This window comes from Acidovorax sp. GW823-FHT02H02, from assembly GCF_058797075.1.
Genome location: NZ_JBXAJH010000005.1, coordinates 56,436 through 111,836, shown reverse-complemented (window position 1 = coordinate 111,836; position 55,401 = coordinate 56,436). Strand labels below are relative to the sequence as shown.

At 67.8% G+C, this 55,401-nt stretch carries 52 protein-coding genes (2 of these 52 running past the window's edge); 33 read left to right on the top strand and 19 right to left on the bottom strand.

The genetic code is table 11. The annotated features are described in order from the left end of the window. From AC1RDS_RS07405 to AC1RDS_RS07395, 3 genes are all read right to left on the bottom strand, one after another. Positions 1 to 171, bottom strand: partial view of an acyl-CoA dehydrogenase family protein gene (locus tag AC1RDS_RS07405; protein ID WP_092697318.1) — the start only. Its footprint begins 864 nt before the window's first position; the window shows 171 of its 1,035 coding nt (coding positions 1-171); the start codon lies at positions 169 to 171; the stop codon falls past the left edge of the window. Positions 172 to 184: 13 nt separating this feature from the next. Continuing rightward, positions 185 to 1,342: an acyl-CoA dehydrogenase family protein gene (locus tag AC1RDS_RS07400; protein ID WP_092697317.1), complete on the bottom strand. Its 1,158-nt coding sequence runs from the start codon at positions 1,340 to 1,342 to the stop codon at positions 185 to 187. Positions 1,343 to 1,451: 109 nt separating this feature from the next. Next, a complete protein-coding gene (locus AC1RDS_RS07395) occupies positions 1,452 to 2,426 on the bottom strand; it encodes a Bug family tripartite tricarboxylate transporter substrate binding protein (protein WP_092697316.1) in 975 nt (324 codons plus the stop codon). Positions 2,427 to 2,552: 126 nt separating this feature from the next. Here AC1RDS_RS07395 and AC1RDS_RS07390 point away from each other — a divergent pair, with 126 nt between their 5' ends. Continuing rightward, positions 2,553 to 3,482, top strand: a complete 930-nt coding sequence (locus AC1RDS_RS07390; protein ID WP_092697315.1) for a LysR family transcriptional regulator — start codon at positions 2,553 to 2,555, stop codon at positions 3,480 to 3,482. Between the two features lie 31 nt (positions 3,483 to 3,513). Here AC1RDS_RS07390 and AC1RDS_RS07385 read toward each other — a convergent pair whose 3' ends face one another. Then, positions 3,514 to 5,637: an acetoacetate--CoA ligase gene (locus AC1RDS_RS07385; protein ID WP_348682794.1), complete on the bottom strand. Its 2,124-nt coding sequence runs from the start codon at positions 5,635 to 5,637 to the stop codon at positions 3,514 to 3,516. A gap of 156 nt (positions 5,638 to 5,793) precedes the next feature. On the opposite strand from AC1RDS_RS07385, the gene AC1RDS_RS07380 reads away from it, so the two are divergent. The 3 genes from AC1RDS_RS07380 to AC1RDS_RS07370 all read left to right on the top strand — a co-directional run bounded on the left by AC1RDS_RS07380 (position 5,794) and on the right by AC1RDS_RS07370 (position 9,228). Next, entirely contained in the window at positions 5,794 to 7,083 is a 1,290-nt protein-coding gene (locus AC1RDS_RS07380; protein ID WP_287878254.1) for a solute carrier family 23 protein, read from the top strand. 118 nt (positions 7,084 to 7,201) lie between these two features. Continuing rightward, entirely contained in the window at positions 7,202 to 8,719 is a 1,518-nt protein-coding gene (scpC, locus tag AC1RDS_RS07375; protein ID WP_287878257.1) for a succinyl-CoA:acetate CoA-transferase ScpC, read from the top strand. Positions 8,720 to 8,805: 86 nt separating this feature from the next. Then, positions 8,806 to 9,228: a hotdog fold thioesterase gene (locus AC1RDS_RS07370; protein ID WP_348682793.1), complete on the top strand. Its 423-nt coding sequence runs from the start codon at positions 8,806 to 8,808 to the stop codon at positions 9,226 to 9,228. A gap of 221 nt (positions 9,229 to 9,449) precedes the next feature. On the opposite strand, the gene AC1RDS_RS07365 is transcribed toward AC1RDS_RS07370, so the two are convergent. Continuing rightward, positions 9,450 to 10,025, bottom strand: coding sequence for a cob(I)yrinic acid a,c-diamide adenosyltransferase (locus tag AC1RDS_RS07365; RefSeq protein WP_348682792.1), 576 nt, complete (start codon positions 10,023 to 10,025; stop codon positions 9,450 to 9,452). A gap of 147 nt (positions 10,026 to 10,172) precedes the next feature. Between AC1RDS_RS07365 and AC1RDS_RS07360 the strand changes: the two genes are divergently transcribed. The 7 genes from AC1RDS_RS07360 (at position 10,173) to phnE (ending at position 16,110) form a co-directional block, all read left to right on the top strand. After that, positions 10,173 to 10,532 (top strand): EF-hand domain-containing protein, encoded by a 360-nt coding sequence (locus AC1RDS_RS07360; RefSeq protein ID WP_303834174.1) that lies wholly within the window; start codon positions 10,173 to 10,175, stop codon positions 10,530 to 10,532. A gap of 130 nt (positions 10,533 to 10,662) precedes the next feature. Further along, the gene (locus tag AC1RDS_RS07355; RefSeq protein WP_348682791.1) at positions 10,663 to 12,087 is read left to right on the top strand and encodes an FAD-binding oxidoreductase; all 1,425 of its coding nucleotides are present in this window, start codon (positions 10,663 to 10,665) and stop codon (positions 12,085 to 12,087) included. Between the two features lie 149 nt (positions 12,088 to 12,236). After that, positions 12,237 to 12,557, top strand: a complete 321-nt coding sequence (locus tag AC1RDS_RS07350) for a YnfA family protein (RefSeq protein WP_348682790.1) — start codon at positions 12,237 to 12,239, stop codon at positions 12,555 to 12,557. Positions 12,558 to 12,663: 106 nt separating this feature from the next. Further along, entirely contained in the window at positions 12,664 to 13,533 is an 870-nt protein-coding gene (locus tag AC1RDS_RS07345; RefSeq protein ID WP_303836552.1) for a putative selenate ABC transporter substrate-binding protein, read from the top strand. Positions 13,534 to 13,601: 68 nt separating this feature from the next. Then, positions 13,602 to 14,432 carry a phosphonate ABC transporter ATP-binding protein gene (locus tag AC1RDS_RS07340; protein ID WP_348682789.1) on the top strand — a complete coding sequence of 277 codons (831 nt, stop codon included), beginning with the start codon at positions 13,602 to 13,604 and terminating at the stop codon, positions 14,430 to 14,432. Next, entirely contained in the window at positions 14,432 to 15,298 is an 867-nt protein-coding gene (locus AC1RDS_RS07335) for a PhnE/PtxC family ABC transporter permease (protein WP_303836549.1), read from the top strand. The genes AC1RDS_RS07340 and AC1RDS_RS07335 overlap by 1 nt, the downstream gene beginning before the upstream one ends. Then, on the top strand, positions 15,295 to 16,110 hold the full coding sequence (phnE, locus tag AC1RDS_RS07330; RefSeq protein WP_348682788.1) for a phosphonate ABC transporter, permease protein PhnE: 816 nt from the start codon (positions 15,295 to 15,297) through the stop codon (positions 16,108 to 16,110). Before AC1RDS_RS07335 ends, phnE begins: the two co-directional genes overlap by 4 nt. 90 nt (positions 16,111 to 16,200) lie before the next feature. On the opposite strand, the gene AC1RDS_RS07325 is transcribed toward phnE, so the two are convergent. Further along, positions 16,201 to 17,466, bottom strand: a complete 1,266-nt coding sequence (locus AC1RDS_RS07325) for an MFS transporter (protein WP_348682787.1) — start codon at positions 17,464 to 17,466, stop codon at positions 16,201 to 16,203. 65 nt (positions 17,467 to 17,531) lie between these two features. On the opposite strand from AC1RDS_RS07325, the gene AC1RDS_RS07320 reads away from it, so the two are divergent. Both AC1RDS_RS07320 and AC1RDS_RS07315 read left to right on the top strand, forming a co-directional pair. Further along, the gene (locus AC1RDS_RS07320; RefSeq protein ID WP_303836544.1) at positions 17,532 to 18,416 is read left to right on the top strand and encodes an AraC family transcriptional regulator; all 885 of its coding nucleotides are present in this window, start codon (positions 17,532 to 17,534) and stop codon (positions 18,414 to 18,416) included. A gap of 180 nt (positions 18,417 to 18,596) precedes the next feature. Next, the gene (locus AC1RDS_RS07315; RefSeq protein WP_303836543.1) at positions 18,597 to 19,217 is read left to right on the top strand and encodes a flavin reductase family protein; all 621 of its coding nucleotides are present in this window, start codon (positions 18,597 to 18,599) and stop codon (positions 19,215 to 19,217) included. A 208-nt stretch (positions 19,218 to 19,425) separates the two neighbouring features. On the opposite strand, the gene AC1RDS_RS07310 is transcribed toward AC1RDS_RS07315, so the two are convergent. The 6 genes from AC1RDS_RS07310 to mnmG all read right to left on the bottom strand — a co-directional run bounded on the left by AC1RDS_RS07310 (position 19,426) and on the right by mnmG (position 25,216). Next, the gene (locus tag AC1RDS_RS07310) at positions 19,426 to 20,415 is read right to left on the bottom strand and encodes a ParB/RepB/Spo0J family partition protein (RefSeq protein ID WP_303836542.1); all 990 of its coding nucleotides are present in this window, start codon (positions 20,413 to 20,415) and stop codon (positions 19,426 to 19,428) included. A 5-nt stretch (positions 20,416 to 20,420) separates the two neighbouring features. After that, entirely contained in the window at positions 20,421 to 20,960 is a 540-nt protein-coding gene (locus AC1RDS_RS07305; protein ID WP_303836541.1) for an RBBP9/YdeN family alpha/beta hydrolase, read from the bottom strand. Positions 20,961 to 20,994: 34 nt separating this feature from the next. Then, entirely contained in the window at positions 20,995 to 21,807 is an 813-nt protein-coding gene (locus AC1RDS_RS07300; protein WP_303836539.1) for a ParA family protein, read from the bottom strand. A gap of 24 nt (positions 21,808 to 21,831) precedes the next feature. Next, on the bottom strand, positions 21,832 to 22,446 hold the full coding sequence (locus AC1RDS_RS07295; protein ID WP_348682786.1) for a LysE family transporter: 615 nt from the start codon (positions 22,444 to 22,446) through the stop codon (positions 21,832 to 21,834). Between the two features lie 113 nt (positions 22,447 to 22,559). Next, positions 22,560 to 23,237 (bottom strand): 16S rRNA (guanine(527)-N(7))-methyltransferase RsmG, encoded by a 678-nt coding sequence (gene rsmG / locus AC1RDS_RS07290; protein WP_092697286.1) that lies wholly within the window; start codon positions 23,235 to 23,237, stop codon positions 22,560 to 22,562. Next, on the bottom strand, positions 23,234 to 25,216 hold the full coding sequence (gene mnmG / locus AC1RDS_RS07285) for a tRNA uridine-5-carboxymethylaminomethyl(34) synthesis enzyme MnmG (RefSeq protein WP_348682785.1): 1,983 nt from the start codon (positions 25,214 to 25,216) through the stop codon (positions 23,234 to 23,236). The genes rsmG and mnmG overlap by 4 nt, the downstream gene beginning before the upstream one ends. Before the next feature lie 175 nt (positions 25,217 to 25,391). Here mnmG and AC1RDS_RS07280 point away from each other — a divergent pair, with 175 nt between their 5' ends. After that, positions 25,392 to 25,985 (top strand): NADPH-dependent FMN reductase, encoded by a 594-nt coding sequence (locus AC1RDS_RS07280; RefSeq protein ID WP_092697284.1) that lies wholly within the window; start codon positions 25,392 to 25,394, stop codon positions 25,983 to 25,985. A 72-nt stretch (positions 25,986 to 26,057) separates the two neighbouring features. Next, positions 26,058 to 26,315, top strand: coding sequence for a YkgJ family cysteine cluster protein (locus AC1RDS_RS07275; RefSeq protein WP_092697283.1), 258 nt, complete (start codon positions 26,058 to 26,060; stop codon positions 26,313 to 26,315). 303 nt (positions 26,316 to 26,618) lie between these two features. On the opposite strand, the gene AC1RDS_RS07270 is transcribed toward AC1RDS_RS07275, so the two are convergent. Then, positions 26,619 to 27,872, bottom strand: coding sequence for a YbfB/YjiJ family MFS transporter (locus AC1RDS_RS07270; RefSeq protein WP_092697402.1), 1,254 nt, complete (start codon positions 27,870 to 27,872; stop codon positions 26,619 to 26,621). A 266-nt stretch (positions 27,873 to 28,138) separates the two neighbouring features. Between AC1RDS_RS07270 and AC1RDS_RS07265 the strand changes: the two genes are divergently transcribed. Next, the gene (locus AC1RDS_RS07265) at positions 28,139 to 29,239 is read left to right on the top strand and encodes an alkene reductase (protein ID WP_092697282.1); all 1,101 of its coding nucleotides are present in this window, start codon (positions 28,139 to 28,141) and stop codon (positions 29,237 to 29,239) included. Positions 29,240 to 29,281: 42 nt separating this feature from the next. Here AC1RDS_RS07265 and AC1RDS_RS07260 read toward each other — a convergent pair whose 3' ends face one another. Together AC1RDS_RS07260 and AC1RDS_RS07255 are read right to left on the bottom strand one after the other, a co-directional pair. Then, complete coding sequence (locus AC1RDS_RS07260; protein WP_287878313.1) at positions 29,282 to 30,712, bottom strand: sensor histidine kinase; 1,431 nt, start codon at positions 30,710 to 30,712, stop codon at positions 29,282 to 29,284. Beyond that, positions 30,709 to 31,410, bottom strand: a complete 702-nt coding sequence (locus tag AC1RDS_RS07255; protein WP_287878315.1) for a response regulator — start codon at positions 31,408 to 31,410, stop codon at positions 30,709 to 30,711. The genes AC1RDS_RS07260 and AC1RDS_RS07255 overlap by 4 nt, the downstream gene beginning before the upstream one ends. A gap of 91 nt (positions 31,411 to 31,501) precedes the next feature. Between AC1RDS_RS07255 and AC1RDS_RS07250 the strand changes: the two genes are divergently transcribed. The 6 genes from AC1RDS_RS07250 (at position 31,502) to AC1RDS_RS07225 (ending at position 39,472) form a co-directional block, all read left to right on the top strand. After that, positions 31,502 to 32,776: a TolC family protein gene (locus AC1RDS_RS07250; RefSeq protein ID WP_348682784.1), complete on the top strand. Its 1,275-nt coding sequence runs from the start codon at positions 31,502 to 31,504 to the stop codon at positions 32,774 to 32,776. 25 nt (positions 32,777 to 32,801) lie between these two features. Next, a complete protein-coding gene (locus AC1RDS_RS07245; protein WP_348682783.1) occupies positions 32,802 to 34,031 on the top strand; it encodes an efflux RND transporter periplasmic adaptor subunit in 1,230 nt (409 codons plus the stop codon). After that, a complete protein-coding gene (locus AC1RDS_RS07240) occupies positions 34,028 to 37,123 on the top strand; it encodes an efflux RND transporter permease subunit (protein ID WP_092697277.1) in 3,096 nt (1,031 codons plus the stop codon). The genes AC1RDS_RS07245 and AC1RDS_RS07240 overlap by 4 nt, the downstream gene beginning before the upstream one ends. Then, positions 37,120 to 37,953 carry an alpha/beta hydrolase gene (locus AC1RDS_RS07235; protein WP_092697276.1) on the top strand — a complete coding sequence of 278 codons (834 nt, stop codon included), beginning with the start codon at positions 37,120 to 37,122 and terminating at the stop codon, positions 37,951 to 37,953. Before AC1RDS_RS07240 ends, AC1RDS_RS07235 begins: the two co-directional genes overlap by 4 nt. 65 nt (positions 37,954 to 38,018) lie before the next feature. Continuing rightward, positions 38,019 to 38,255, top strand: a complete 237-nt coding sequence (locus tag AC1RDS_RS07230) for a phosphopantetheine-binding protein (RefSeq protein WP_425285644.1) — start codon at positions 38,019 to 38,021, stop codon at positions 38,253 to 38,255. Beyond that, entirely contained in the window at positions 38,252 to 39,472 is a 1,221-nt protein-coding gene (locus tag AC1RDS_RS07225; RefSeq protein WP_092697274.1) for a beta-ketoacyl-[acyl-carrier-protein] synthase family protein, read from the top strand. Before AC1RDS_RS07230 ends, AC1RDS_RS07225 begins: the two co-directional genes overlap by 4 nt. A gap of 61 nt (positions 39,473 to 39,533) precedes the next feature. Here AC1RDS_RS07225 and AC1RDS_RS07220 read toward each other — a convergent pair whose 3' ends face one another. Further along, the gene (locus AC1RDS_RS07220) at positions 39,534 to 41,762 is read right to left on the bottom strand and encodes a heavy metal translocating P-type ATPase (protein WP_348682782.1); all 2,229 of its coding nucleotides are present in this window, start codon (positions 41,760 to 41,762) and stop codon (positions 39,534 to 39,536) included. Between the two features lie 151 nt (positions 41,763 to 41,913). On the opposite strand from AC1RDS_RS07220, the gene AC1RDS_RS07215 reads away from it, so the two are divergent. Further along, on the top strand, positions 41,914 to 42,111 hold the full coding sequence (locus AC1RDS_RS07215; protein ID WP_026437668.1) for a heavy-metal-associated domain-containing protein: 198 nt from the start codon (positions 41,914 to 41,916) through the stop codon (positions 42,109 to 42,111). Continuing rightward, on the top strand, positions 42,108 to 42,563 hold the full coding sequence (gene cueR / locus AC1RDS_RS07210; protein ID WP_348682781.1) for a Cu(I)-responsive transcriptional regulator: 456 nt from the start codon (positions 42,108 to 42,110) through the stop codon (positions 42,561 to 42,563). Before AC1RDS_RS07215 ends, cueR begins: the two co-directional genes overlap by 4 nt. Positions 42,564 to 42,626: 63 nt before the next feature. Here the strand turns inward: cueR and AC1RDS_RS07205 are convergent, their stop codons facing one another. Further along, positions 42,627 to 43,364, bottom strand: a complete 738-nt coding sequence (locus AC1RDS_RS07205) for a TetR/AcrR family transcriptional regulator (protein ID WP_092697271.1) — start codon at positions 43,362 to 43,364, stop codon at positions 42,627 to 42,629. Positions 43,365 to 43,491: 127 nt separating this feature from the next. Between AC1RDS_RS07205 and AC1RDS_RS07200 the strand changes: the two genes are divergently transcribed. The 9 genes from AC1RDS_RS07200 (at position 43,492) to AC1RDS_RS07160 (ending at position 53,665) form a co-directional block, all read left to right on the top strand. Continuing rightward, entirely contained in the window at positions 43,492 to 44,349 is an 858-nt protein-coding gene (locus tag AC1RDS_RS07200; RefSeq protein ID WP_348682780.1) for an ABC transporter ATP-binding protein, read from the top strand. Next, entirely contained in the window at positions 44,346 to 45,227 is an 882-nt protein-coding gene (locus tag AC1RDS_RS07195) for a branched-chain amino acid ABC transporter permease (RefSeq protein WP_092697269.1), read from the top strand. Before AC1RDS_RS07200 ends, AC1RDS_RS07195 begins: the two co-directional genes overlap by 4 nt. Continuing rightward, positions 45,227 to 46,264, top strand: coding sequence for a branched-chain amino acid ABC transporter permease (locus AC1RDS_RS07190; protein ID WP_092697268.1), 1,038 nt, complete (start codon positions 45,227 to 45,229; stop codon positions 46,262 to 46,264). The genes AC1RDS_RS07195 and AC1RDS_RS07190 overlap by 1 nt, the downstream gene beginning before the upstream one ends. Positions 46,265 to 46,316: 52 nt before the next feature. After that, the gene (locus AC1RDS_RS07185) at positions 46,317 to 47,510 is read left to right on the top strand and encodes an ABC transporter substrate-binding protein (protein WP_092697267.1); all 1,194 of its coding nucleotides are present in this window, start codon (positions 46,317 to 46,319) and stop codon (positions 47,508 to 47,510) included. Between the two features lie 178 nt (positions 47,511 to 47,688). Then, the gene (locus tag AC1RDS_RS07180; protein ID WP_092697401.1) at positions 47,689 to 48,522 is read left to right on the top strand and encodes an ABC transporter ATP-binding protein; all 834 of its coding nucleotides are present in this window, start codon (positions 47,689 to 47,691) and stop codon (positions 48,520 to 48,522) included. Further along, entirely contained in the window at positions 48,519 to 50,336 is a 1,818-nt protein-coding gene (locus AC1RDS_RS07175; protein ID WP_348682779.1) for an AMP-dependent synthetase/ligase, read from the top strand. Before AC1RDS_RS07180 ends, AC1RDS_RS07175 begins: the two co-directional genes overlap by 4 nt. 75 nt (positions 50,337 to 50,411) lie before the next feature. Further along, on the top strand, positions 50,412 to 51,194 hold the full coding sequence (locus AC1RDS_RS07170; protein ID WP_348682778.1) for an enoyl-CoA hydratase/isomerase family protein: 783 nt from the start codon (positions 50,412 to 50,414) through the stop codon (positions 51,192 to 51,194). Positions 51,195 to 51,228: 34 nt separating this feature from the next. Further along, complete coding sequence (locus AC1RDS_RS07165; RefSeq protein WP_287879629.1) at positions 51,229 to 52,416, top strand: acetyl-CoA C-acyltransferase family protein; 1,188 nt, start codon at positions 51,229 to 51,231, stop codon at positions 52,414 to 52,416. Between the two features lie 61 nt (positions 52,417 to 52,477). Continuing rightward, positions 52,478 to 53,665: an acyl-CoA dehydrogenase family protein gene (locus AC1RDS_RS07160; RefSeq protein ID WP_348682777.1), complete on the top strand. Its 1,188-nt coding sequence runs from the start codon at positions 52,478 to 52,480 to the stop codon at positions 53,663 to 53,665. A 47-nt stretch (positions 53,666 to 53,712) separates the two neighbouring features. Here AC1RDS_RS07160 and AC1RDS_RS07155 read toward each other — a convergent pair whose 3' ends face one another. Together AC1RDS_RS07155 and AC1RDS_RS07150 are read right to left on the bottom strand one after the other, a co-directional pair. Then, positions 53,713 to 54,888, bottom strand: a complete 1,176-nt coding sequence (locus AC1RDS_RS07155) for a benzoate/H(+) symporter BenE family transporter (RefSeq protein ID WP_287879623.1) — start codon at positions 54,886 to 54,888, stop codon at positions 53,713 to 53,715. A 167-nt stretch (positions 54,889 to 55,055) separates the two neighbouring features. Then, positions 55,056 to 55,401 carry the 3' portion of an MFS transporter gene (locus AC1RDS_RS07150; protein ID WP_348682776.1) on the bottom strand. It continues 1,028 nt past the right edge of the window, so the window shows 346 of its 1,374 coding nt (coding positions 1,029-1,374); the start codon falls outside the window, past its right edge; its stop codon occupies positions 55,056 to 55,058.

The following is a 55,401-nucleotide window of genomic DNA, read 5'->3' as shown; positions in this document are numbered from 1 at the left end:
GCTCAGCAGCGCATCGGCCAGGCCGGTGGCCTCCAACTGCTCCCACAGAGCCGCCGCGGCGGGCGCGCCACGGCCACCGGACTCCATGGCCCGCACCACCTGCGGAGTGCATTGGTCCGCCAGCACATCGCGGGCGGCGTCGGCAAACATGTCGTTGTTGTTCGTGGTCATGTGTCTCTCCCAATCACCGCAAGCCCAGGCCGCGGGCGATCATTCCGCGCAGGATGTCGCGCGTGCCGCCGCGCAGCGAGAACGAAGGCGAGGCCTCCGTCACGTACTTGAGGGTCATCAGCAGCTCGACCGGCACCTCCTCGGCATCGCGTGAAAACAGGTCGTCGGCGATGGCCGCGGGAATCATCTGCTCCAGCGTGGTGCCCAGCTCCTTGACCAGTGCGGCCTCGACGATGGGGCTGGCGCCCTGGGTGAGCTTTTCCTGCACCGACACCGACATGGCGCGCAGCGGCGCAAGCTGCGTGAGCACCTTGCCCGCCAGCTGCCGCGCCGATTCGCTGCGGCCCTGGGGCGTGCGCACGTAGTCGAGCCACTGGTCGAACAGCACGATGGAGGAGAACAGGCGCTCGGGCCCGCTGCGCTCGAACGCCAGCTCGGCCGTGACCTGCTCCCAGCCCTGGCCTTCGGCGCCGATGAGGGCGTCGGCGCCGAGCTGCACGTTGTCGAAGAACACCTCGCAGAAGTGGCTGTCGCCCGAGAGGTCCTCGATGGGTCGCACGGTGACACCCGGCAGCGACAGATCGACGATGACCTGCGACAGCCCCTTGTGGCGGTCTTCGGTGCTGCCCGAGGTGCGCACCAGCGCAATCATGTACTGGCAGTGGTGGGCATTGGTGGTCCAGATCTTCTGGCCGTTGAGCAGGAAGCCCTGTGCGTTCGGCACGGCGCGCGTCTTCACGCTGGCCAGGTCCGAGCCCGCGTTGGGCTCGCTCATGCCGATGCAGAAAAACGCCTCGCCGCGGCACACGCGCGGGATGTAGAACTGCTTTTGCGCCTCGGTGCCGTATTTCAGGATCAGCGGCGCGCTCTGGCGGTCGGCGATCCAGTGCGAGCCCACGGGCGCGCCGCAGGCCAGGAACTCCTCGACCAGCACGTAGCGCGTGAAGGCGCTGCGCCCGCCGCCGCCGTATTGCGTGGGCAGCGTGATGCCCAGCCAGCCCTTTTGCCCGAGCTGGCGGCTCAGCTCGCTGCTGTAGCCGCCCCAGGAGCGCGCGCGGATATGTGCGGGCAGGTCCTGGATGGCCTGCTGCAGGAAGGCGCGCACCTCGGCGCGCAGCGCCTCGTCTTCGGCGGGAATGCGCGTGAGCGCCAGTGAATCCAGAGTGCTCATCCCAAAACTCCGTGGTCTTTGTAGGTCTGCAATTGCGTGGGCGTCAGGCCCTGGCGGCGGATCAGCACCGCGTCGGTGTGCCGGCCCGGCTGCGGGGCGGGGCGTTCGCTCATTGCAGCGGCACCTTGGCCTGGGTCACGATGCGCTTCCACAGGGTGATCTCGTTCTTCTGGAACTCGTGCATCTGCGCGGGGCCGCCGGTCATGGCAGTGGCGCCGATGCGCTCATAGAAGTCCCGGGTTTCCTCCATCCTGGAGATGGCGGTGAACAGCTCGGCCAGTTTGGCGGTTTCGGCGGCGGGCGTCTTGGCGCTGACCATGGCCCCCACCCAGGTGTAGGCCTCGAAGCCCGGCAGCCCCGCTTCCGCGGCGGTGGGCACCTCTGGCGCGGCGGCCACGCGCTTGTCGGAGGCCACGGCCAGCACCTTCACGCGGCCGCCCTTGGCCAGCTCCTGCACGGCAGTCACTTCGGCAAAGGTGTAGTCCACGGTGCCGGAGGCCACGGCGGTCATGGTTTCGCCAGCGCCCTTGAAGGGCACATGCACGGTGCGGATCTGGGCCTTGTCGTTGAGCAGTTCGCCCATCAGCTGGTAGCCGGCCGAACCCGCACCGAAGTTCACCTTGCCGGGGCTGGCCTTGGCATGGGCGATCAGGCCCTGGAGGTCGCTGTAGGGCGCCTTGGGCATGGTGGCGATCATGGCGGGCGAGCGCATCATCATGGTGAGCGGCGAGAAGTCCTTCACCGGGTCGTAGGGCAGCTCCTTGAACAGCGCGGCGTTCACGGCCAGGGTGGAGTTGCTGCCGATGAACACGGTATAGCCGTCGGCCGGCGCGGAGAGCACCTGCTTGACGGCAATGAAGCCGTTGGCGCCGGGCTTGTTTTCCACCACCACGGGCTGGCCCGTGAGATCGCCCAGCTTGCGTGCGAAATAGCGTGCCGAGGTGTCGGTGCCGCTACCGGGGCCGAAGGGCACGACGAACTTGATGGCCTTGGAGGGGAATGCCTGGGCTTGCACGGCGGGGGCCAGGGCGGTAGCGGCCAATGCCAGCAAGGCGCCGGCCACGGTTCTACGGGATTGCGTCACGGTGTCTCCTCGTCGAATATGTTGTGGGTGCCCGCTCCTGTGGCGGGCCCTGCGCAACACTGTAGAAGCCGGTGCTCATGCTGTCTAATATTAAAAATTCACAAACTGATATTTATTAGGTATCAAATGAACCTGCGCCAGCTGCGCCAGTTCGTCGCCCTGGCGGAAACCGGCAACTTCCACCGCGCGGCCGAGCTGCTGCACATCGCCCAGCCGCCGCTGTCGGTGTCGGTGCGCAAGCTGGAGGAAGAACTGGGCAGCCGACTCTTTGAGCGCCACAGCACGGGGGTGCGCCTGACGCCCGAGGGCGAGGCCATGCTGCCCGACGCGCGCCTGGCGCTGTTCCATGCAGAGCGCTGCCGGCAGGCCGTGGCCGACGCGCGCGAGGGCCTGGGCGGGGTGCTGCGCCTGGGCATCATCGGCTCGGCCACCTATGCGCTGCTGCCGCAGCTGATCCCGTCGTTGCGGGCGCGCTACCCGCAGATGGAGCTGGAACTGTCGGAGGGCACCTCGGCAGAAATCCTCGATGGGCTGCTGGCACGCCGCTTTGATGCGGGGTTTGTGCGCTATCCGGTGCTGCATCCCGAGCCGTTCGCGCTTTTGCCCATGGACCGCGACGATTTCGTGCTGGCCGTGTCCGCGAACAGCCGGCTGGCACAGCGCGACGCCATCGCGCTGTCGGATGCGGCCGGGGAGCCCTTCATCATGTACCCGCAAGACAAGGTGCCCGGCCTCTCGGCCCTGGCGCTGCTGCGCTGCCAGCTCTCTGGCTTTTCACCGCGCGTGGCGCAAGAGGCCATGCAGGTGCAGACCATCATGAGCCTGGTGGCCGCTGGCCTGGGCGTGGGCCTGGTGGCGGGCGTGGCCCGCCTGGTGGTGCCGCCGGGCGTGAAATGCCTGGCACTCACCGACACCCCGGCGGGCTTTCGGGTGGGCATCGCGCTGGCGCGGCGCGCGGGCGAGACCAGCCGGCTGGTGGAGCGCTTCACCGAACATGCGATGGGCTTTTCCACCGTGCCGCGCCGCGCGCAGGATATGGGTCAAAACAGGCTGTAGCGCTTATCCATAAAGCGCTTGCAGCGATTGTTCATGCAGCACTCTCGGCCGCGTGGCGTGCGGCAAAGTCCACGTACCAGGCAAGGCAGCCCGGGTTGGCCATGGCGTCCTTGTTGACCACCTTCTCGATGGGCTGGCCCAGCAGCAGTTTCTTGATGGGCAGCTCCTGCTTCTTGCCGCTCAGGGTGCGCGGCACCTCGGCCACGGCAACGATGGCGTCGGGCACAAAGCGCGGGCTCAAGCTGATGCGGATGGCGGCACTGATGCGATCGCGCAGGGCATCATCGAGCGTGCTGCCGGGGCGCAGCACCACGAACAGCGGCATGTAGCTGTCGCGGCCCAGGTATTCCAGGTCCACCACCAGGCTGTCGAGCACTTCGGGCAGGGCCTCGACCGCGCTGTAGATCTCGCTCGTGCCCATGCGCAGGCCGTGGCGGTTGATGGTGGCGTCGGAGCGGCCATAGATGATGCAGCCGCCGTGACTGCCGATCCTGAGCCAGTCGCCATGGCGCCACACCGCGCCCATGCTGGCCGGGCCATCGCCGCCACCGGGCTGGCGGCCGTGGCCGGCGGGGTACATGTCGAAGTAGCTCGACAGATACCGGCTACCGTCCTTGTCGCCCCACAGGTACAAAGGCATCGACGGAATCGGCTGTGTGCACACCAGCTCGCCCACCTCGTCCATCACCGGCACGCCCTCTGCGTTCCAGGACTCCACCGCCGCGCCCAGCATGCGGCATTGCATTTCGCCAGGCACCTGCGGCAGCTCCCGGTGGCCGCCGATGAAGGCGCCACAGAAATCGGTGCCGCCCGAGATGTTGTTCCACCAGACGCCGGGCTGCGGCTCCATGCCTGCCTGCGCAGGCGTGGACAGCCCGGCGGTGGCGGGCGTCTCGACCGCCCGGCGCCTGATGTCTCGGAACTGCGCCGTGCCCCACTGCTGCACCTCGGGCGAGAGTGGCGAGCCGGTGGTGCCCAGCGCGCGGATGCGGGTCAAGTCGCCACAGTCACGGAGCGTGATGTCCGCCTTCATGCAGTTGGCATAGAAGGCCGCGCCCGCGCCAAAGTAGGTGATGCCGGTCTCGGCGGCAAAGCGCCAGAGCCGGCCCCAGTCGGGCTGCTCCTTGCTGCCACCGGGGTTGCCGTCAAAGATGACGCAGGTGGTGCCCGAGAGCAGGCCTGCCATCTGCGCATTCCACATCACCCAGCCGGTGGAGCTGTACCAGTGGTAGCGCTCGCCCAGGCTGTTGGGTGCGTAGCTGCAGCCCACGTCGTTGTGCAGCGCGCCGAGCTGCAGCGCCACCAGCAGCATGCCGCCGTGGCCGTGCACGATGGGCTTGGGCAAGCCCGTGGTGCCGCTCGAATAGACCACCCACAGCGGGTGGTCGAATGGCAGCCACAGTGGTTCGAAAGCCGCTGTTTCCGCATCATTTCTGACGGTCGCACCTCTCCAGTCTGCGCAATCAGCGACTGCAACCGTGGCATTCAGTTTGCCCAGCAGCAGCGTGTGCCGCACGCTGGGCAGGGCCGCGCGCAGCTCAGCCAGCACGGCCAGGCGGTCGAGGTCGCGGCCGCCGTAGGTCACGCCGTCCACGGCGATCAGCACCTTGGGCTCGATCTGCCGGAAGCGGTCGAGCACGGCATGCGTGCCCATGTCGGGCGCGCAGATGCTCCACACGCCGCCAATGCTCACCGTGGCCAGACAGGCCACCATGGCCTCGGGCACGTTGGGCAGGTAGGCGGCAACCCTGTCGCCGGGCTGCACGCCCTGGGCCTTCAGGTGCAGCGCCAGCGACGCCACCTGGCGGCGCAGCTCGGGCCAGGACAGTTCGCGGTGCTGGCCTTTTTCGTTGCGGCTGATGATGGCCGGCTGGCCGGCAGCGTGGGCCGCATCGGCATGGCGCAGCACCTGGCGGGCGTAGTTGACCTGCGCGCCGGGAAACCACTGCGCACCCGGCATGGTGTTTTTGGCCAGTACGGCGGTGTGCGGTGTCGGCGACTGGAGATCGAAATAGTCCCAGATGCTTTGCCAGAACGCATCCAGGTCGGTGGTGGACCAGCGCCACAGGGCGTCGTAGTCGGCAAACTGCAGGCCGCGCTGTTCGCGCAGCCAGTTCTGGTACAGGCGTATCTGGGGCAGGTAGGGGGGATGCATGGCGGCAAGCGTAGAGCGCCCGGGCCGCGCAGCGCCACGGGGTTTTACCGCGTGCCCAGTCGCTGGCGCGACACGCGGAAAACCGCGCCCGCAGCGCTTGCACCACGCCCAAATCCCCTACGATGCGCGACATCAGTTCACAACGGAGAAAAATCCATGGGCTTCATGACCTGGAGGGAGAAAAGCGCCGACGCGCTACAACAAGGCGGCGTGATCGCACCCGATGAGCGCCTGCCCTGGCCGCAAACGGGCGCCATGGGCGTGCAGCACGTCATTGCGATGTTCGGCGCGACGGTACTGGCGCCCATCCTCATGGGGTTCGACCCCAACCTGGCCATTTTGATGAGCGGTATCGGCACGCTGATCTTCTTCCTCGTCACCGGCGGCAAGGTGCCCAGCTACCTGGGTTCGAGCTTCGCCTTCATCGGCGTGGTGATTGCCGCCACTTCGTACGCAGGCAAGGGGTCCAACGCCAACATCGGCCTGGCGCTGGGCGGCATCATCGCCTGCGGCCTGCTCTACACCGCGATTGGGGCCATCGTGCAGATCGTGGGCACGGGCTGGATCGAGCGCTTCATGCCGCCCGTGGTGACAGGCTCGGTGGTGGCGGTGATCGGCCTGAACCTGGCCGGCATTCCCATCAAGAACATGGCCGCCAGCAACTTCGACAGCTGGATGCAGGTGGTCACCTTCGTCAGCGTCGGCCTGGTGGCGGTGCTCACGCGCGGCATGGTGCAGCGCCTGCTGATCCTGGTGGGCCTGGTCGTGGCCAGCATCATCTACGCCGTGCTGACCAATGGCCTGGGCCTGGGCAAGCCACTCGATCTGTCGGCCGTGCTGGCCGCGCCCTGGGTCGGCCTGCCCAACTTTGCGGCCCCGGTGTTCAGCGCGCCGGCCATGCTGCTGATCGCGCCGGTGGTCATCATCCTGGTGGCCGAGAACCTGGGCCACATCAAAGCCGTGACGGCCATGACGGGCAAGAACCTCGACCAGTACATGGGCCGCGCCTTCATCGGCGATGGCATCGCCACCATGGTCAGCGGCGCGGCCGGCGGTACCGGGGTGACCACCTACGCAGAAAACATCGGCGTGATGGCAGCCACCAAGATCTATTCCACCGCCGTGTTCCTGGTGGCGGCGCTGATCGCCGTCGTGCTGGGCTTCAGCCCCAAGTTCGGTGCCGTGATCCAGGCGATTCCGTTGCCGGTGATGGGGGGCGTGTCCATCGTGGTGTTCGGCCTGATCGCCGTGGCGGGTGCCAAGATCTGGGTGGACAACAAGGTCGATTTTTCACAGAACAAGAACCTCATCGTGGCCGCCATCACGCTCATCCTGGGCACGGGCGACTTCACGCTCAAGTTCGGCCAGTTCGCGCTGGGCGGCATCGGCACCGCCACCTTTGGCGCCATCTTGCTGTACGCGCTGCTCAACCGCAAAGGCGGATGAGCGCCGGCCGTTGATACGGGTAAACCCTTAGCGTTTCGCCCGGCCCGGCTAAAATCCGCAGGTTGACCCGGCGCACCCGGTGCGCCGGTGCCCATCCACCGTTGCGGAGTTTTCCCCCATGTCCCTGGCCGATCGGGTACGCCACCCTGCCTTTCTTCAACACGTCATGTCGGCCGAAGCGGCGGCGGCGCTCATTCCCAGCGGCGCCAATGTCGGCATGAGCGGTTTCACCGGCGCGGGTTACCCCAAGGCCGTTCCCCAGGCCATTGCCACCCGTGCCAAGGCCGAGCATGCCGCCGGCAAACCCTACAAGATCAACGTCTGGACAGGCGCCTCGACCGCCCCCGAACTCGATGGTGCCCTGGCCGCAGCCGATGCCCTGGGACAGCGCCTGCCCTTCAACACCGATCCGACCTGCCGCGCCAAGATCAACGCGGGCGAGATCGACTTCATCGACATGCACCTGTCGCACGTCGCACAGCACGCATGGTTTGGATTTCTCGGTCCCATGCATGTTGCCGTGATCGAAGTGCTGGGCGTCACGGCCGACGGCCTGCTGATCCCCTCCACAGCCGTGGGCAACAACAAGACCTGGCTGGAGGTTGCCGACCAGGTGATCCTGGAGGTCAACACCAAGACTTCGGCCCGGATGGAAGGCATGCACGACATCTACTACGGCACGGCCATTCCGCCGCGCCGCGTGCCCATCAACATGACCCATGCGGACGACCGCATCGGCCAGCCCTACCTGCGCGTGGACCCGGCCAAGGTGATTGCGGTGGTCGAGACCCACCAGGGCGACCGCGACAACGTGTTTGCCACGCCGGACGAGAACTCCAACAAGATTGCCAGCTACATCATCGACTTTCTCGCGCACGAGATGAAGATGGGCCGCCTGCCCAAGGAAATGCTGCCCATCCAGTCGGGCGTGGGCAACGTGGCCAACGCGGTGCTGGCCGGCCTGCTGCACGGGCCTTTCGAGAACCTGCTGGGCTTCACCGAAGTGCTGCAGGACGGCATGCTGGACCTGCTGCGGGCGGGCAAGATGGGCAAGGCCTCCGCCACGGCGATATCGCTGAGCCGCAGCGCCTACGAGGATTTCGAGAAGAACATCGACTTCTACCGCGAGCGCATCATCCTGCGCCCCCAGGAAATCTCCAACCACCCCGAGCTGGTGCGCCGCCTGGGCATCATCGCCATGAACTCGATGATCGAGGCCGACATCTACGGCAACATCAACTCCACCCACCTGATGGGCACGGGCATGATGAACGGCATCGGCGGTTCGGGCGACTTTGCGCGCAACGGCTACCTGTCGTTCTTCGTCACGCCCTCGGTGGCCAAGCACGGCGCCATCAGCTGCATCGTGCCCATGGTCTCGCATGTGGACCACACCGAGCACGACACGCAGATCATCGTCACCGAACAGGGCCTGGCCGACCTGCGCGGCCTGGCGCCGCGCCAGCGCGCCCAGGTCATCATCGACCGCTGCGCGCACCCCGATTTCCGCCCGCAGCTGCAGGACTACTTCGACCGCGCGCGCCAGCAGGGGCCACAGCACACGCCGCACATCCTGGGCGAAGCACTGTCCTGGCATGAGCGTTTCGTGAAAACCGGCGACATGCGCCCGGCCTGACCGGGCGGCGCGGTGGCGACACCCGCCACCGCGCCGGCGCACAGATAATGCCGACCACGCTGGCACTGCCTGCCCCAAGGAGCCCCATGTCCGTCTGGAAGAAACCCATTTCGCTGTCTCTGCTCAACGAGACCAATGCCCGCACCGCTGCCACCCACCTGGGCATGGAAATCACCGAGGTAGGTGACGATTTCCTGCGCGGACGCGTGCCGGTGGACGAGCACACCCGCCAGCCCTTCGGCATCCTGCACGGCGGTGTCAGCGTGGTGCTGGCCGAAACCCTGGGCTCCATCGGCGCCTTCTACGCCTGCCCCGAAGGCCACCGCGGCGTGGGGCTGGACATCAATGCCAACCACATCCGAGCCGTATCCAGCGGCTGGGTCACGGGCACGGCCCGCCCCGTGCACATTGGCCGCACCACGCAGGTGTGGCAGATCGACATGGCCAACGACGCGGGCGAGCTGACCTGCGTGTCCCGCATCACCATGGCCATCCTGGCGCCGAAGTAAGGTTCATCCCCCTGTGGCGCTGCGCGCCTTCCCCCTTCTCTCGACTTGCTGCGCGCGTCGGGAAGGGGGACACCACGGCGCGGCGGGGCGGCCCTTGCGCGGTGGTCCTGGTGGGGGGCGGCGCCCGTTTCAGGGGCCGGTTACGACGCAAAAGTTCTGCGAAAAAACGGCTCTGGCGCTGATCGAAAAAGCACCGACAGCTATCTTTTCAACAGCATCAATCAATCAACGTCTTTATCGGCACCTCGCGCCAGGCGCTCGCTCTTCCAGTACACGTCGTCCCCGCCGTCCATGCGGTTGAGCACGCGCGACAGCACGAACAGCAGGTCGGAGAGCCGGTTGAGGTAGTGGCGCGGGGTTTCGCGCACGGCTTCCAGCATGCCCAACGCCACCACGGAGCGCTCGGCGCGGCGCGCCACGGTGCGGCACACATGGGCCTGGGCCGCAGCGCGCGTGCCGGCTGGCAGGATGAACTCCTGCAGGCGCGGCAGCGCCGCGTTGTAGTGCGCCAGCGCCTCATCGAGCTGCAGCACGGCCTCGTCCTTGAGCAGTTCGAACCCCGGAATCGACAGCTCGCCGCCCAGGTTGAACAGCTGGTGCTGCACGTCGATCAGCAGTTCGCGCACATCCTGCGGCAGGGGCTCGCACAGCAGCAGGCCCAGGTGCGAATTGAGTTCGTCCACATCGCCCATGGCGTGGGGGCGCGGGCTGTCCTTGGACACGCGTGTGTTGTCGCCCAGGCCGGTGGTGCCGTCGTCGCCCGTGCGGGTGGCGATCTGTGTGAGTCGGTTGCCCATGTGTGCTCCTTGTACTGCGGCACCCATTGTCCGTTACACCAGGCAGGCAAATGTTGGCGGGGGCAACAGCAGGCAAAACTGCTGGCCCTGCACTGCGGGCTGCGGTGCAATGAAACCCTGTTCAACTTTGACGGAGCTCTTCATCCCATGAAAGCCATTCAACGCCGCACCTCTGCCTTCGACGCCCGCAGCGTACTGTTGTTCGCCGCACTCTCGCTGGGCGGTGCCGCTGCCCTGCAGGCCCAGACCGCACCGGCCACGGCGCCCCAAGCACAGGGTGGCCCATCGCTCGGACCCGCCGCGTCTTCTCCCAAACCCGCCGCGCCCGCTGGAATGGGCCCTTCCGCCGCAGCTGCCTTTGACCGCGCCGATGCCAATGCCGACGGCAAGCTCAGCCCCGAGGAAGCCGCTGCACTGCCGGCCATTGGCAACCGCTTCAAACAGCTCGACACCGACCGTGACGGCAGCCTGTCGCACGCGGAATTCGACAAGGGTGCCAAGCCCTGATCCATCCAACGCTGGCGCGCGATAGCCGCCACGCCCCTTGAAAGCGCAGCGCCGTGGTGAGGCTTACCGCCCCATCGCGGCGCATTGGCAGGTGCCCGGTGGTATTCTTTTGCGCTACCCGGAGACCGCCATGAACGCCCCTGCCACCGCCTCGCACCTGCTGCCCGCCATCCATCTGCGCGAGGTGCCGCAGGCCCTGATCGATGCGCTGCAAAACCGCTTTGGTGCGCAGTGCTCGCTGGCGCAGGCCGTGCGCGAACAGCATGGCCGCGACGAAGGCTCGCTGCAGGCCCCGCCGCCCTCGGCCGTGGTGTTTGCCGAGAGCACGCAGGACGTGGCCGATGCCGTGGCGCTGGCCAGCCAGTACGAAGTGCCGGTGATTCCCTACGGCGCCGGCTCGTCGCTCGAAGGCCACCTGCTGGCCGTGCAGGGCGGCATCAGCATCGACGTCAACCGCATGAACCGGGTGCTCAGCATCAATGCCGAAGACCTCACCGTGACGGTGCAGCCCGGCATCACGCGCAAGGCATTGAACGAGGCCATCAAGGACACCGGCCTGTTCTTCCCCATCGACCCCGGCGCCGACGCCAGCATCGGCGGCATGACCGCCACGCGCGCCAGCGGCACCAACGCCGTGCGCTACGGCACCATGCGCGAGAACGTGCTGGCGCTCGAAGTCGTCACGGCCAGCGGCGAAGTCATCCGCACCGGCACGCGCGCCAAGAAGAGCAGCGCCGGCTACGACCTCACGCGCCTGATGGTGGGCAGCGAAGGCACGCTGGGCGTGATCACCGAAGTCACGGTGCGCCTGTACCCGCTGCCCGAGGCCGTGAGCGCGGCCATCTGCTCGTTTCCGAGCATCGAGGCCGCCGTGCGCACCACCATCCAGACCATCCAGCTCGGCGTGCCCATCGCGCGGGTCGAGCTGATCGACCGCCACAGCGTGCGCATGGTCAACGCGCACAGCAAGCTCGGCCTGCGCGAAGAGCCCATGCTGCTGATGGAATTCCACGGCTCGCCCGCCAGCGTGCAGGAACAGGCCGAGACCGTGCAAACCATCGCCAGCGAGTTCGGCGGCAACGCGTTTGAATGGGCCAGCACGCCCGAGGAACGCACGCGCCTGTGGACCGCGCGGCACAACGCCTACTTTGCCGCCGTGCAAAGCCGCCCCGGCTGCCGCGCCATCAGCACCGACACCTGCGTGCCCATCAGCCGCCTGGCCGACTGCCTGCTCGAATCGGTGGACGAGGCCGAGGCCAGCGGCATCCCCTATTTTCTCGTCGGCCATGTGGGCGACGGCAACTTCCACTTCGGCTACCTGCTCGACCCGAACATCCCCGCAGAGCGCATCACCGCCGAAGCCCTGAACCACCAGCTCGTGGCGCGTGCGCTGGGCATGGGCGGCACCTGCACCGGCGAGCACGGCGTGGGCCTGCACAAGATGGGCTTTCTGGTCGACGAAACCGGCGCGGGCGCGGTGGACATGATGCGCGCCATCAAGCGCGCGCTGGACCCGAAGAACATCCTGAATCCGGGGAAGATTTTTGCGCTGTAGGTTCACCAGGGAATTGCTATTTACTTTATAGCTATCAGCGCTTTTTGGCATTGCGCGTTGGACAATTTGACACTCCACAGTGGCGTACGGATGGTGGCTGACCCGACGGGGATGGCCGCTTCAGCGTGTGCACAAAGCAAGGTGCCACGATGAAGACCCTGCTGCTGTTCATGGTCACGGCGTTGGCCGAAATCGTGGGCTGCTACCTGCCCTGGCTGTGGCTGCGGCAAGGCAAGCCCGCGTGGCTGCTGCTGCCCGCGGCGCTGAGCCTGGGCCTGTTCGCCTGGCTGCTCACGCTGCATGCCACGGCCGCGGGCCGCGTGTATGCGGCCTATGGCGGTGTCTATATCGGTGTGGCGCTGGCCTGGCTGTGGGCGGTGGATGGCGTGCGCCCCACGGCCTGGGATGTGGCGGGCGTGCTGGTGGCGCTGGCGGGCATGGGCATCATCATGTTCCAGCCGGGGCGCTGACGGCCACTGCGGTGCACCGGGCCGCGACAATGGCCCGCCGTGCGAACCCGTGCGCACAAGAATTTTCCCTCCCCTGTCCACCCCTGCTGTTGCTTGGAGCCCCCGCATGACCCGTCCTTTCTCTTCCCCCCGCACGCTGAAGGCGGTGCTGCTCAGCACCGCTCTGGCGCTGTCCGGCCTGGCGCAGGCCCAGGCGGTCTTCAAGATCACCGCCATCCCCGACGAATCGCCCACCGAGCTGGCGCGCAAGGCCGCGCCGCTGGTGAAGTACCTGGAACAGAAGCTGGGCACCAAAGTCGAGTTCACGCCGGTGTCCGACTACGCCGCCGCCGTGGAAGCGCTGGCCAACAAGCAGGTGGACATGGCCTGGTATGGCGGCTTTACCTTTGTGCAGGCCCGCATCCGCTCGGGCGGCAAGGTGGTGCCGCTGGTGCAGCGCGAGGAGGACGAAAAATTCCGCTCGGTGTTCATCAGCGGCGACCCGGCCATCAAGACCCTGGCGGACCTCCAGGGCAAGACCGTGGGCTTTGGCTCGCAGTCCAGCACCTCGGGCCACCTGATGCCGCGCAGCGTTCTGCTGCAGGCCAAGATCGACCCCGACAAGGACTTCCGGCGCGTGGCCTACTCAGGCGCACACGATGCCACCATCGCCGCCGTGGCCTCGGGCAAGGTGGATGCGGGTGCGCTCAACATCTCGGTGTGGGAAAAGTTCGTGGCCGACAAGAAGGTGGACACGGCCAAGGTGAAGGTGATCTTCACCACCCCCGCCTACTTTGACTACAACTGGACCGTGCACAGCGACATGCCGGTGGCCCAGCGCGAAAAGCTCACCAAGGCCTTCCTGGACCTGAACCGCAGCACCCCCGAGGGCAAGGAAGTCCTGGACCTGCAGCGCGCCACGCGCTTCATTCCGACCCAGGCCAGCAACTACCAGGGCATCGAAACCGCAGCGCGCAGCGCGGGCCTGATCAAGTGACCGTGCATGAAATCCTGTTTTGATAGCTGCTCGCGCCTTGCCCTCAGGCGCTGCGGCATGATTTGTTCATGAAATTGCGGCTGACGAACGCCACCGTGCGCCACCCGGCCGCGCGTGCCGGCGCGCCCGCGGCGCTGCGCGGCCTGGACCTCGCGGTGGCGCAGGGTGAGCAGGTGGCCGTGATCGGGCCCTCGGGCACGGGCAAGACCACGCTGCTGCACCTGCTGGCCTGCGCGCAGCGGCCCGCCGCTGGCCGCCTGCAGCTGGACGACACCGACCCCTGGGCGCTGCCCCTTGGCGCCTTGCAGCGCTTGCGTGGCCGCCTGTTTCTGGCGCCGCAGGTGCCGCCGCTGCCGCCCCGCCAGCGTGTCGTCACCGCCGTGCTGGCCGGGCGCCTGCCGCACGAAAGCCTGTGGGCCAGCGTGCGCAGCCTGGTACACCCCACCAGCATCGCGCTGGCCGAGCACGCGCTGGCCCGCTTCGACGTGGCCGACAAGCTGTTCGACCGGGTGGACCGGCTCTCGGGCGGCGAGCGCCAGCGCGTGGCCCTGGCCCGGGCACTGGCCTCGCAGGCCAGCCTGTTGCTGGTGGACGAGCCGCTGTCCGCCCTCGACCCGGCGCGCGCGCAGCAGGCCCTGGCCTCGCTCACGCAGGCGGCCCGCGAGCGCGGAGCCACGCTCATTGCCACGCTGCACCATGTGGACATGGCCCTGCGCCATTTCCCGCGCGTGATCGGGTTGCGGGGCGGCGCGCTGGCCTTTGACCTGCCCTCGGCGCAGGTGACGCCGGCGCTTTTGCACCAGCTGTATGCGCAGCACCTCGAAGAGCTGGCGCCAACGGCACCGCCCGCCCCCGATGCGCCCGTGGCGGCAGCCCCCGTGCCCATGCAATGCCGCTGATGCCGCCCCACCTGTCCACCCGCCCCAGCCCTGCCGGCGCGCACCTTCTGCCATCGGCGCGGCGCGATCCGGCCTGGCGCGGCCGCGTGGCCGGCGCCGTGGTGGCGCTGGTGTTGCTGTGGCCCATGCTGGTGCTCACCGAGTTCAAGCCCTGGCAGCTGCTGGCACCCGACGCGCTGAAACCCACGCTGCGCTTTGCGGCCGATTTCATCCCGCCCCGGTGGGACGCGGATTTTCTGGCCCTGGTGGCGCGCGAAACCTGGCGCACCGTGGCCATTGCCACCGCGGGCCTGACGCTGGCGCTGGTGGCGGCCGTGCCGTTGGCGCTGCTGTCGGTGCGGGTGCTGTCGGTCTCGGCGCTCACCGGGCCCATGGCGCCGCTGCCGGCGCTGGTGCGGCTGCTGGTGCGCTGGCTGCTGGTAGTGCTGCGCAGCGTGCCCGAGCTGATCTGGGCGCTGGTGTTCGTGCGCGTGGTGGGCCTGGGCCCCACGGCCGGCGTGCTGGCGATTGCCCTCACCTTTGCCGGCATGCTGGGCAAGGTGTACGCCGAAATCCTGGACAGCGCCGAGCCCCATGCCGCCGCCAGCCTGCTGCGCAATGGCAGCGGCCGGCTGCAGGCCTTTCTGTACGCGCTGCTGCCACAGAACGCCGCCGAGCTCACCAGCTACACGGTGTACCGCTGGGAATGCGCGATCCGCTCCTCGGCCGTGCTGGGCTTCGTCGGCGCGGGCGGGCTGGGCCAGCAGATGGACGCCTCGATGAAGATGTTCGCGGGCGCCGAGGTGGCCACCATGCTGCTGGTGTTCATGGCCCTGGTCTGGCTGGCGGACCGCACCAGCGCCTGGTTGCGGCAAAGGCTGGCATGAACGCGCCATCTTCTTCCACGCCCCGGCCCCGCCGCACCAACCGCTGCCTGGCCTGCTGGTGCGTGGCTGCGGGCGCGCTGGCCCTGGTGGGCCTGAGCTTCTGGTCGCTCGATCTGCAGTGGGCGCAGTTTGTGTCCACCCCGGCGCTGGCCCGGATGGGCCGGTTTCTGGCCGAGCTGCTGCGGCCCGAAACCAGCCCGCAGTTCCTGCACAAGCTGCTGGGGGCCACGCTGGAGACGCTGGCCATGTCGGCGCTGGGCACCTTGCTGGCGGTGCTGCTGGGCCTGGCGCTGGCCCTGCCCGCCAGCAAGGCCTTTGACGGCGACCCGGCACGCTGGCGCGGCGCCACGCGGCTGGTGCTCAACGCCCTGCGCAGCATTCCCGAACTGGTGTGGGCCACGCTGCTGCTGATCGCCGCCGGGCTGGGGCCGTTTGCCGGCACGCTGGCGCTGACGCTGCACACCGCGGGTGTGCTGGGCCGCCTGTTTGCCGAGGCCATCGAGAACACCCCGCCCGGCCCCGGCTTCGCCCTGCGCGTGCGCGGCGTGGCCGGCAGCCGCGTGTTTCTGTATGCCACCCTGCCCCAGGTGCTGCCGCAGCTGCTGAGCTACACGCTGTACCGCTGGGAGAACAACATCCGCGCCGCCGCCGTGCTGGGCGTGGTGGGGGCCGGCGGGCTGGGGCAGATGCTGGCCTTCCATATGGGGCTGTTCCAGATGGGCGAGACCAGCAGCGTGCTGGTGGCCATGCTGCTGCTGGTGGCGCTGGTGGATGCGCTGAGCTTTGCCAGCCGGCGCTGGCTGGCGGCCTGAGCCCGGTGCGGTGGGGGCCAGACACACCAGGCACTATGAATTCAATATGCAGGGAGAGCGCCCGGGACGGATGGATCCCTGCTGGGTGGATCAGGCGACCGCAGTGGCCAGCCGCCGCGACCGCGACGCCACGCCCGCACCCACCAGCGCGGCAGACACCACGCTCAGTGCCAGCGTGATGGCCGAGCCATAGAAGATGCCCGAGATCATGCCCCGGTCCAGCAGGGCGCCAAACACCGGGGCGGCCAGGCAAAAACCCAGGTCCAGCCCCGAATACACCGTGCCATACACGCGGCCCGTGGCGCCCGGCGGGGCGGCGCGCTTGATGAGCATATCGCGCGACGGGCTCGCCAACCCGGTGCCTACGCCAGCCAGCGCGGCCACCACCACCGCCGCCATGCCGGGCAGCCAGCCCGTGCCCACCAGCACCAGCAAGGCGGCCGAGGCCAGCAGGCAGACCGAGATCACCTTCTCCAGCCGCGCCACGCGGCCCACCAGAAAGCCGCCCACCACCATGCCCGCCGCGCCGCACAGCATGTAGCCGGTGACGACCAGGGCCGTCACGCTGAGCGGCAGGCCGTACATGCTTTGCAGCGCGGGGCTGGCAAAGCTCTGGATGGCGCTCAGGGCGCAGGTGCTCCAGAAAAAGAACGAAAAACACAGCCACACCGAGGGCAGCTTGAGGAAGGCCATGGGGTGCTCGTCCACCGCGGCACCGACGCCGCCCTTGGCCTCGTGCGCCCAGACGCCCTGGCGGTCGTCGAGCGCAGCGCGGTTCCAGACCATGACGGCCAGCACCAGCAGGGCCAGCAGTGCGCCGCACAGGCAGGCCGCGCGCCACGAGCCCGTGGCCGTGGCGATGCCCGCCATGAACACCGGTGCCGTGGCCCAGCCCAGGTTGCCGCTGATGCCGTGCACCGAAAAGCCATGGCCCAGGCGCTGCGGCGACACGCGCTTGTTGAGGATGGTGAAGTCCACCGGATGGAACGGCGCATTGCCCAGGCCCGCCAGCGCCGCCGCCAGCAACAGGCCCGTGTAGCCCTGCGCCGTACCCGCCACCAGGCCGGCGGCGGCAAAGCTGGTCAGCGCAAAGAACAGCACTGGCCGCGCGCCCACGCGGTCCACCAGAAAGCCCGACAGCGCCTGGCCCACGCCCGACACCACGAAGAACACCGACACCAGCAGGCCCAGCTCGGAATAGCTGAAGCCGAACTCGCCGATCAGCCACGGAAACAGCGGTGGCAGCAGCATGTGAAAGAAGTGCGAACTGCCGTGCGCCAGGCCGATGAGGCCGATGGTGCGGGCGTCCTGCCGCAGAGGGACGGCGCTCGCGGCGCCAGGGGAAATGGGGGTCATGGCCCTGATCTTAGGCAAGACCCGCGCGGCAGGTTTACGATAGCGTGCCAATTTTTATCGCTAACATGCCAAAAGCAGCCACACCCGCCGACACCGCCCCGCCACCGCGCCCGCAGCGCGCGCTGTCGTATGTGAAGTTGCTCACGCCGCACCTGTTCGTGCCCACGGCCGAGCGCCCGGTGCGCGCCAAGGTGCGCCTGCTGGCGGCCGACACGCAGGTGATGCCGCACAGCCACCCCTGGGCGCAGGTGGCGATCTCGACCACGGGCGTGATCCGGCTCACGGTGGACCGGGGCACCTACATCGCGCCGCCCTCGCGCGCGCTGTGGATTCCACCCGGCGTGGAACATGCCGTGACCATGGTGGAGGACGCCGACCTGCGCACGCTGTATTTCTACCAGCCGCGCGGGCGCTGCGGCCCCGGTGTGCCGCGCCACGAAGAGGCCGCCTGGCGCCAGTGCCGCGTGCTGGAGGTGTCCGACCTGCTGCGCGCGCTGGTGCGCGAGCTGCCGTCCACGCCCGACGACGGCCCCACCCTCACCCCCGACGAACGCACCCGCGAGCGCCACCTGAACGCCCTGGTGCTGGGCGAGCTGCGCCGCGCCGCCGCCGTGAAACTGGGCGTGGACCTGCCCCACGACAAGCGCCTGCGCCACCTGTGCGAGGCGGTGCTGGCCGACCCCACGCGCCATGAAACCCTGAGCGCCTGGGCCCAGGACACCGGCGCCAGCCCGCGCACGGTGGCGCGGTTGTTCCGCACCGAACTCGCCAGCACCTTCACGCAGTGGCGCCAGCAGGTGATATTGGCCAAGGCCGTGTCGCTGGCCGCCGGCCGCATGCCCATGGGCCAGATCGCCGCCGAGCTGGGCTACAGCCCGAGCGCCTTCAGCGCCATGGTGCGCAAATCGGTGGGCCAGCCGCCGGGGCGGTTTCTGGGGGCAGCGCGGTGAGCGGCGCCGCGGCCCATCGTTTGCCCGGAAATTTGAAATGTTTTACTCGGCACTGCTTGTAAACAAATGGCCATCAGCTATTCAATGCATAGCGATTGATTGGCCCATCCCTGCGGACTGCACCGCGCGCGGCGCCCCGGATACCGTGAACCCCTGCTTTCAACCACCGCTCCTGCCCCCATGACCACCGACATCCACACCTACGAACCCCGCCTGGGCCACGGCCTGCCGCACGACCCGTTCAATGCCATCGTGGGGCCGCGACCCATCGGCTGGATCTCCACGCAAAATGCCGCAGGGGCGCGCAACCTGGCCCCCTACAGCTTCTTCAACGCCTTCAACTACGTGCCGCCCATCGTGGGCTTTGCCAGCATTGGCGCCAAGGACACGCTGCGCAACATCGAGGCCACGGGTGAGTTCGTGTGGAACCTGGCCACACGCGCACTGGCCGAGGCCATGAACCAGAGCTGCGCCGCCGTGCCGCCCGAGGTGAATGAGTTCGAACTGGCCGGGCTCACGCCCTTGCCCTCCGAGAAAGTGCGCCCGCCCCGCGTGGCCGAAAGCCCCGTCACCTTTGAATGCCGCAGCACGCAGATCCTGCAGCTGCAGGGCATCGACGGCGCCAAGGTGCCCACCTGGCTGGTGCTGGGCGAGGTGGTGGCCGTGCACATCGCCAAGGCGCTGCTGAAAGACGGTGTGTACGACACGGCGGGCGCCGGCCACATCCTGCGCGCCGGCGGCCCCGCCGACTATTTCACGGTGGGGCCGGAGCAGCTGTTCAAGATGCGCCGGCCGCGCTGAGCGGCTGCCATGCGGTTTTCCATGCCAACGGATAACCCGGCGGAGAGCCGAAGGCAGTGCTGCAGCACGGCGAGGCACCCCAACGACGTCATACATTGGAAGGTGAAACCGTATCAGGCCCCTACCGGTGCCCAGGCCGCCAGTGCGGAAGCGGCCAGGGCCAGCGCAATGCCCTGACCGATCGGAGCCAGGGAATGAGATGGGTGGGTCAGGCGTTGCCGCGCAGCCGCTCGATAAGCCCGTTCAGGGCCTCCAGCGAACCGAACTGGATGGACAGCTCGCCCATGTCTTCCATGCGGCCATTGCGTTTCACGCGCTTTTTCACGCGCACCTCGACCTCGGCCATGAGCAGGTCGGAGAGTTCTTCTTCCACCCGCTTGAGGTCGCGCGATTTTTCCTTCTGGGGGCGGGTGGCGACGAGGTTGAACTCGGCACCGATCTTCTTGACCAGGGCCTCGGCCTCGCGCACCGAGAGCTTCCTGGCCGCGATCTGGTTGCCCGCCGTGATCTGCGCGGCACGGTCCAGCGCCAGCAGCGCGCGCGCATGGCCCATGTCGATGTCGCCGGCCATCAGCATGGTCTGCACCGGCTCGGCCAGGTTCAAGAGGCGCAGCAGGTTGCTGGCGGCGCTGCGCGAGCGGCCCACGGCCTGCGCGGCCTGCTCGTGCGTGAGGCCGAACTCGCGCACCAGGCGCTGCAGGCCCTGGGCTTCTTCCAGCGGGTTGAGGTCTTCGCGCTGGATGTTCTCGATGAGCGCCATGGCGGCGGCCGCCTCGTCGGGCACATCGCGCACCAGCACCGGCACTTCGTTGAGCCCCGCCAGCCGCGACGCCCGGAAACGCCGCTCGCCCGCGATGATTTCGTACAACGCCCCCTCTTGGCTGAGGGCGCCCATCGCAGGGGAGGGCCCCTGCGACGCGCGTTCCTGGCGGCGCAGCCGAGCTTGTTCGTCGCTCAGGCGACGAACGAGAATCGGCTGCATGATTCCCTGGGCCTTGATGCTCTCGGCCAGCTCGTACAGCGCGCCCTCGTCCATGCGCGTGCGCGGCTGGTAGACGCCGGGCACCAGCTCCGAGAGCGACAGGCGGCTGGGCAGCCCGGCCTCGGTGGCCTGGGCCTGCTCCACTTTCTCTTCGACCTTGGGGCCCAGCAGGGCTTCGAGTCCACGGCCGAGGCCCTTGGGTTTCTTGGTGACCATGTTCGTCAATCTTTCAAAAGGGTGTGCAGCAGTGCGTGGCCCTCGGGCCAGTCTGCAAGGCCGGATTCGGCGTTGAGGTGGCCGCGTTCGCCACCGTCGATGAAGCGTGCGCCCCAGGCCTGGGCCAGACCTTCGGCGCGCTCCAGGCTGCAATACGGGTCGTCGCGGCTGCCCACCAGCACGGCCGGAAACGGCAGCGGTTGGCGCGCAATGGGCGCCCAGCCGTGGATCTGCGCCGCCAGGTCCGGCCGCTCCACATCGCCCGGGGCCACCAGCAGCGCGCCCAGCACACGGTGGGCAGTGGGTGAATGCGCCGCCCACCAGGCGGTCAGAATGCAGCCCAGGCTATGCGCCACCAGCACCACGGGGCCTGCAGCATCGACCACGGTCTCTTCGAGCCGTGCCGACCAGTCGCCGCGCAGCGGGCGCATCCAGTCGTGCTGCTCCACGCGGTGGTAGCCGTGGCGGGCCTCCCACAGGCTTTGCCAGTGGCCGGGGCCGGAGTTCTGCCAGCCGGGCAGCAGCAAGATGTTGGACGGCTTCATTACTATCAATTCAATAGCTTCTATCGCTTATTCATCAAGCGTCAGAGCCTGTTTTAACTTTGGGATTCGCTGCGGCAGACATGCGCTGCACGCGTTCGACCATCTCCTGCGCAAACTCCACAAAGGCCTGGCTGCCCTTGGCGGACGGGTCGAACACCACACCGGGCAGCCCGTAGCTGGGCGCCTCGGCCAGGCGCACGTTGCGCGGGATCACGCTGTTGAACACCTTGTCGCCAAAGTGGCCCTTGAGCTGGTCGCTCACCTGCTGCTGCAAGGTGATGCGCGGGTCGAACATCACGCGCAGCAGGCCGATGATCTGCAGGTCGGCATTCAGGTTGGCGTGCACCTGCTTGATGGTGTTGACCAGGTCGGTGAGCCCTTCGAGCGCAAAGTATTCGCACTGCATGGGCACGATCACGCCATGGGCGCTGCACAGGCCGTTGAGGGTGAGCATGCTCAAGGACGGCGGGCAGTCGATGAGCACGAAGTCGAAGTCGGCATCCGCCTCGGCCAGCGCGGCCTTGAGGCGCTTTTCGCGGTGCTCCAGCGTCACCAGTTCCACCTCGGCACCGGCCAGCTCGCGGTTGGCGCCCAGCACCCAGTAGCCGCACTTGTCCGACAGCACGGCCGCTTCCTTGACCGAGGCGGATTCGAGCAGCACGTCGTACACCGTGAGGTCGAGGCTGCGCTTGTCCACGCCCGAACCCATGGTGGCGTTGCCCTGCGGGTCCAGATCCACCATCAGCACACGCTGGCCGATCTTGGCCAGGCCGGCGGCGAGGTTGACGGTGGTGGTGGTCTTGCCAACGCCACCCTTCTGGTTGGCAACGCAGAAAATTTTGGCCATGTGGATGCAGCAGTCCGTGTGGATTTATTTGGAGATGGCCAGCTTGATGCCAAAGCCGATCAGAAAGACGCCGGCGACCTTTTCCAGCATACGGGCGATGGAAGGGTTGGCGCGCATGCGCTCGGCCAGGTGGTGCGTGAGCAGCACGGCGATCAAGCCGTAGATGAAAGTCAGCACCGCCACCGTCGCCGCCATCACGCCAAAGGTCAGCATGCCCTGGTGCCGGGCCGGGTCCACAAACAGCGGAAAGAACGCCATGTAGAACACGATGGCCTTGGGGTTGAGCAAGGTAATCAACCCGGCCTGCTTGAAGTAGTGGCGTGGCTCGATGTTCAGAATGGGCTGGGCGCCCGGCTTGGCCGTGAGCATCTTGAAACCCAGCCAGGCCAGGTAGGCCGCGCCCAACCATTGCACCGCGTTGAAGGCCGCGGGGTAGGTGGCCAGCAAGGCCGCCACCCCGGCCACTGCGGCCCACATCAGTACCTGGTCGCCCGCGATCACCCCCAGGGTGGCCGCCAAGCCACCGCGCACACCCCCCTTGCTGGTGGAGGTGATGAGCGCCAGATTGCCGGGGCCCGGAATGGCCAGGAACAACACAATGGCGGCAACAAAGGCGCCGTAGTCTGCAATGCCAAACATGTGGTGATTTCTCCCGGTGTGCTGGATGGGTGCGCAGAACAGATGCACCCGAGGTGAGGAGCCGAGTTTACGCGACCGCCCTGCCCCAGCCGCCGAAAGTCGGCGCCCGGCGGTCAGACTGGCTTCATCCAGATGATGCAGCGCTCGGCGTCCAGGCCCGGAACGACGAGCTGTTCCACGTGAAACACCTGCACATCGGCGGGCAAGGTGGCCATTTCGTCCTCGGGGTGCTTGCCCTTCATGGCCAGCCAGACGCCATGGGGTGCTGCCAGTGCGCTGCGCGACCAGTTCACAAAATCAGGCAACGAGGCAAAGGCACGACAGCTGATGATGTCGAACGGCATGGCCAGCGTCTCGACCCGCGCGTGCACGCCATGCAGGTTGCGCAGTTTCAGCGCCACTGCCGCCTGCTGGATGAACGCGGCCTTCTTGCCCACCGTGTCCACACAGCTCACATCCACCTCGGGGCAGCAGATGGCGAACACCACGCCGGGCAGGCCACCGCCCGAACCCACATCGAGCAGGCGCACAGCGCCCCTGCCCTCGCCCACCAGCGCAGCCACATGGCGGCGCAATGGCGCCACGGCGGCCAGGCTGTCCAGCAGGTGGTGCGTCATCATCTCCTGCGGGTCGCGCACGGCCGTCAGGTTGTAAACCTTGTTCCACTTCTGCAGCAGCGCCAGAAAGTCCATCAACTGGCCAATCTGGCCCTCGTTCAAGTCCAGGGCCAGGGCCTCGGCACCCGCCTGCAGTTGCTGATGCAGCCTGTCGTTACCCGTCACTACGGTCATGCCACTTCCCCTTCCGCCTTGGCGGTCACGGTGAAGTCCTTGAACCCGCCCTTCTTCAAATGCACCATCAGCAGCGAAATCGACGCCGGGGTGATGCCCGTGATGCGCGAGGCATGGCCCAGGGTTTCAGGCCGATGGCGGTTGAGCACCTGGCGGGCCTCGATGCTCAGGGCCGTGACCTGCATGTAGTCCAGGTCGGCAGGCAGCCGCAGCTTCTCGAAATGCGCTGCGCGCTCCACCTCGCCCTTCTGGCGATCGATGTAGCCCGCGTACTTGGCGGCAATCTCCACCTGCTCCAGCACCGGGTCGCTCAGGTCGCCCAGGGTTTCACGTGAAACATCTTCCGATGCGTATTTGCCACCGTCCATCGACATCAGGTTGGCGTAGCCCACATCAGGGCGGCGCAGCAGCTCAAACAGGTTGTATTCGTGCTCGATGCTCTTACCCAGCACACGCTCAGACTCGGTTGCGGGCAGGTTGCGGGGGTTCACCCAGGTGGTCTTGAGGCGCTCTGTTTCACGTGAAACCGCATCGCGCTTGCGGCTGAAGGCGTCCCAGCGTGCATCATCCACCAGGCCCATCTGGCGACCCGCTTCCGTCAGGCGCATGTCGGCGTTGTCCTCGCGCAGTTGCAGGCGGAACTCGGCCCGGCTGGTGAACATGCGATAGGGCTCGGTCACGCCCTTGGTGATGAGGTCGTCCACCAGCACACCCAGGTAGGCCTCGTCGCGGCCGGGCAGCCAGGGCGCCTCGCCCCGGCACTGCAGCGCGGCGTTGATCCCGGCAAACAGGCCCTGCGCCGCCGCCTCTTCATAGCCGGTGGTGCCGTTGATCTGACCAGCGAAGAACAGGCCCTGGATCTGCCGCGTCTCGAAGCTGCTTTTCAGCGCGCGCGGGTCGAAGTAGTCGTATTCAATGGCGTAGCCGGGGCGCAGGATGTGCGCGTTCTCCAGCCCTGGCATGCTGCGCACCAGGTCGTACTGGATGTCGAACGGCAGACTGGTGCTGATGCCGTTGGGGTAGAACTCGTGCGTGGTCAGGCCTTCGGGCTCCAGGAAGATCTGGTGGCTGTCCTTGTCGGCGAAGCGGTTGATCTTGTCTTCCACGCTCGGGCAGTAGCGCGGGCCCACGCCCTCGATCTTGCCGGTGAACATGGGGCTGCGGTCAAAGCCGCTGCGGATGATCTCGTGCGTGCGCTCGTTGGTGTGGGTGATCCAGCAGGGCACCTGGCGCGGGTGCATTTGGGCACCACCGTACGCATGCGCCATGAAGCTGAACACGGGCACGGTGCCCTCGTTCACACCGCCCGGCATGCCGTCGCCAGGTTGCTCGGTGCATTTCGAAAAATCGATGCTGCGCCCGTCAATGCGCGGCGGCGTGCCGGTCTTGAGGCGCCCCTGCGGCAGTTGCAGCTCCTTGAGCCGCGCCGACAGCGACACAGCGGGCGGGTCCCCTGCCCGGCCGGCGGCGTAGTTGTTCAGGCCCACATGGATCTTGCCGTCCAGGAAGGTGCCTGCGGTGAGCACCACCGTGCGCGAACGGAAACGGATACCTAGCTGCGTCACCGCTCCCACCACCCGGTCGCCCTCCACCATCAGGTCGTCCACCGCCTGCTGGAACAGCCACAGGTTGGGCTGGTTTTCCAGCATGCGGCGGATGGCGGCTTTGTACAGGATGCGGTCGGCCTGCGCGCGCGTGGCACGCACGGCAGGGCCCTTGGAGCTGTTGAGAATGCGGAACTGGATGCCGCCCTCGTCCGTGGCCAGCGCCATGGCGCCACCCAGCGCATCCACCTCTTTCACCAGGTGGCCCTTGCCGATGCCGCCGATGCTGGGGTTGCAGCTCATCTGCCCCAGGGTCTCGATGTTGTGGGTCAGCAGCAGCGTTTTGCTGCCCATCCGCGCAGCAGCCAGCGCTGCCTCGGTGCCGGCATGGCCACCGCCGACAACGATCACATCAAATTCCTGGGGGTACAACATAGCAGCGCTCCGGGGCCCAATGGCCCAATGGTCAAATCGCCTGCATCAGCGCGGGCAACCCGCGATTTTCCCACTTTGCGTTCACCACGTCGCGGGACGGGTCAGCCACGGGCGCTGTTTCACGTGAAACAGGCCTGCAGGAATCCTGCCCGGGGCCTGTGCTCCAATCCCCGTCATGCACCAACAACTCCTCGTTTTCGCGGGCAGCACCCGCCAGCAATCCTTCAACCGCCAACTGGCCCAGATCACCGCCACCATCGCGCGTGATGCCGGCGCCCAGGTCACGCTGCTGGAGCTTTCCGACTTTGACATCCCGCTGTACAACGCCGACCTCGAAGCCCAGGGCACGCCCGCCGATGTGCTGCGCCTCAAGCAGATCCTGTGGGAGCACCCGGGCTGGATCATCTGCTCGCCCGAATACAACGGCAGCTACACCGCCCTGCTCAAGAACACCATCGACTGGGCATCCAGCCCCGTCAAAGGTCACCCTGACTGGCAGGATGGCACCCGGCCGTTCCGGGGCAAGGTAGTGGGCATGCTCAGCGCCTCGCCGGGTGCTCTGGGCGGCCTGCGCTCGCAAAGCCACCTGGCACCCCTGCTCACCAACCTGGAATGCTGGCTGGCACCCCAGGCCTTTGCACTGGGCCAGGCGGGCAGCGCCTTCGACGACCAGGGTGCACTGGTGGACCCGGCCCACCGCGACCGCGTGCGCACCGTGGTCGATCAGGTGCTGTGGGCGGCCGAGCGGCTGCACCCCACAGCGGCCTGAGCATTGCAGCAAAAATAGCGCCTATGCCCGATGGCAGGCACAGGCAGCACTCACCACAGGAGTAACCCATCCATGGATTGCCGCCCCGGCTGCGGCGCCTGCTGCACCGCCCCCTCCATCAGCTCGCCCATTCCGGGCATGCCGCAAGGCAAACCCGCGGGTGTGCCCTGCATCCAGCTGGGCGACGACGCCCGCTGCCGGATCTTCGGACAACCCGGGCGCCCCGCCGTGTGCAGCGGGCTCATGCCCTCGACCGAAATGTGCGGCTCCAACCGGGAATACGCCATGCGCTACCTGGCACGCCTGGAAGAGCAGACCCGTCCCGCGTGAAAAGCGGGCGCCAGCACCTGCCCAGAGGCCCGGTGCCTGCTCCCTTTCTCCCCACATCGCCCTGCACGAAGCCGCTGTGACCCACCTGGCCGCCTGCCGCGAGCGCGTGGCGGGACGCCCTGCCGTGCAGGCAGCCATGAAGGTCGAAGGTCTGTTGAAGTGAAACACCCCGGTCCGGTGGCACTTCGCACCTTTCCCCTAGAGGAGGCAGCGCTTGCACGGCAGCCGCTGGATTGGGACGCCCCCGTTTCAGGCTACGCGCTGAACGCGCAGCACCATGGCCAGCTGAAATGCAAGACGCAGCTACAACGGCCGCTGGCGCGCCGCCACCAGCGCCCCAAGCCACAACGCAACAGCCGAATACACGAGGCCACGCGCCAGTCCACCGGGGCCGTCGGCAATCCAGCCCACCACCGTAGGCCCCACGATCTGCCCGACAGCAAACACGACGGTGAACGCACTGATGCCACCGGCCCACTGCGCCGGCGGCAGGTTGTGGCGCACCAGCGCCGTAGTAGAGGCCACCACGGCCAGGAAGACCCCGCCAAACAACAGGCCCGATGCCATCACCACGGGCCAGGCCGAGGTCAGCGCCGGCAGCAGCGTGGCCGCGCCCAGCAGGCCGTTGAGGAGGGCCAGCGCCTGCCCGCCGCGGCTGCGGTCCAGCAAACCCGCCCAGACACGCGACGACAACACCACCGCCAGCCCCAGCAGGGCATAAAACAGCGTCACGGTGCCGCTGGCCATGCCCTGCTCGCGCAGCAGCGCCACCACAAAGGTCATGTAGCCGATATAGCCCACGCCAAACAGGGTGTAGCCCAGCAGGGCCGGTGCCAGTGCGCGCAAGGGCACGGGCGCAGGCGGCGCAGCCGGGCCAGCAACCGCCTTTGCACCCACACCCATGCCTGCCACAGTGGCGGGCGCAGGTGCCGGCGCCGTCAGCACGCGCAGCGCACGCACGGGCCACACCAGCACCACGGTGGCCAGCGCACACACGGCTGCCAGCGCCCACCAGGCCCAGGTCCAGCCGTGCAGCGCCGGGGCCGATGCCAGCACGGACGGCACCAGCAAGGCCGAGGCGCTGATGCCCCAGCCCACGCCACCGTAATACAGGCCCAGCAGCAGGCCACTGCGGCCCACGTCCAGGGCGCCCAGGCGCGCCGCCATCAGCCCGCCGGCAATAAAGATCACGGCACTGGCCACGCCCGCCAGCAGACGCTGCAGCAGCAGCGGGGCGGCCTCGACAAAGAAGCCGCTCAAGGCCATGAACAGCGTGGCCAGCACCGCACCCCACAGCAGCAAGGTACCGGGCGCCAGGCGCCGCAGCAGCGCGGGTGCGACCAGAGCACCCAGCAGATAACCCAGCGCATTGAAAGTGTTCATGGCCCCGGCCAGGGTGTAGGTCCAGCCCAAGTCCTCGCGCATCACGGGCAGCAGCAGGGCATAGGCAAAGCGCGTGATACCCAGCGAAACGGCCGCACCCAGCGACAGCGCCAGCACCACGCCCACCGGATGGGCGCGCAAGCCTTGCAGGCTTCTTATATGGTTTGTCTCCATGGCACTGATTGTGCCTGCGGGCACGGCTGCGGCCTGTCGGTGCCCCATATCAAATATCAATCAAAAACAGTCTCAAACCATTACGTACAAAGCACATGAAGCTATCATTTTAGAAAAACCAGATTCTTTTGCGGTAGCGCAGATAGCACACAATGGCTTTACCGTGCTGCCCGCCGCATACTGCAGCAAGTGCGGCACTGCAGTACCCTTGAGCGTGAACTTGCCTCCATGCAAATCCCCTCTTCCCATTGCGACGAAAGCTTTTCATGCCCTCCTTGTTCGAACCCGTCCAGGCCGGTGACCTGCAACTGGCCAACCGCATCGCCATGGCGCCGCTCACGCGCAACCGCGCACCCGACGCCATTCCCACGCCGCTCATGGCCACCTACTACACGCAGCGCGCCAGCGCCGGCCTGCTGATCACCGAGGCCACCGCCATCAGCCCCCAGGGCCAGGGCTATGCCGACGTGCCCGGCCTGTATGGCACCGAGCAGCTCGACGGCTGGAAGCGCGTGACCAGCGCCGTGCATGCGGCCGACGGCAAGATCGTGGTGCAGCTGTGGCATGTGGGCCGCATCTCGCACACCGACCTGCAGCCCGGCAACGCGGCCCCGGTGGCGCCCTCGGCCATTCGCGCCAAGGCCAAGACCGTGCTGATCAAGGACGGCGTGCCCACCTACACCGACACCTCCATGCCCCGCGCGCTCGACCTGAGCGAGCTGCCCGGCATCGTGCAGGACTATCGCCATGCTGCACGCAACGCCATCGCCTGCGGCTTTGATGGCGTGGAGATCCACGGCGCCAACGGTTACCTGCTCGACCAGTTCCTGAAGACCGGCGCCAACCGGCGTACCGACGACTATGGCGGCAGCATCAGGAACCGCGCCCGGCTCACGCTGGAAGTGGTGCGCGCCATCGTCGATGAAATCGGCGGCGGCCGCACCGGCATCCGCCTGTCGCCCGTCACCCCCGCCAACGACATCGTGGACGACAACCCCCAGCAGCTGTTCGACTACCTGCTGGCCCAGCTCGCGCCGCTCGGGCTGGCCTATGTGCACATCGTCGAAGGGGCCACCGGCGGCCCCCGTGAACTGCCCGACCGTCCCTTTGACTATGCCGCCCTCAAGGCCGTGTACCGCAAGGCCGGCGGCAAGGGGGCCTGGATGGTGAACAATGCCTACGACCGCCCCCTGGCCGAAGCCGCCGTGGCCGCCGGCGCCGACATCGTGGCCTTTGGCCGACCTTTCATTGCCAACCCCGACCTGGTGGCCCGGCTGGAAAAGAACGCGCCCCTGAACGCACCCGACAGCACCACCTTCTATGGTGGCGGTGCCGCCGGCTACACCGATTACCCCACCCTCTACTGAAGTTTTCGGGACCGGGACCGGCTTCGTCCGCAGCCGCCCGGTTCAGGCGGCCGACAGCACCAGTCGTGCGCACAGGCCCACGCCCCCTGGGCCGGGCACGAATTCGTGGTGCGCGCCCAGCAACTCCGCGTAGCGCGCCACAATGGCCAGGCCCAGACCGGCACCCTGTCCCAGGCGCTTGCCCTCCTGGCCCTGCACCCAGCGCTGGTGCACTTCCTGGTGCCGGGCCGGCAGGCCGGGCCCGTTGTCGGTCACGGACAGCACCACCCTGGCGCCCTCATGCGACAACGCCACGGTCACACGCGGCACGCCGCCTGCGGCGGGCTTGCCATAGCGCAGCGCGTTGTCAATGAGGTTGTTGAGCACCCCTTCGATCAGCACCGCCTGCCCTTGCACCATCACCGGCTCGTCCAGGCCAACCGCGCCCAGGTCCACGCCGGCCGCATCGGCCCGGGGCAGGAAATGCAGGACCGCGTTGCGCACCAGTTCATGGAGCGCCACCGCCCCGCGCGGGATGGCGTGGCGCGCCTCATCGGCCAGGGCCAGGGCCAGCAACTGGTCCACCAGGTGGCTGGCGCGCGCCTGGCTGTCCACGATGCCCGCCAGCTGCTCCCGCCAGACGGCGGGATCCTTCTGCGCCAGGCCGTAACTGGCCAGGGCGCGGATGCCCGCCAGCGGCGTGCGCAGCTCGTGCGCCACGTTGCCGGCAAATTCCCGCTGCGCCTGCACGCCCTGGGCCACGCGGTCGAGCAGGTCGTTCACCGAGGCGCCCAGGCGCTGCACATCACGTGTGGAGGCATCCACGGGCACGGACGCCAGGTCGCGCACATCGCGCCGGTCCAGCGCATGCTGAAAGTCCGCCAGGGGCTGCAGGTCGCGCTGAATGGCCCGCCGCAGCCACACGGCCAGCACCAGCAACAGCAGCAGCTGCGAAACCACCGAATACAGGAGCACGCTGCGCAGCATGGCGCTGCGTCCCAGCACGGTCTGGGCCGTCACCACCTCGAAGGGCTGCGGCGTGGTCCGCTGCAGGCGCACGGCGCGCAGCGAGCGGCCGTGGTATTGGATGTCGGAAAAGCGATAGACGTCGTCTCCGCGCGGGGGCGACACCGGCAGATCGGACCAACCCGCCAGCACCGAGCCGTCAGGGCGCAACACCGCAAAGTACACCGTCTCCGCCTGGTCGAACAGCACCGCCTTGATCTCGCGGACCGACAACGTGAAAGCGAGTTGATCGTCCACCACCCGCACATTGGTGGCCACGGCATACGCATCGTCGAGCAAGGAGCGGTCGAACGCCCGCTGCGTGAAGCTGTTGGCCACCAGCACCGATGCCACCGTGCCCGCCAGCCAGGTCAGGCCCAGCGGCAGCAGCACGTGGCGCAGCAGCCGCGCGCGCAACGAGGGTGCGGGCGGCACGGGCAACGGGTCCAGAGGGGCCAAAGGCCGGGGTGGATCGGCAGGCCGGCTCATGGCGTGGTCAACGGGTCTGCTTCCAGCATGTAGCCCAGCCCGCGCAAGGTGCGGATGCTGACGGCGCTGCCGGCCAGTTTCTTGCGCAGGCGCGAGATAAAGGCCTCGAGCGCATTGTCCCCCAGGGAATCATCAAAGCTGGACAGCTTGTCGGACAGCTTGCGCTTGCTGACCACATGGCCCGGCGGCGTCATCAGCTCCCACAGCACCTCGAACTCACGCGCCGGCAACTCCAGCAGCGTGCCATGCAGCGTGAAGCGGCGGGCGCGCCGGTCCAGCACCAGTGCGCCCGCCGCGGTGCGATCGCCGGTGCCCTGGGTGCGCCGCACCAGGGCACGCAGCCGGGCCTCCACTTCGGCCAGATCGAACGGCTTGCCCAGGTAGTCGTCGGCCCCCGCATCGAGCCCGGCGATGCGCTCATCGGTACGGTCGCGGGCCGTCAACACCAGGACCGGCGTGCGGTCGCCGCGCGCACGCGCCATGCGCAGCGCCGTGAGGCCGCTGCCCATCAGGCTGTCCGGTACAGCGTCCAGCGGCAAGGTCAGGTCCAGCAGCACGGCATCGAAGGTTTGTACCCGCCAGAAGTGCTGGGCCTCGGCCACGCTGGCGGCGGCATCCACCCGGTGCCCTGCATCGGTGAGGCTGCGCAGCATCACACCACGCAGCACGGCATCGTCTTCTACAACCAGGATTCGCATGGGCGCGGGGGCACTCGGGTAATGGGGATACGCATTTTTACGCAGGGCCCAGGTCAGGCGGCGGTCAGGCAGGCACAACGATAAACGGAGGATGAGCATACGACAGTTGATCTTCATCGCCGCGCTGGTCAGCCCCCTGGCCGGCTGGGCCCAGCAAAGCACGCCCGCCCCCGCCGCCCTCACGCTGGCACAGACGCTGGCAGCGGCACGCGACAACAGCGATGTGGCGCTGGCGCGCCACGCGCTGGCCGCAGCCCGCTCCGACATCCTGAGCGCCGACCATGCGCCCGCCCCCGTGCTGAGCGCCAAGACCGCCTCCATCGACCTGCAGAACGGCATCGGCGGCGGCAACCTGCTGACGCGCAAGCGCATCGACAAATCCATCGGCATCGACTGGACCTGGGAGCGCGGCAACAAGCGGGCGTTGCGCACGCTGGCCGCCCAGCGCAACGCCGATGCGGCCCAGGCCGATGTGAACGAGGTGCAGGTCCAGCAGCTGCAGGCCGCGCTGGCCGCCTATTACGACCTGCTGGCCGCCCAGCAGCGTGCGCGGGAGACCGCCGAGATGGAGCGCAGTGCCAAGGAACTGGCACGCCTGGCCCAGCGGCGCGTGCAGGCCGGCGACCTGTCGGTGCAGGATGCCGCACGCACCAGCATCGAGGCAGAACGCGCCCGCGCCGACACGCAGACAGCGCTGCTCGACAAGGAAAACGCCGCCCTGGCACTGGCACAGGTGATCGGCCGTGGCGTCGGACTGGAGGCCTCGGAGGCCGACTGGCCCACCCTGTCAGACCCCAACGGTCCGGGCGGTGACCTGGCCGCCTGGGTCGAAGCGCGTGCCGACGTGCGCGCGGCCACGGCCCGCGTCCAGGCTGCCCAGGCCGCGCTGGACCACGCCAGTGCCCTGCGCAAGGCCGACTGGACGGTCGGCGCCTCGTACGACCACTTCCCGGGCACGTCGAACCGCCTGGTAGAACTGCGCGTCTCGGTGCCGCTGCAGTGGGGCTACCGCTACGAAGGCGAGATCGGCCGCGCCCAGGCCGAATACACCCAGGCCCAGGACACCCTCGAAAAGACCCGCCGCCTGGCCCAGCTCGACCTGCAACACCTGCAGCAGGCTGCGGCTGGTACCGCGCAGCGCAGCGCCAGTTTCGACAACGGCATCCTGCCGCGCGCACGCCAGGTGGCGCAAAGCGCCGAACTCGCCTACGCCAAGGGCGCCACCTCGCTCACCGACCTGCTCGACGCCCGCCGAACCCTGCGCGCCACCGCGCTGGAAGCGCTCTCCGCCCGCCTCGAACACGCCAAGGCCCTCGGCGCCTGGCAGTTGCGCACGCAGCCACAGACGCTGTCTGTGGCCCCCTGATCTTTCTCTTTGCCTGGACCCACCCATGGTGCACTCTTTCACCTTCCACCTGCGCGTGCGCAACGCCTCCTCGCGCTCCATCACCACCCGCAGCCTGCTCGCCCTGGCCCTGGGATGCAGCGCCTTGCTGGCCGGCTGCGGTGAAGCCACCGCCCCCGCAGCAGCCCCCGCCGAAGCCGCACCTCCCGTCGTGCAGGGAGCGCAGCTGCGCTTTCCAGCCGACCATCCACAGCTCGCCCTGCTGCGGGTGAGCGACGCCCAGCCCGCCAAGGAGATCGTCATCGACCTGCCTGCCAAGCTGGTCTGGAACGAAGAGCGCACCCAGCGCATCTACCCGCCGTTCGCGGGCCGCGTGGCGGCCATCCGTGCCGACCTGGGCCAGACAGTGAAAGCGGGTAGCCCGCTGGCCCTGCTGGCCTCGCCCGATTTTGGCCAGGCCCAGGCCGATACCGCCAAGGCCCATGCCGACCAGGTACTCGCGCAGCAGGCACTGCGCCGCCAGCGCGAGCTGTTCGAGGCCGGCATCGTGGCCCGCAAGGACCTGGAACAGACCGAGGCCGACGCCGCGCGCGCCCAGGCCGAGGTGGCCCGAGCCGCCGCCCGCACCAGCCTGTATGGCGGCGGTACCACCGTGAACCAGCAACTCGCCATCTCGGCCAACATGGGCGGCGTGGTGGTCGAGCGCAACCTCAACCCCGGCCAGGAACTGCGACCCGACCAGTCGGGCCCCGGTGCGCCCGCGCTGTTCGTGGTGACCGATCCCTCCTCGCTGTGGGTGCAGATCGATGCGCGCGAAGGCGACCTCGCCTCGCTGCGCCCCGGAGACGGTTTCACACTGCAAGTGCCCGCCTACCCGGGCGAGACCTTCACGGGCCGCGTGATGGCCACGGCCGACGCCATCGACCCCACCACGCGCACACTGAAGGTGCGCGGCATGGTGCCCAACGCCGACCGCCGCCTCAAGGCCGAAATGCTGGCCACCGCGCATGTGAACGAGAGCCGCCGCAGCGGAGTCGTGGTGCCGGCCGAGGCCGTGACGCTCAATGGCAAGGTCCACACCGTCTTCGTGCAGCGCGAGCCCGGCGTGTTCGAGCCGCGCACCGTCACGCTGGGCCACGAAGGCCCGCGCGACGTGGTGGTGGCCACTGGCCTGGCCGCGGGTGAAAAAATCGTCACGCAGAACGTGCTGCTGCTGGCGCGGCAGTTCCAATCCGCCCAGGAAGAAGCGGCCATGAAGAAGGGCGCGCACCAATGAAGCGCCTGATCCAATACGCCCTGCACCAGCCGCTGTTCATCGTCCTGGGCACGCTGCTGTTTGCTGCAGCCGGCTTCTTTGCGTTCAAGAGCCTGTCCGTCGAGGCCTTCCCCGACGTGACCGACACCCAGGTCACGGTGATCGCGCTGTACCCTGGCCGCGCGCCCGAAGAGGTGGAAAAGCAGGTGACGCTGCCCATCGAGGTGGCGCTGGCGGGCCTGCCCAACTCGATCCGCGTGTTCTCGCACACACAGTTCGGCCTGTCGTTCAGCGTGGTCACCTACGACGACGCGGCCAACGTCAACATCGTGCGCCAGCAGATCGCCGAGCGCCTCTCCAGTGTGGACCTGCCGCCCGGCGTGCAGGCCAATATCGCTCCCAACGCCACACCCGTGGGCGAGATCATGCGCTACCGCCTCAAGGGTGACGGCCTCTCTACCACCGAAATCCGCACCATCGAGGACTGGACCGTGGAGCGCGCGCTGCGCCAGGTGCCCGGCGTGGCCGACGTGGTGGCCATGGGCGGCGCCATCAAGCAGTACGAGGTGCAGCCCGACCTCGACAAGCTGCGCGCCTACAAGGTCACCTTCCAGAACCTGCTCGATGCACTGGGGCGCGGCAACGCCAACGCCGGTGGCAGCTACGTGGCCCAGGGCGCGCAGCAGTACACCATCCGCGGCATCGGCCTGCTGCAGTCGGCCGACGACATCGGCCGCATCGTCGTGGCCGCGCATGGCGGCACGCCCATCCTGATCCGCGACATCGCCGAGGTGAAGACCGGCGCCGTGCCGCGCCTGGGCGTGGTGGGCCAGGATCTGGACGACGACGTGGTCACCGGCATCGTCATCATGCGCAAGGGCGAGAACCCCAGCGTGGTGCTCAAGGGCGTGAAGGACAAGATCGCGGCGCTCAATGCGCGCGGCCTGCCGCCGGGCGTGCAGATCGTGCCCTTCTACGACCGCACCTGGCTCATGGACAAGACGCTGACCACGGTGTTCCGCAACCTCGTGGAAGGCGCGCTGCTCGTGTCGCTCGTGCTCTACATCTTCCTGTCGAACCTGCGCGCCAGCCTGGCCGTGGTGGTGGTGATCCCGCTGTCGCTGCTCGCCACCTTCATGGGCCTGAAGGTCATGGGCGTGCCGGCCAACCTGCTGAGCCTGGGCGCCATGGACTTCGGCATCATCGTGGACGGCGCGGTGATCGTGGTCGAGAACATCATGCACCGCCTGGCCGAGCGCGGCGAGGACATGGACGAGCGCGACCGGCGCGACGTCATCATCGACGCCGCCAACGAGGTCGGCCGGCCCACGCTGTTCTCCATGCTCATCATCATCGCGGCGCATATCCCGATCTTCGCGCTGCAACGCCACGAGGGGCGCATCTTCCAGCCCATGGCGCTGTCGGTGACCATGGCGCTCGTGGGCTCGCTGATCTTCTCGCTCACGCTGGTGCCGCTCCTGGCCTACTGGATGCTCAAGCGCCGCCTGCCGCATGGCGACAACCGCGTGGTGCACACGGCCAAGAGCATCTACGCGCCCATCCTCGACTGGGCCCTCATACACCGCCGCAAGGTGGTGGTGATCGCCCTGGCCGCCTTTGGCCTGTCGGGCGTGGTGGCCTCGCGCCTGGGTTCGGAATTCCTGCCCGAACTCAACGAGGGCACCACCTGGGTCAACTTCGCGCTCTCCCCCACGGTATCGAGCGAGGAGGCCACGCGCATCCTGCGCATGGCGCGCAAGGCGCTGCTCACGGTGCCCGAGGTCAACACCACGGTCTCCAAGGCCGGCCAGCCCGAGGACGGAACCGACCCCAAGACCATCTCCATGGCCGAAATCTTCGTGGACGTGAAGCCCGAGGACCGATGGCGCGCCGGTATGACGCGCGAGAAGATCACCGAGGAGATGAGCCGCGCACTCTCTGGCATCCCCGGCATCGACCCGGCCTTCTCCCAGCCCATCCGCGACAACGTGCTCGAATCCATCTCGCAGATCAAGGGCCAGATCGTGATCAAGCTCGCGGGCGATGACCTTGCCGAGATGAAGCGCATCACCGATTCAATAGCGCGCGAGATCAAGCAGGTGCAGGGCGTGGCGCGTGCCGAGATCGACCGCGACGGCCAGGTGCCGCAGCTGCTCATCGAAATCAACCGCGACCGCGCCGCGCGCTACGGCCTGAACGTGGGTGACGTGCAGGACGTGATCGAGGCGGCGCTCGCCGGCAAGGCCGCCACCAGCCTGTGGGAGGGCGAACGCAAGTTCGCCGTGGCCGTGCGCCTGCCCAAGGACGAGCGCGTCATCGCCAACCTGCCACGCACGCCGATTGCCACCTCCGACGGCGGCTACGTGCCGCTCTCGGCCGTGGCCAACATCCGCGAGGGCATGGGCGCCATGAACATCGCCCGCGAGGCCGGGCGGCGCACCACCGCCATCGGCATCTTCATCCAGGGCCGCGACATGGGCTCCGTAGTGGCCGACATGAAAGAGCGCGTGGCGCGCAACGTGGAGATTCCCGACACCTACCAGCTCAACTGGTCGGGCGAGTTCGAGAACCAGGAACGCGCCATGAAGCGCCTGTCGGTCGTGGTGCCGATCTCGCTGCTGCTGATCTTCGTGCTGCTGTTCGACGCCTTCAAGTCGTTCAAGACGGCCTCTCTGATCCTCATCAACGTGCCACTGGCACTCGTCGGCGGCTTTGTCGCGCTGTGGGTGTTCGGCATTCCTCTGTCGGTGTCGGCAGCCATCGGCTTCATCGCGCTGTCCGGGCAGGCCGTGCTCAACGGGGTGGTGATGCTGTCGGTTTACCAGCAGCTGCAGGCCAGCGGCATGGGCGTGGTCGAGGCCGTGCGCCAGGGTTCCATGCAGCGCCTGCGCACGGTGCTCATGACGGCGCTGCTGGCCATGCTGGGCCTGCTGCCCATGGCGCTGTCGCACGAGATCGGCGCCGAGACGCAGCGCCCCCTGGCCATCGTGGTGATCGGCGGCCTGGTGACGGCCACGCTGCTGACCCTGGTGGTGCTGCCAGCGCTGTATGTGGCGTGGTTTGCGCCCCGCAGGCAGACCCCCGCCACCGGCGAACCCGGAGCCATCACATGACGCAGGGCACCGCCGTGCTGCTGCTGCATGGCTTGTGCAGCACCCCCGACGAACTGATGTCCCTGCATCCGGCGCTGCGTTCGGCGGGGTGCACGGTGGTGGCGCTGCGCATTGCGGGGTACTCGTTCGACCCGACGGCCCCTGTGCAGCGGGCCAGCGCCTGGCACACATGGATCGCTGCCATCGAAGCCGAGGTGGACGCGCTGCGGCGCACGCATGCGCGCGTGGCGCTCGTGGGCATCTCGGCCGGCGCATCGCTCGCATTGGGCGCGGCCATCCACTGCGGCACGCGGATAGACGCCATGGTGCTCATGTCCACCACGCTGCGCTTCGACGGCTGGGCCATTCCGCGCACCCAGTGGCTGCTGCCGCTGGCGCTGTACACGCCGCTGGGCCGCTGGTGGAGCTACCGCGAACGCCCGCCCTATGGCGTGAAGAACGAGCGCGTGCGCGCCTGGATCGAACGCGAGCTCCAGCAGCGCCGCATCTCGTGCGCCGGCGCGGCCGTACTGGGCATAGGCCACCTGCGCGAACACGACCGCTTGATCCGGCATGTGCGCAACCACCTGGGACGGGTGCAATGCCCGCGTGTGCTGGCCATCCATGCCCGCGAAGACGAGGTAGCCAGCCTGGCCAACCTCGACCTGCTTGCCCGGGGGCTGGGCGCATCCCGCCTGCGCACCCTGGTGCTGGACAACAGCTACCACATGGTTTGCATCGACAACGACCGCCAGCAGGTCGCCAGCGAAACCGCCGCATTCGTGGTGCAGCCCCACGCCGCTCCCGGACCGGACCGGGTGGCGCCTTCATCCCTTGCCACCGCGCCCTGAAGAGCGTTGCCGTGGCTTCCACGCCAATCACCATGCACACCGATACCTACACCACCCTGTGCTCCATGCTGGAGCAGAAATTCCACGTCGACCCGGCCCGGCTGAGCCCCGGCATCTGCCTGGAAGAGATCGGACTGGATTCCCTGTCGCTCATGGAGTTCGTTTTCAACGCCGAAGACACATTTCACCTGCGCATCCCCGAAGACCTGCTCGACCCCCGCCAGGGCGGCATCACCCTGCAGCATGTCTGCGATGTGATCGAGGCGCTGCAGGCTGCACCCGCCACCGGTACCGGCGCATGAACAGGCCGGTACGCATCGCGGGCTACGGCATCGTCACGCCACTGGGCAACGAACTGACGCCGTTCGATGACCGCCTGTTCCGTGGGCACTCCTCGGTGCGGGCGCATGCACTGACCCTGCCCGGTCTGGACCCCATGCTGCTGCCCGTGGCGCCATGCGCATTCGACGAAAGCGCGGCACGCGCACCTTCCAACCTGCCGGTGGACCGCGGCACGGCCATGGCCCTGGCCGCGGCCCAGTCGGCCCTGCAGGCCGCGGACCTCGGGGCAACAGACCCGCAAAGGCTGGGGATCTTCTGGGGCAGCGGCATGGGCGGCTCGGCCAGCTTCGATGCCACCTGCCAGGCGCTCTATGGCCAGCACCGGCGAATGCGCCCCACCACGGTGCTCACTACCATGCCCAACGCCGCCGCAGCCGAACTGGCACTGCGCCACGGCGCCCGGGGGGCATCGCTCACCTACGCCTGTGCCTGCGCCTCTTCCGCCGTGGCCATTGGCGAGGCGCTGCGGGCCCTGCGCGCCGGCTGGATCGACATCGCCATCGCCGGGGGACACGAGGCCATGCTGACCCCGGGTGTTCTGGCCAGCTGGCATGCCATGCGCGTGCTTGCGCCGCTGCGCGAGGATGCCGATGCCGCCACGGCCTGTCGTCCGTTCTCTGCCGACCGCGCGGGCTTCGCCCTGGGCGAAGGCGCGGCGGCGCTGGTGCTGGAATCCGAAGCGCATGCGCAGGCGCGCGGCGCACGCTCGCCACTCTTCCTGGCCGGCTATGCCACCAACTGCGACGCCATGCACATCACCCAGCCACAGGCCGCAGGCCAGACCCGCGCCATGCGTGCCGCACTGCAGGATGCGGGGCTGGCCCCTTCGGACATTGGCTATATCAATGCCCATGGCACGGCAACCCTGGCGGGCGATGCCGCAGAAGCGCAGTCCGTGGCCGAGGTGTTCGGCAACACAACGCCCGTGAGCTCGACCAAGGCCATCCACGGCCACTTGCTGGGCGCGGGCGGGGCGGTGGAAATGGTGGCCGTGCTGCGTGCCCTGGAGAGGCGTTGCCTGCCGCCCACGGCGCATCTATCAGGGGCCGACCCGGCCTTCAGGCTGGATCTGGTGCGTGGCGCCGCACGCGACGCACCGCAACTGCGCTATGCCTTGTCCAATTCGTTCGCCTTCGGCGGCACGAATGCCGTGCTCATCGCTGGACGCGACCATTGATTCCATTGCCCCACCATTCGTTCAGCGGATGGTGAACCGCCGCCTGGGCGACCGGAAATTCTTACATTCGCCAGCGTTTTAACAACAGCGCATTGGCCATCACGCTCACCGAACTCAGCGCCATGGCCGCGCCCGCCACCACCGGGTTCAGGTAGCCCAGCGCCGCCAGCGGAATGCCGGCCACGTTGTAGACAAAGGCCCAGAACAGGTTCTGCCGGATTTTCGCCACCGTGCGGCGCGAGATGTCCAGGGCCGCCGCCACCAGCATCGGGTCGCCGCGCATCAGCGTGATGCCGGCGGCGTGCATGGCCACGTCGGTGCCGTTGCCCATGGCCATGCCGACATCGGCGGCGGCCAGGGCGGGCGCGTCATTCACGCCGTCGCCCACCATGGCCACGGTGTGGCCCCCGGCCTGCAGCGCCTGCACGCGGGCCGCCTTGTCGCCCGGCAGCACCTCGGCCATCACCTCGCCCGCATCGGGGTCCAGCCCCAGGCGCCGGGCCATGGCCTCGGCCGCGCCCCGGTTGTCGCCCGAAACCATCACCGTGCGCACGCCCAGGGCGCGCAGGGCCGCCAGCGCCTCGCGCGCGCCAGCCTTGGGCTCATCGCCAAAAGCCAGAATGGCGCGCAGGGCCAGCCCGTCGGTGGTGCGCTCGGCCAGGGCCGACACCGTGGCGCCCGTGCTCTGCAACTCGGCAGCCCGCACCGCCAGCGCACCCAGCCCCACACCCAGTTCGGCCATCCAGCGCAGGCTGCCCACCAGGTAGCTGCGCGCCTGCACCTCGCCCTCGGTGCCGCGCCCCGGCGCGGCGCGCACGCCGTCGGGCGCCACGGGCTGCAGGCCGCGCTCTTGCGCAGCCGCCACCACGGCCCGGGCCAGCGGGTGCTCGCTGCCGCTTTGCACGCTGGCCACGGCCGCCAGCACGGCCGCCTCGTCCTGGCCCGGCGCCACCTCGAAGGCGGTCAGCCGGGGCCGGCCCACGGTGAGGGTGCCGGTCTTGTCGAAGGCCACCACATCCACCTTGTGCGCCAGCTCCAGCGCCTGCGCGTCCTTGATGAGAATGCCGTGCTTCGCCGCCACCCCAGTGCCCGCCATGATGGCCGCCGGCGTGGCCAGTCCCAGCGCGCAGGGGCAGGCAATCACCAGCACGGCCACGGCGTGGATCACTGCCGCCTCGAAACCCGTGCCCGTCCACAGCCAGACGAGCAGCGTGGCCAGCGCCACCACCAGCACCACCGGCACGAACACCGCCGACACCTGATCGACCAGGCGCTGGATGGGCGCCTTGGCGGCCTGCGCATCCTCGACCAGGCGGATGATGCGCGACAGCACCGTCTCGGCACCCACCGCCGAGACCTGCATCACCACCCGGCCGTCGCCATTGATGGAGCCGCCGGTCAGCGGCGCGCCCACCTCGCGCGTCACGGGCAGGGGTTCGCCGGTGAGCATGGACTCGTCCACCTGGGTGTGGCCCTCCAGAATGCGGCCATCCACCGGAATGCGCTCGCCCGGGCGCACCACCAGCCGGTCGCCCGCCATCACCTCGGCCACCGGCACATCCACCTCGCCGTCACGCCCCAGCATGTGGGCCACATCGGGGCGCAGCGCGTGCAGCGCGCGGATGGCCGCCGTGGTCTGGCGCTTGGCGCGCGCCTCCAGCCACTTGCCCAGCAGCACCAGCGTGACCACCACGGCAGACGCCTCGAAGTACAGGTGCGGCGCATGCCCCTCGTGCGCCGTCAGCCACAGCCACATCGACAAGCCCCAGCCCGCCGACGTGCCAATGGCCACCAACAGATCCATATTGCCCGTCAGCGCCTTCAGCGCATACCAGCCCGCCTTGTAGAACCGCGCCCCCAGAATGAACTGCACCGGGGTGGCCAGCGCAAACTGCACCCAGGCCGGCAGCATCCAGTGCTGGCCGAACAGATCGCCCAGCATGGGCAGCACCAGCGGGGCCGACAGCAGCAGGCCCACGCCCACCGGCAAAAAGCCGGCCCAGGGCGACAGGTCTTCGGGCGCATCGTCCTGCCCTGCCGCGCGCGGCTCGTAGCCCGCATTGCGCACGGCGCGGCGCAGCAGGGCATCCATGGCCGGGCCTGTCGCATCGGGCGGCACCCCATAGACGATGCGCGCCGACTCGGTGGCCAGGTTCACGGTGGCATCCTGCACGCCCGGCACCTTGCGCAGCGCGCGCTCGACGCGGCCCACGCAGCTGGCACAGGTCATGCCGCCGATGCCCAGGTCCAGGGTGTCCAGCGGTTCGGGGGGAGTGGCAGTTGTGTTCATAAAGGGTTACCGTAATCCTTGCCATGATGGCAAGGTCAAGTCAGTGCAGCGAACAACCGCGCCGCCACCAGTGCTTTCATCGGTTCTTGACTATGCCACCATGTCAAGGTTCACCATATCGGTGTCGTCATTTTTTCACCGGAGAAATCGCATGCAATACACCCTTCAAGTCCAGGGCATGACCTGCGGCCACTGCGAACGCGCCGTCACCCAGGCCGTGCAGCAGCTCGACCCCGCCGCCACCGTGCGCATCGACCGCGCACAAAACCGCGTCGATATCGACAGCACCCAGCCCCGCGAGGCCCTGGCCGCCGCCATTGCCGAAGAGGGCTACCAGGTCACCGCATGACCCCCACCCCAGGCTGGCCCGTGCCCATTGGCGAGGCCGCCCGGCGCGCCGGCGTATCGGCGCGCATGGTGCGCCACTACGAATCGCTGGGCCTGCTGCCCCCCGTGGGCCGCACCGACAGCGGCTACCGCCAATACACCGAGGCCGACGTGCACGCGCTGCGCTTCATCGGGCGCGCCCGCACGCTGGGCTTTGCCATGGAAGAAATCCGCGAACTGCTGGCGCTGTGGCAGGACAAGGGACGCGCCAGCGCCAGCGTCAAGCGCATAGCCCAGGGCCACATCGACGACCTGGCGGCCCGCATCGCCGCCATGCAGGCCATGCAGCGCACGCTGCAAACCCTGGTGTCGTGCTGCCAGGGCAACGACCGGCCCGATTGCCCGATATTGGACGACCTGGCGGCAGCGCCCGAATCACCCGATGCGCTGCCCAAAAAATTACTGTATCGATAGCGTTTTGCGCTTTTCACGAAAACGTCCGTAAAACCGCCCCCTACCGCAATCGGCGCCTACAGCTCACCTGATGGCTGTCCTGCGCGCCACGGCAGGAGCAGCCCCGCGCTTGGCGGGAACGGCCGTCAGCGGCTCGGGTCGCCGCAGCACCCCCTCGCACAGCGTGGCAATGCATTGCTGCACCACCTGCTCGGGCGTGTATTCGCCGCCGGGCTGGTACCAGCGGCCGATCCAGCTCAGGGCGCCGGCGATCACAAAGGCCGTCATCTTCGGGTCGCACGGCTGCAGCGAACCCTCTTGCACCCCTTGGGCCACCAGACGCCTGAAAGCCTGGTCGATCTCGGACTTCATGCGGCGCAGCTCCGTGCGGCTGGGCTCGGGCACCTCTTCGTCACCCACACGGATCAGGCACATGCCAAAGGGCTGCATCACGATGTCGGCATACACCTGCATGCAGGCGCGCAGCTGGTCCACCGCGTTGCCACCGGCCTGGCGCGAGGCTTCGATGCCTTCCAGCGTCATCTGCAGCCCCTGGCTCACGCACTGCAGCAGGATCTCGTCCTTGTTCTTCACGTAGTAGTACAGCGTGGGCTTGGTCACATGAAGCCGCGCGGCGATGTCGTCGAGCGAGGTGGCGTGAAACCCGCGCTCGTTGAACAACTGCGCGGCCGCCTGCAGCACGGCCTGGCGCTTGGCCTCGCGCTGCTGCTCTCGATCGGGGGCGGTAGCCCAGGGCGATGCCACGGCCGATGCCGTCTTCTTGGGGATCTTCGGGGTCTTGGCGGCCGTTGCTGGGTTCATGGTGCTTATCGCATCGGGAAACTACCGATGCCCGGGGAAGGTGGCTGACCCAAGAATCTACTCGTGAGTAAACAGTTTACGTAAAAGTAGAAATCTACAGGTGCGAACAAACCCGCATAAGAGCCCGATGGAGACCAACCAACCCCGTGGCCCTGCCACCGCCCCCCTGCTGGAGGTCGATGGCGTCACGCTCACCTTTGGTGGCGTGAAGGCGCTGTCGGGCGTGGGCTTGGATGTGCAGCCAGGCACCATCACCGCCGTGATCGGCCCCAACGGCGCCGGCAAGACCTCGCTGTTCAACACCATCTCGGGCTTCTACCGGCCGTCACAAGGCAGCATCCGGTTCAAGGGCCAGGACATCACGCGCATCCCCGCGCCGCAGCGCGCCCGCATGGGCCTGGGGCGGAGCTTCCAGAACATCGCACTGTTCCGCGGCATGACAGTGCTCGACAACATCAAGCTCGGCCGCCACGCGCACCTCCAGACCAACGTATTCGACGCGCTGCTGTACATGGGCCGCGCACGCCGCGAAGAGGCCGAGCTGCGCCGCGACATCGAGGAGCGCATCATCGACTTCCTCGAAATCGACCACATACGCCACGCGCCAGTCGCGGCCCTGCCCTACGGCCTGCAAAAGCGCGTGGAAATGGCGCGTGCCCTGGCCATGCAGCCCGAGATCCTGATGCTCGACGAGCCCGTGGCCGGCATGAACCGCGAGGAGACGGAAGACATGGCGCGCTTCATCCTCGACGTGCGCGCCGAATGGGGCGTGACGGTGCTGATGGTGGAGCACGACATGGGCATGGTGATGGACCTGTCCGACCACGTGGTGGTGCTCAACTTCGGCCAGGTGATCGCGCAGGGCACGCCCGCCGTGGTGCAGGCCGACCCCGAGGTCAACCGCGCCTACCTCGGCTCGGGCGACGTGGGTGACCTGCGCCGCAAGCTGCAGGCGGGTGCCACCACCGCGCAAGGAGCCGCATGATGGATTGGGCCTATCTGTTCGAGATCAGCCTCACCGGCATTGCCAGCGGCGGCCTCTACGCCCTGGCGGCGCTGGCCTTCGTGATGGTCTACAAGGCTACGCGCGTGGTCAACATCGCCATCGGCGAGCTGCTGATGGTGGGCGCCTACCTGTTCTTCACCTTTGCCTCCATGATGGCGCTGCCGCTGTGGCTGGCCATTCCGGCCGCCGTGCTCGGCACTGGCCTGCTGGGCGCGCTGATCGAGCGCACCATGATCCGGCCGCTGCTGGGTGAGCCGCCCATCTCGGTCTTCATGGTCACGGTGGGCCTGGGCTCGGTGCTGGTGGGCCTGGTCGAAATGATCTGGAGCGCCGACCAACGCCGCCTGCCCGACTTCATGCCCACGCAGCCCATCATGGTGGGCGATGCCTTCCTCGCACCCAAGGTGTTCTGGGGCGCGGTGATCGCGGTGCTGTTCATCGCCGCCGTGCTGCTGGTGTTCCGCTTCTGGCGCGGCGGCGTGGCGCTGCGCGCCACGGCCAGCGACCAGGCCGCGGCGTATTCCGTGGGCATCAACGTGCCGCGCGTGTTCTCGCTGGCCTGGGTGGCGTCGGCCATGCTGGCGGCCATCTCCGGGGTCATCGTCGGCTCGATCGGCGGCATCTCGTCCAGCATGGGCGTGTTCGGCCTGTCGGTGCTGGTCGTCGTCATCGTCGGCGGGCTCGACAGCGTGCTGGGCGCGCTCGTCGGCGGCCTGTGCATCGGCCTGGTCGAAGCCCTGGCCGGTGCCTACCTGGGCGGCGAATACAAGCTGCTCGCCACCTTCATCGTGCTGGTCGGCATCCTCATGGTCCGCCCCTATGGCCTGTTCGGCACCCACGAGATAGAGAGACTCTGATGCGTATCGGAACCCTCAAGGAAACCTATGTCGCCGACGCCGCGCTGTTCGACTCGCGCACGCAAAAGGCATGGTTGGCCGTGGCCGCCGCGCTGCTCGTGCTGTTCCCCTTCATGGCCAGCGACTACTGGCTCTACCTCGCCTGCCTGGTCAGCATCAATGTGGCCAGTGCCACGGGGCTCAACATCCTCACGGGCCACACCGGGCTGGTGAGCCTGGGCCAGGCGGCCTTCATGGGGCTGGGCGCCTACACGGTTGCGGTGCTGGAAACGCGCCTGGGCACACCCTTCCTGCTCAACCTGCTGGCCGGCGGATTTGTCGCCATGCTGGGCGGGCTGGTGGTGGGGATTCCGTCGCTGCGCGTCAAGGGGCTGTACCTGGCCATTGCCACCATCGCGGCATCGTTCATCGCGCACTTCATCTTTGCCAACTGGAAGTTCACCGGCGGCACCGGCGGCCTGAGCGTGCCGCCCGCCAGCCTGTTCGGCCTGCCGCTGGACACCTCGTTCCGCCTGTACTGGCTGATCGTTCCCGTCACCATCCTCATGCTGCTGGGCGCGGCCAACCTGTTCCGCACGCGCATCGGCCGCGCCTTCATCGCCATCCGCGACCGCGACATCTCGGCCGAGGTGCTGGGCATTCCGCTGCTGCGCTACAAGCTGCTGTCGTTCGGCCTGTCGTCGTTCTATGCCGGCGTGGCGGGCGGCCTATGGGCCTACTTCTTCCGCGTGGTCACGCCCGAGAGCTTTCCGCTGCTGATGTCCATCTTCTTTCTCGCGGCCATCATCGTCGGCGGCATGGGCTCCATCCTCGGCGGCATCCTCGGCGCGGTGTTCATGACCATGGTGCCCGAACTGCTCAAGCTGGTGTTCGACCTGCTGCCCAACAGCACCGAATACACGGTGTTCCTCTCGCCCGTGCGCACCATCATCTTCGGTCTGCTGATCATCGGTTTTCTGGTGTTCGAGCCGCACGGCCTGGCCGAAGTGTGGCGGCGCGTCCGCCGCTTCTTCCACCTGTGGCCCTTCCGCAACTGAAGCCACCACACCCCGCTTTCCTGCCACTACATCACAACCGAAGGAGACAAGCATGGACCAGCAACGCATTTCCCCCCGGCGCCGCAGCCTGATGCTGGGCGCCGCAGCCGCAGCCGCAGGCGCCGCCGCGCTCACGCACCCGTTGTCGGTGCTCGCGCAGGGCGCCGAAGAGATCGTCATCGGTGGCTCCATCCCCATGACGGGCGTCTTCGCCTTCGCAGGCGTGGGCATCAACGCCGGCATCCAGGACTACGTGAAGATCGTCAACGACGCGGGTGGCATCAAGGGCCGCAAGGTCAAGTACGTGCCCGAGGACACGGGCTACAAGGTCGATGTGTCGGTGGCCACGTTCAAGAAGATCACCAGCCAGAACAAGGTCAACGTCTACTACGGCGACTCCACGGGCTTCGCCAAGACCATCAACCCGGAGCTGGACCGCAACGGCAACATCCTGATGGCGGGCGCCTCGTTCGCCTCCGAACTGAACGATCCCAAGAAGTACCCCCACCAGTTCCTGGTCGGCCCCGACTACACGGAGATGTTCAGCATCCTGCTCAAGCACATCGCCAAGGAAAAACCCGGCGCCAAGGTGGCCTTCGTCTATTCCGACTCCGAGTTCGGCCGCGACCCCATCGAGAAAAGCGAGGCCGAAGCCAGGAAGCTCGGCCTGAACGTCGTCGTCAAGCTCATGACGCCCGCCGGCAGCGTGGACGTGTCCACCGAAGTCATCAAGCTGCGCCGCGCCGCACCCGACTACACCATCTTCCACGGCTACATCCTGGCGCCCATCCCCGAGTTCATCACCCAGGGCAAGCAGCAGGGCATGACCAGCAAGTGGATGGGCACCTTCTGGACCATGGACAGCTCCACCGTCATGAAGATGGGCCCGGACGGCGACGGCTTCATGGGCGTGATGCCCTTCCGCTACTACTACGACACCGAGAAGGCGCCCATGCTGGAAAAGATCCGCGCCATGCGCCCGGATTACCAGAGCACGGCCTACATCCAGGGCTTCCTGGCCGCCATGCTGTTCCTCGAATCGGCCAAGCGCACGCTGGACGCCGGCAAGCCGATGACTGGCGCCAACCTCAAGGCGGCGCTGAACACGCTCAAGGACTTCGACACCGGTGGCCTGATCGGCGTACCGATCACCATCACGGGCAATTCCATTCCCGTGGGCCGCGTCTACAAGGCCGACATGAAAGCTCAAAAAATGGTGGCCGCCTCCGACTGGATCAAGCTCTGATGCGGTACATCCCCCTGAGCGGCTGCGCCGCTTCCCCCTTCTCTCGCAACGCTGCGCGCTGCGGGAAGGGGGACGGCACCCTCGCTGCGGGGCGGCCCTTGCTCGGTGCCCCGCGCGCAGGCCTCGCGATCACGACCATCGCTGACTCCACACCCGTTGCGACGTTAGACCCATGCCCATGAACGAAACCGTGGCTGCTCACGTCCTCGAAGTCAACAACATCGAGGTCATCTACAACAAGGTCGTGCAGGCCCTGCGCGGCCTGTCGCTGGCCGTGCCGCGCGGCCAGATCGTGGCGCTGCTGGGCAGCAACGGCGCGGGCAAGAGCACCACGCTCAAGGCGGTGTCAGGCCTGTTGGCGCTGGAGGACGGCGCGCTGGAAAGCGGCAGCATTCTCTTCAACGGCCAGAGCACCGCCGCGCTGGCGCCGCAGCAGCTGGTGCGCAACGGCCTCTCGCATGTGATGGAAGGGCGCCGGGTTTTCGAGGACCTGACGGTCGAAGAAAACCTGGTCGCCGCCACTTATGCGCTGACGGGCCGCCAGCACACAGAGCACGGTGCGCCCAAGCCCGACTTCGACCTCGTCTATACCTACTTCCCGCGCCTGCACGAGCGCCGCAAAGGCCTGGCAGGCTACCTCTCGGGCGGCGAGCAGCAGATGCTGGCCATTGGCCGCGCGCTCATCGCCCAGCCCCAGCTCATCCTGCTCGACGAACCCTCGCTGGGCCTGAGTCCGAAGCTGGTCGAAGACATCTTCACCATCATCGCGCGCATCAACGCCGAGCGCGGCACTTCCATGCTGCTGGTGGAGCAGAACGCCACCGTGGCCCTGGCCGTGGCGCACCGCGGCTACATCATGGAGAACGGCAAGATCGTCATCGACGGCTCGGCCGAGCGCCTGGCGGGCGACCCCGATGTGCGCGAGTTCTACCTCGGCATGGGCGGGGCCGGGGAAGCCAAGAGCTTCAAAGAGATCAAGCACTACAAGCGCCGCAAAAGATGGCTGTCATGAACCTCCCCGAACTCACCCTGCCCCAGATGCTGCGCGAACGCGCGCGCCAGGATGCCGCGCGCGTCGCCATCCGGCAAAAGGATTTCGGCATCTGGAAGCCCTTCACCTGGGCGCAGTATTTCGAGCGGGCCTGCCACTTCGGCCTGGGCCTGCGCGCCCTGGGCCTGCCCGAGGGCGGCCATGTGGGCGTGATCTCCGAGAACCGCATCGAATGGGTGCTCACGCAGATGGGCGCGGGCCTGGTCGGCGCCGTCACCGTGGGCGTGTACCCCACCAGCCCCTCGCCCGAGGTGGCCTACGTGGTGGGCCACGCCGACATCGAGATCATCGTCTGCGAGGACCAGGAGCAGACCGACAAGGTGCTCGACGCCCTGGCCGATCTGCCGCGCCTGAAAAAGATCGTGGTCATGGAAACCAAGGGCCTGCGCAGCTTCGCGCCCGCCGTGCGCAGCCTCATCATCCCCTTCGACGAGGTGGAACAACTCGGCGCGCACAACGGCAAGCGCTCGGACATCGAGGCCGCGCTGGCGCGCCAGCAGCTCGACGACATCGGGCTCATGATCTACACCTCGGGCTCGACCGGCAAGCCCAAGGGCGCGATGATTTCCTACCGCAACATCCGCGGCGTGGTGCCTGGCATCGCGGACCGGCTCGAACTCTCGCGCGACACCACGCACCTGTCCTACCTGCCGCTGTGCCATGTGGCCGAGCAGATGCTCACCACCTTCGTGCCGGTGTATGTGGGCTCGCAGGTCAACTTCGGCGAATCCATCCGCACCGTGCAGGAGGATCTGCGCGAGGTGGCACCCAGCATGTTCCTGGGCGTGCCGCGCATCTGGGAGAAGATGCACGCCGCCATCAGCATCAAGCTGCAGGAAACCGGCGGCCTGCGCCGCGCGCTGTTCCGCAAGGCCTACGCCGCCTGCCAGCCGCTGGCCGACAAGCCGCGCGCACGCTGGAATTTTGGCGAGATGCTGGCCTTCACCCTCAGCTACTGGCTGGTGTTCCGCGCGCTGCAGAACTTCCTCGGCCTGCGCGAGGCCAAGGTGGCACTGACAGGCGCCGCGCCGATTCCGCCCGAGGTGGTGCGCTTCTTCCGCGTGCTGGGCGTGCCGCTGGTCGAGGTCTACGGCCTGACCGAATCCACCGGCATGGTCACCGGCCACAGGCTCGACGACGTGGTGGTGGGCACCGTGGGCGTGCCCACGCATGGCGTGGAATGGCGCATCGCCAAGAGCGGCGACGACGCCATGGGCGGCGAATTCCAGATCAAGGGCGAGATGGTGTTCGCGGGCTACTACAACAACCCCGAGGCCACGGCGCAAAGCATCGTCGGCGGCTGGTTGCACACCGGCGACGTGGTGCGCCTGGTGGACGGTCAGCTCAAAATCGTGGACCGCCTCAAGGACATCATGATCACGGCGGGCGGCAAGAACCTCACGCCGTCCGAGATCGAGAACACGATGAAGGCCAGCCCCTACATCAAGGAATGCGTCATCGTGGCCGAGGGGCGCAAGTTCGTCGGCGCGCTGGTCATGCTCGACTATGAAACCGTGGGCAAATGGGCCGAGGCGCAGCGCATCCCGTTCACGCATTTCCGCTCGCTGGTCGAAACACCGCAGGTGCGCGCACTCATCGACGCCGAGATCGCCACCGGCAACGCCAAGCTGGCGCAGGTGGCGCAGATCCGAAAGTTCCACCTTTTACCCAAGGAACTGGACCACGACGACGGCGAAGTCACCGCCACCATGAAGGTGCGGCGCTCCAGCATTTACAAGACCTACGCCGCCGATATCGAGGCGCTGTATGTCTGAGCACATTCTTTAACCACATTGGCCTTCAACGTTTTCCAGCAAACCGCTGAATGCTCTTTTTTTCAGTAGCACACCATGTCCGGCAACACTCCCCTGATCGTCTCCCGCCAGGGCGCCATCGTCACCCTGCAATTCAACCGCCCCGAAGCCCTGAACGCGCTGGACCTGCCGATGGCCCAGGCCCTGCTCGCTGCGGTGCGGGCCATCGCCGCCGACACTGGCGTGCGCGCCGTGGTGCTCAAGGGCGCGGGCCGCGCCTTCATTGCCGGGGGCGACCTGGCCACGCTGCACGCCAACCCGGCCCAGGGCGCACGCGACCTGCTGGTCCCGCTGAACGCCACGCTGCAGCTGCTGCAACAGATCGACGCGCCCGTCATCGCCCAGGTGCATGGCGCAGCGGCGGGCGGTGGCCTGTCGCTGATGCTGATGTGCGACTTCGTGCTGGCCGCCGACGGCACCAAGTTCAACCTGGCCTACATCAACCTGGGCACCAGCTGCGACGTCGGCGGCTCGTGGGCGCTGCCGCGCCTGGTGGGCCTGCGCCACGCGCTGGAAATTGCGCTGCTGGGCGACGCGTTCACCGCCGACGACGCACTGCGCCTGGGTCTGGTCAACCGCGTGGTGCCCGCCCCCGAACTGGACCGCACCACCCAGGCCTTCGCCGAGCGCCTGGCCAACGGCCCCACCAAGGCCTACGGCCAGATGCGCCGCCTGCTGCGCACCAGCTTTGACCGCGACCTGGGCGCGCAACTGGCGGCCGAGGCCCAGTCGTTCGACACCTGCGCCCACACCGCCGACATGCGCGAAGGCCTGCAAGCGTTCGTCGACAAGCGCAAGCCCCGGTTCCAGGGCCGCTGAACGCACCCTTTTTTTCATTTCCAGGAGTTCTGCCATGACCCGCCGTGACGTCTTCGTCGTCAGCACCGCCCGCACCGCCATCGGCACCTTCGGCGGCAGCCTGAAGGACGTGCCCAACACCCAGCTCGCCACCACCGCCGTGAAGGCCGCCATCCAGCGCTCGGGCCTGGCGCCCGACGCCGTGGGCCATGTGGTCATGGGCAACGTCATCCCCACCGACACCAAGGACGCGTACCTGAGCCGCGTGGCCGCCATCGACGCCGGCTGCCCCATCGAGACGCCCGCCTTCAACGTCAACCGCCTGTGCGGCTCGGGCCTGCAGGCCATCATCAGCGCCGCCCAGGCCATTGGCTACGGCGACTGCGACGTGGCCGTGGGCGGCGGCAGCGAATCCATGAGCAGGGGCCCCTACTTCGATACCGCCGCACGCTACGGCGCCCGCATGGGCGACGCCAAGAGCATCGACTACATGCTCGGCATCCTGCACGACCCCTGGCAGAAGATGCACATGGGCATCACCGCCGAGAACGTGGCCGAGCGCTACAAGATTTCGCGCGAGATGCAGGACCAGCTGGCCCTGGCCAGCCAGCAGCGCGCCGCCGCCGCCATCGCCGCCGGCTACTTCAAGGAGCAGATCGTCCCCGTGGAAATCGCCACGCGCAAGGGCACCGTGCTGTTCCAGGAAGACGAACATGTGCGCGCCGCCACCACGCTCGATGTGCTGGCCGGCATGAAGCCCGCCTTCAAGAAGGAAGGCGGCACGGTGACGGCCGGCAACGCCTCGGGCATCAACGACGGCGCCGCCGCCGTGGTGCTGGCCGCCGGCGACCGCGTGCAGGCCCTGGGCCTCAAGCCCCTGGCGCGCCTCGTGGGCTACGCGCACGCCGGCGTGGAACCGGCCTACATGGGCATCGGCCCCGTGCCCGCCACGCAGAAGGTGCTGGCACGCACCGGCCTCCAGGTGCAGGACATGGATGTGATCGAGGCCAACGAGGCCTTCGCCGCCCAGGCCTGCGCCGTGGTGCAGGAGCTGGGCCTGGACCCCGCCAAGGTCAACCCCAACGGCTCGGGCATTTCGCTTGGCCACCCCGTGGGCGCCACGGGCGCCATCATCACCACCAAGGCGATTGCCGAGCTGCACCGCACCGGCGGGCGCTACGCGCTGGTGACGATGTGCATCGGCGGCGGCCAGGGCATCGCGGCGATCTTCGAACGGGTTTGAGTCTTTTTGGCCTCCAGCGCTCGCCCATCAAACGCTGAAAGCCCTCCATTCAATAGCAACCATGCTCCCCAACACCCTCCTCACGGCCGAGCAGAAGGCCGAACTGCAGCTCTTCACCGAATCGCTGGAGCGCTTTTGCGACGCCGAGATCGAGCCCCATTACCGCGACTGGGAAAAGGCCGGCCTGGTGGCCCGCGAGCTGTTCGGCAAGATGGGAAAAAACGGCTACCTGTGCGCCGACGTGCCCGAGGGATACGGTGGTCCCGGCGCCAGCGTGCATTTTTCCTTCGCCGTGGTGGAGGTGCTCTCGCGCCGGGGCTATGGCGGCTTCGTCGGCGGGCTGCAGGTGCACAACGACATCATCCCGCCCTACCTGCTGCACTGCGGCACCGAAGCGCAGCGCCAGTACTGGCTGCCGCGCATGGCCAGCGGCGAGGCCGTGGCGGCCATCGGCATGACCGAGCCGGGTGCGGGCAGCGACCTGAAAGCCATCCGCACCACGGCACGGCGGGAGGGCGATGAATACGTCATCAACGGCAGCAAGATCTTCATCAGCAACGGCCAGCACTGCGACCTGCTGGTGCTGGCCGCCAAGACCGACCCGGCCGCTGGCGCCAAGGGCGTGAGCCTGTTCCTGGTCGATACGAAAACACCCGGCTTCACGCGCGGCCAGAACCTGGAGAAGATCGGCCAGAACCTGGAGAAGATCGGCCAGCACGCGGGCGACACCTCCGAGCTGTTCTTCAACGACCTGCGCGTGCCGCTCGATGCGCTGCTCGGCGGCGTGGAGGGCCAGGGTTTCGTGCAGATGATGCGCGAACTGCCACGCGAGCGCCTCATCATCGGCGTGCAGGCAGTGCACGGCGCCAAGGGTGCGCTCGACACCACGCTGCAATACGTGCAGGAGCGCCAGGCCTTCGGCCAGAGCATCGGCCAGTTCCAGAACACGCGCTTCACGCTGGCGCAATGCGCGTCCGACATCGCCGCCGCCGAGGCCTTCCTGGCCTTGAGCGTGGCCGCTTACGAGCGCGGCGAACTCACACCCGAAGCGGTGAGCGCCCTGAAGCTGCACACCACCGAAGTCTTCGGCCGCGTGGCCGATGCCTGCCTGCAGCTCTTTGGTGGCTACGGCTACATGGCCGAGTACCCGATCTCGCGCTTCTGGACCGACGCGCGCGTGCTGCGCATCTACGGCGGCACGTCGGAAATCATGAAGGAGCTGGTGGCGCGCTCACTGCTGGGGCGCTGAACAGGGATTTTTGCGCAAGCCCCTTCCGGGCCTCGGCCAGCGCAGTGTCAACGCGCTCCGCTGCGTCCGGTCTGCGGGATGAGCCAATAAGCCAGCATGCCCAGCGTCACACCCCAGAACGCGGCCCCCAAACCGAACAGCGACATGCCCGAGGCAGTGGCTAAAAAGGTGATGACCGAGGGCTCGACGTATGCCCCCTCTTCGGCCAGCGCCCGGATGTTGGACACCACCGCACCGATGAGTGCCAGCCCTGCGAGCGCCGCCACCAGGGATGTCGGGAACGCCGCGAACACCTGCACGATGGTGCCGGCGAAGGTACCACCAACAATGTAGAACACGCCATTGGCCATGCCGGCCACGTAGCGCTTGTCAGGTTCGGAATGCGCATCTTTGCCGGTGCAAAGCGCCGCCGTGATGGAAGCCAGCACGATGGAGATACCGCCAAAGCACGCAACCAGCAGCGACGCGATGCCGGTGCCAGTCACCACGGCACGCGCTGGCACAGGGTAGCCCGCAAGCCGCAGCACCGCCATGCCGGGCAGGTACTGCCCAGTCAGGCTCACCAGCACCAGCGGTATCGCCAGGCTCAGTATGGCCCCCGCCTCGAACCGGGGTACGGTGACCACCGGTGTGGCCAGGGACAGACCCAGCGACTGCAGATGGGTGGAGCCCAACGCCCACGCAACAGCAAAGCCCGTGCATGCCACCAGCACGATGGCGTAGCGCGGCCAAAAACGCCGGCCCAGCAGGTAAGCCCCCAGCATGGACAACACCACGGCGGGCGCTTCCCCGCTCACCCGGAAAGCCTGCACGCCGAACTGAAAGAGAATGCCGGCCATCATGCCGGCCGCAATGCCCTTGGGAATCCGGGTGACGACCTTCTCAAAATAGCCCGTGACTCCCAGCAGCACCACCATCGCAGCCGCCACCAGGTAGGCTCCCACCACCTCGGGCATGCTGATGTGCGGGAAAAGGGTCAGGAGCAGCGCCGTGCCCGGTGCGGACCAGGCGGTAACGATGGGCAGCCTGAGCCACCAGCTCAGCAGCAAGCCGCTGATCCCTGCACCCATCGAGATCGCCCAGATCCAGGATGTCAGCTCGGCGGGCGACACGCGACCCACCTGCGCCGCCTGGATGAAGATCACCAGCGGGCCGGCATATGAAATCAGCACCGCCAGAAAACCCGCCACCCAGGCGGTCAGAGACCAGTCCTTGAACCGCATGTGATTCAGCCAATCGTGTACAGCATTGTGTTCGGGGCACCGGGAGCGCCCGTCCGCGCGGTTGTTGCGCTGCTCGATGCACTTGCCCCAGCGCGCGGCTCAAGTGCTCGGGCAGATACTGCGGCGCCTCAGGCTGCTTGGGCGCTGGCAGCCGCAGGTCAACACCCTCAGCGAGACAGGCCGGCCTGCACCGTCTGCATTTTGACGGTATCGGCAACCGAAGCTTGTGCCAAACCCGCATCGCGCCGGTACCAGAGGATGAAACCACCCATGGCCAAGGCAGCCACCAGACCAGGCAGGGCAAACGCCAGGAAGTTCATATTGAGTGGCAGCTTGGCCGCCAGCAGCGAGCCCCCCAGCAGCGGACCGACGATGGCACCCGTGCGGCCCACACCCGATGCCCAGCCCAGACCGGTAGAGCGCATGGCCAGCGGGTAGAACTGCGCGGTGTTGGCGTACAGCAGGATCTGCGTGCCGATCGTGGTGGCACCCGCAATCGTGATCAGCAGATAC

Bases quoted from the DNA above. Each gene is read 5' to 3' on its own strand.
- AC1RDS_RS07250 (WP_348682784.1), top strand. From the start codon at position 31,502: ATGAGCATACGACAGTTGATCTTCATCGCCGCGCTGGTCAGCCCCCTG.
- AC1RDS_RS07335 (WP_303836549.1), top strand. From the start codon at position 14,432: ATGCCGCCCCACCTGTCCACCCGCCCCAGCCCTGCCGGCGCGCACCTT.
- AC1RDS_RS07275 (WP_092697283.1), top strand. From the start codon at position 26,058: ATGGATTGCCGCCCCGGCTGCGGCGCCTGCTGCACCGCCCCCTCCATC.
- AC1RDS_RS07195 (WP_092697269.1), top strand. From the start codon at position 44,346: ATGATGGATTGGGCCTATCTGTTCGAGATCAGCCTCACCGGCATTGCC.
- AC1RDS_RS07170 (WP_348682778.1), top strand. From the start codon at position 50,412: ATGTCCGGCAACACTCCCCTGATCGTCTCCCGCCAGGGCGCCATCGTC.
- AC1RDS_RS07365 (WP_348682792.1), bottom strand. From the start codon at position 10,025: ATGGGCAACCGACTCACACAGATCGCCACCCGCACGGGCGACGACGGC.
- AC1RDS_RS07385 (WP_348682794.1), bottom strand. From the start codon at position 5,637: ATGCATCCCCCCTACCTGCCCCAGATACGCCTGTACCAGAACTGGCTG.
- AC1RDS_RS07200 (WP_348682780.1), top strand. From the start codon at position 43,492: ATGGAGACCAACCAACCCCGTGGCCCTGCCACCGCCCCCCTGCTGGAG.
- phnE (WP_348682788.1), top strand. From the start codon at position 15,295: ATGAACGCGCCATCTTCTTCCACGCCCCGGCCCCGCCGCACCAACCGC.
- AC1RDS_RS07265 (WP_092697282.1), top strand. From the start codon at position 28,139: ATGCCCTCCTTGTTCGAACCCGTCCAGGCCGGTGACCTGCAACTGGCC.
- AC1RDS_RS07390 (WP_092697315.1), top strand. From the start codon at position 2,553: ATGAACCTGCGCCAGCTGCGCCAGTTCGTCGCCCTGGCGGAAACCGGC.
- AC1RDS_RS07370 (WP_348682793.1), top strand. From the start codon at position 8,806: ATGTCCGTCTGGAAGAAACCCATTTCGCTGTCTCTGCTCAACGAGACC.
- AC1RDS_RS07215 (WP_026437668.1), top strand. From the start codon at position 41,914: ATGCAATACACCCTTCAAGTCCAGGGCATGACCTGCGGCCACTGCGAA.
- AC1RDS_RS07355 (WP_348682791.1), top strand. From the start codon at position 10,663: ATGAACGCCCCTGCCACCGCCTCGCACCTGCTGCCCGCCATCCATCTG.
- AC1RDS_RS07350 (WP_348682790.1), top strand. From the start codon at position 12,237: ATGAAGACCCTGCTGCTGTTCATGGTCACGGCGTTGGCCGAAATCGTG.
- AC1RDS_RS07165 (WP_287879629.1), top strand. From the start codon at position 51,229: ATGACCCGCCGTGACGTCTTCGTCGTCAGCACCGCCCGCACCGCCATC.
- AC1RDS_RS07255 (WP_287878315.1), bottom strand. From the start codon at position 31,410: ATGCGAATCCTGGTTGTAGAAGACGATGCCGTGCTGCGTGGTGTGATG.
- AC1RDS_RS07320 (WP_303836544.1), top strand. From the start codon at position 17,532: ATGCCAAAAGCAGCCACACCCGCCGACACCGCCCCGCCACCGCGCCCG.
- AC1RDS_RS07310 (WP_303836542.1), bottom strand. From the start codon at position 20,415: ATGGTCACCAAGAAACCCAAGGGCCTCGGCCGTGGACTCGAAGCCCTG.
- AC1RDS_RS07345 (WP_303836552.1), top strand. From the start codon at position 12,664: ATGACCCGTCCTTTCTCTTCCCCCCGCACGCTGAAGGCGGTGCTGCTC.
- rsmG (WP_092697286.1), bottom strand. From the start codon at position 23,237: ATGACCGTAGTGACGGGTAACGACAGGCTGCATCAGCAACTGCAGGCG.
- AC1RDS_RS07280 (WP_092697284.1), top strand. From the start codon at position 25,392: ATGCACCAACAACTCCTCGTTTTCGCGGGCAGCACCCGCCAGCAATCC.
- AC1RDS_RS07205 (WP_092697271.1), bottom strand. From the start codon at position 43,364: ATGAACCCAGCAACGGCCGCCAAGACCCCGAAGATCCCCAAGAAGACG.
- AC1RDS_RS07240 (WP_092697277.1), top strand. From the start codon at position 34,028: ATGAAGCGCCTGATCCAATACGCCCTGCACCAGCCGCTGTTCATCGTC.
- AC1RDS_RS07360 (WP_303834174.1), top strand. From the start codon at position 10,173: ATGAAAGCCATTCAACGCCGCACCTCTGCCTTCGACGCCCGCAGCGTA.
- AC1RDS_RS07235 (WP_092697276.1), top strand. From the start codon at position 37,120: ATGACGCAGGGCACCGCCGTGCTGCTGCTGCATGGCTTGTGCAGCACC.
- AC1RDS_RS07245 (WP_348682783.1), top strand. From the start codon at position 32,802: ATGGTGCACTCTTTCACCTTCCACCTGCGCGTGCGCAACGCCTCCTCG.
- AC1RDS_RS07295 (WP_348682786.1), bottom strand. From the start codon at position 22,446: ATGTTTGGCATTGCAGACTACGGCGCCTTTGTTGCCGCCATTGTGTTG.
- scpC (WP_287878257.1), top strand. From the start codon at position 7,202: ATGTCCCTGGCCGATCGGGTACGCCACCCTGCCTTTCTTCAACACGTC.
- AC1RDS_RS07180 (WP_092697401.1), top strand. From the start codon at position 47,689: ATGAACGAAACCGTGGCTGCTCACGTCCTCGAAGTCAACAACATCGAG.
- AC1RDS_RS07380 (WP_287878254.1), top strand. From the start codon at position 5,794: ATGGGCTTCATGACCTGGAGGGAGAAAAGCGCCGACGCGCTACAACAA.
- AC1RDS_RS07155 (WP_287879623.1), bottom strand. From the start codon at position 54,888: ATGCGGTTCAAGGACTGGTCTCTGACCGCCTGGGTGGCGGGTTTTCTG.
- AC1RDS_RS07315 (WP_303836543.1), top strand. From the start codon at position 18,597: ATGACCACCGACATCCACACCTACGAACCCCGCCTGGGCCACGGCCTG.
- AC1RDS_RS07270 (WP_092697402.1), bottom strand. From the start codon at position 27,872: ATGGAGACAAACCATATAAGAAGCCTGCAAGGCTTGCGCGCCCATCCG.
- AC1RDS_RS07400 (WP_092697317.1), bottom strand. From the start codon at position 1,342: ATGAGCACTCTGGATTCACTGGCGCTCACGCGCATTCCCGCCGAAGAC.
- AC1RDS_RS07220 (WP_348682782.1), bottom strand. From the start codon at position 41,762: ATGAACACAACTGCCACTCCCCCCGAACCGCTGGACACCCTGGACCTG.
- AC1RDS_RS07340 (WP_348682789.1), top strand. From the start codon at position 13,602: ATGAAATTGCGGCTGACGAACGCCACCGTGCGCCACCCGGCCGCGCGT.
- AC1RDS_RS07305 (WP_303836541.1), bottom strand. From the start codon at position 20,960: ATGAAGCCGTCCAACATCTTGCTGCTGCCCGGCTGGCAGAACTCCGGC.
- mnmG (WP_348682785.1), bottom strand. From the start codon at position 25,216: ATGTTGTACCCCCAGGAATTTGATGTGATCGTTGTCGGCGGTGGCCAT.
- AC1RDS_RS07260 (WP_287878313.1), bottom strand. From the start codon at position 30,712: ATGAGCCGGCCTGCCGATCCACCCCGGCCTTTGGCCCCTCTGGACCCG.
- AC1RDS_RS07175 (WP_348682779.1), top strand. From the start codon at position 48,519: ATGAACCTCCCCGAACTCACCCTGCCCCAGATGCTGCGCGAACGCGCG.
- AC1RDS_RS07190 (WP_092697268.1), top strand. From the start codon at position 45,227: ATGCGTATCGGAACCCTCAAGGAAACCTATGTCGCCGACGCCGCGCTG.
- cueR (WP_348682781.1), top strand. From the start codon at position 42,108: ATGACCCCCACCCCAGGCTGGCCCGTGCCCATTGGCGAGGCCGCCCGG.
- AC1RDS_RS07300 (WP_303836539.1), bottom strand. From the start codon at position 21,807: ATGGCCAAAATTTTCTGCGTTGCCAACCAGAAGGGTGGCGTTGGCAAG.
- AC1RDS_RS07185 (WP_092697267.1), top strand. From the start codon at position 46,317: ATGGACCAGCAACGCATTTCCCCCCGGCGCCGCAGCCTGATGCTGGGC.
- AC1RDS_RS07225 (WP_092697274.1), top strand. From the start codon at position 38,252: ATGAACAGGCCGGTACGCATCGCGGGCTACGGCATCGTCACGCCACTG.
- AC1RDS_RS07325 (WP_348682787.1), bottom strand. From the start codon at position 17,466: ATGACCCCCATTTCCCCTGGCGCCGCGAGCGCCGTCCCTCTGCGGCAG.
- AC1RDS_RS07230 (WP_425285644.1), top strand. From the start codon at position 38,019: ATGCTGGAGCAGAAATTCCACGTCGACCCGGCCCGGCTGAGCCCCGGC.
- AC1RDS_RS07160 (WP_348682777.1), top strand. From the start codon at position 52,478: ATGCTCCCCAACACCCTCCTCACGGCCGAGCAGAAGGCCGAACTGCAG.